The following is a 57,671-nucleotide window of genomic DNA, read 5'->3' as shown; positions in this document are numbered from 1 at the left end:
GTGGTTTTGGCTTTACTTCCTTTAATTTACAAGATTTAACTTTGAATAAAGAATACAAACGCAGTTTTACTAATTTTTTTCCATCGGCTAATTTTTCGTATAAATATAAAAGCAACAGTAATTTGCGTGTGACGTACCAGGGAGCTACAAGACAGCCTACAATTGACCAATTACAACCATTGCGTAACAATCAGGATTTCTTTAACCAAATAGTAGGAAATCCAGATTTGAAACAATCGTTTACAAATAGCATAAATGTGTCTAATAATAGTTACGATATTTTGACCGAAACTAATTGGTATCAAAGTGTTTCTTTTAGAACGACTTCAAATTTGATTTCTTTCAATAGAGATATTGATCCTGAAAGTGCTAAGACCATCACCACACCAATCAACACAAACGGAAATTTTTCAGGAAATTTCTATATGGGATATGGATTTAAGATCAAAAAAATCGATTTGAGTGTCAATCTAAGTCCATCTGCTAATTTCAATAGATCTGTAAATAGTATCAATAACAAAATCAATAATTCGAATACTTTGAATTCGTCATTCTCTATCTATTTGAATAAATCTAAAGAGAAAAAATATGATATTTCTTTGAACAATAGTTTTTCAAATAGTCGAAATGCTACCTCTCAAAACAATGATGTGAAATCTTTTAACACCAATAATTTAGGATTAGATGTTGCGGTTTACTTTAGAGAAAAATGGAAAATATCAACCGATTACAATTTATATTCTCGTCAAAAAACAGTAGATTTTCAAACCAATCTTACCAACCAATTATGGAATGCTAGGTTGCAAAGAACATTCAAAAATGATGAATTTACCGCTTATGTGATGGTACGAGATATTTTGAATCAAAACATAGGCATTAATAGATTTGTCTATGAAAATACAATAGGTGAGGAGCGTAATGATAGACTTCGCCGTTATGCTATGATTGGTTTTACATGGAATTTTAAAAACAAAAATGGCCTAGAAAAAAAATAGACAAATCCGTTTGTTAAGTAGAATCATGCGTTGAATAACGTTTTTAAGCATTATAACTAAAATGAAAACATCAAAAAGTATAAAATCCAATCCTATGAAATCAATCCTATTTTATCTCGTAGCTTTTGTTTGCACTACAGGATTATTTGCTCAGCAATTTGTAGATAAGGCTGTAGTTGAATATGAAGTAAGCACCAATCTGAAAAAAACAATGAGTAATGACAGTTGGGATGAGCAAATGAAAGAAAACATGTCTGACTTAAAAATATCCTATTTCACCTATACTTTTGAGGACAATAAAAGTATTTTTAAATTCGACCGTTGGAGTCCCAAAACTAGAATCCCGAAACACGAAAAAGACGCAGACGAGGAGAATAGTTGGTATTTTGATTTTACAGCTCGAAAAATGAACATGCAAAAGCAAATTGTAGGAACCAATTTTGTAGTTGTAGATAGTATTCCAAACATTCAGTGGAAGATTACTAATGAACACAGAGAAATTGCTGGCTATAATTGTAGAAAAGCAGTTGGTAAAATAATGGATGATGTATATGTTTTTGCATTTTATACAAATGATATCACCATTTCTGGAGGTCCATGTTCTATAAACGGATTGCCAGGACTTATTTTAGGTCTATCAATTCCTAGATTATACACCTCTTACATTGCAACTAAGGTAGATTTAAAAAGCAATGATAGCGCCGCGATCAAGTCCATTACAGCTAAAAAAACCTACGATTTAATAGGATTAAAAACCTTGATCGAAGAAAAAACAAAAGATTGGTATACGTATGGGGAAGATAAGGAAGAAAATAAGCGTCAAAAAAACCTGTTTTTGTGGAATGCTTTCTTGTAATGTTTTGACTGTAGATTAAATATTGGATTTTAAAATATTGAGTTTTAGAACACGATCAACTCTAAAATCATTTTTTACCTTGACAACACTTTAAAATTTACTGGTATAGTATTTGAAATAAAAAAGTATCAAGTTGTGAATAGCTTTTACGAACTATTTCAAAGTGATTAATAGTATTAACAGTTGATAATGTTCATTGGAACCACTAAGAAAATTTAGGTTTTTTTAAAGTATTTATCAATGAACTAAGCTGAATAATTTCATCAGTTCGTTTATTTTTTCAAGTTTGTAACAACTTATGAAAAGGATATATTAAATTCTATCGATCATTTGATTTTATAAAATAAAACAACTTAAAATTATAGTACTCAAATCTAATTAGGTAAAACTTTCGGTGAGATTTATTAGCTTGTTTTTTTATAATTTTTGTTGATTAGATTCCAATAGATCATCTCATTTTCAACACGTATCTTGGTGAAATTAAATTTATGTAGAAGATTTATTGAACTAATATTTTCTGTTAAACAATTTGCTGTAATTTCTTTTATTTTTTCGTTGGAGAAAGCCCATTTTATTAGCTCTCTTACGGCTTCTTCTGCAAAACCTTTTCGTCTTTCTTCCTTGATTATGCCATATCCAATATCAATATTTTCTTTTTTATCGTTAAATCCTTTAAATCCTAAATCTCCAATTATTTCCTTTGTGTCTTTCTTGATTATTATCCAAGACTCAAAACCTGTTGGATAGCCTAACTTGGTTAAATTATTAATAATTCTAGGCAAAGTATCTAAAACATCCATGTCTGGCCAACTTTTCCCTTTTTGATAGTTCCATTTTTCTAAATCACTAAAATCATTATTTAAAATATTTTGACAAAATGGAATTGTAAATGGTTTAAGTATTAAATTTTTAGTTGTCAGTTGTTCAATTTCAATTTTTTTAATTTTCATGTTTTAATGCAAGATGATAAGGTAAATAAATATAATGTCTGACCTACCTTATAGGATTTAAAGAAGAATTACTTGTAATAGACTATTAAGTCTACTAATATACTAAAAATCTCAACTCCCTAAAACAAAAAAACTTCCCTTTTCAGAGAAGTTCTTGTTATCGTATAGACTGTTTTAAACATCATCATAATCTACATAAAGAGTCTCAGAGGTAGGATGCGCTTGACAGGTAAGTATCAAACCATCGGCAATTTCTTTATCAGTAAGGATAGAATTCTTAGACATCTCAGCAGTTCCAGAGGTAACACGAGCCAGACAGCTGCTACAAATTCCGCCTTGGCAAGAATATGGAGCATCAATTCCTTGTTTTAAAGCGGCATCTAGAACGGTTTGTTTTTGTGACATTTCAAAGGTTGTTTCCTCATCATCTACCAAAACGGTAATTTTTGAATGACCGCCCAATGATTTTTCTATCTTATTTTCTTTGGTTGAAGAAGCAAACAATTCAAATTTAATATTTGATTCCTTTACGTTGTGCTCTTTTAAAACTCCAGAAACGGTATTGATCATTTCTTCAGGACCACACAAATAAAATTTATCAAAATCAAGTTCTTTGTGTTTTGTGTTTAAAACAAAATTCACTGTTGATTTGTCAATTCGGCCAAATAAAGAAGGCTCTACCTGAACTTGACTGTACACATAATGTACAAACAGTCGTCCTACGTATTGCAATTGCAAATCGTGTAATTCTTGGTGAAAAATAGTGTCTTCAGGTGATTTGTTGCCATAAACCAAAACAAAAGTGCTGTTAGGTTCGTTGTGTAAAACCGATTTTAAGATCGACATCACGGGTGTAATTCCACTTCCTGCCGCAAAAGCTGCGTAGTTGCGTTGGCGATCAGCCTGAGGTTCAAAAGTAAATTTTCCTTCCGGAGTTCCTACTTCAAGAACGTCGCCCGCTTGGAGTTTGGTGTTGGCAAATTGCGAAAACAAACCATTAGGAACGGCTTTAACAGCGATTCGAAGTTCATCACTATCAGGCGAAGAACAAATAGAGTAGGCTCTGCGAATTTCTTGACCGTCAAGGGTTAGTTTTAAGTTTAAATATTGACCAGCAACAAAAGCATAGTTTGCTTTTAGTTCTTCTGGTACATTAAAAAGTATAGAAACCGCATCTTGAGTTTCGCGTTTTACTTCTTTTATGATAAGTTTTAAAAAGGATGACATCTGTTTATTTTTTTACAAAGATACTAAAGTCAATAGGTTTCTTAAATTAAAGATTTTGAAAAATTTATATACCTAGAACTGTTATGTATAAGAATCTTATGTATATTTGTTTTTCCAAAAGAAAATGAAAATGAAAAACTCACAATTGTACAAAGGAAGTCTGAATACGATTATCATGAAATTGCTGGAAGAAAATGGCAAGATGTACGGCTATGAAATCACTCAGAAAGTAAAAGCTATTACTGCGGGTGAACTCAATATTACCGAAGGCGCTTTGTATCCCGCCTTACACAAGCTTGAGGCTGAGGGAATTCTGGATGTTGAAATTGAAAAAGTTGACAACCGCATGCGAAAGTATTACAAACTAACCGAAGCAGGCGAGAAGGAAACCGTAAACCGACTCTCAGAACTCGAAGATTTCATCAGAAACATGCAGAGTTTAGTGAACCCTAAGCCTAGTTTAGAATTTTAATTTTTTCAAGATGAAATTAACCACCGAACAAATAGCCCAAATAGAAGAAACTTTAGTTTTAAACGGTCTTGTTTATCAAGATGTGAAGCTAGAAATAATTGACCACATAGCATCAGAAATTGAAGAAATAATGAGTCAGGAAGAAATTTCATTTGACAGTGTCTGTAAATCAGTTTTTGAGAAATGGAAAAGTGCACTAGAAATTTCATCTAGTAGTAATTGGCTAGGAGCATTTTTTAAAGCACCTCGATTTGTAGTTGACAGATTAGTCACATATTCTAAAGGACAGGCTTTAAATATATTTTTTTCAGTTCTTGTTTTCGGGTCTCTACTAGCTTTTATAGTTTCAAATACATTTCAAAAAGAAACCTTTAAAGCTATTAGTTTGGCTTTACAAGTAACTTACACCATATTGATAGTATGTACCAGTATAAGTATGTTCTTGATTTGGAGGTCTACAATTAAAACCATGTACGGAAGATTGTTTCTTTTCAGAGGTTGGCTCGTTTTTTTATTTTGTTTACAGTTTAACATTTATAATGACCCATTAAAGCATTTTGATGCTAGTAATTCTTTTTTGCATAATCTAGTAGGCTGTGTACTATTATGTAGTCCATTTGTATACTCTTTCTTTCAATTAATGTTGGCTAGTGAACATTTTAAAATCGTTAAAAAATTGAAATTAGTTTAATCTTTATTTTATGAAATTAACCACCGAACAAATAAACCAACTTTATCTTTTTACCCGCCAACATTATGTGGAATACTATGATTTGCAAACAGAATTAGTAGATCATTTGGCAAACGCTATCGAAATCGAATGGCAACAAAATCCTAAATTGACTTTTGACGAAGTCTTGAATAAAGAATTCAAGAAATTTGGGGTTTTTGGATTTATGGATGTTGTAGAAAGTCGCCAAGCTGCTTTGGGAAAAAAATACAATAGTCTGGTTTGGGAGCACTTCAAAGAGTATTTTGGTATTCCTAAAATTGTTTTAACTCTTGCAATGACTTTTTTATTATTTATCATTTTAAAAGCAAGTACCTATCAAGAGTGGACTATCATTGGTTTATATCTTTCACTGTTTGGTTTTACACTTTATGAGATGATTAAATCACAGAGGCTAAGAAATAAAAAAAAGAAATCGCAAGAAAAAAGATGGTTGTTTGAAGAAATTATCAATCAATACGGCGCTTTCTCTGGCGCCATACTTTTACCTTTTAATGTATTGTTACAAATATACAATCGTATTGATAGTTACGTAACTAATGATTATTTTTTACTAGTAATAAGCTTGGTTTTAGTGTTGTTATCTGTAACTCTTTTCATCATTTTTAAGGTAATCCCACCCAAAACACAAATCTATCTAGAACAAACCTATCCAGAATATAAATACGAAAAATTGTAACATTTTTTAATTTCGATCTACTTACTAACAAACCAAAAAACCAAACTATGATTTCAAAATTCCTTTTTCTTGAATGGAAGTCCTTTACTCGGTCGGCATCTTTTGCCACAAATCTTGCACTAAAAATCGTGATCGGATTTTTTGCCGCTTATTTTATTTTAATTTTCTTGGGAATAGGTGTGGGAGCATTTTATATCCTGAAGAAAATGAAACTAGATCCTGTAGTAGCGGTAAATCAGTTCCTTTTTTACTATGTAATCACGGATTTAATTATCCGATTGATGCTTCAAAAAATTCCAGTGCTTAACATTCGTCCCTTATTAATTTTTCCCATCAATAAATCAACCATTGTTCATTTTTCACTAGGAAAAACTATTTTATCTTTTTTCAACATTATTCATGCATTCTTTTTAATTCCTTTTAGTGTAGTATTACTTATAGAAGGATATGATCCTGCATCAGTTGTTTTTTGGTTCTTGGCCATTTATTCTTTATTCTACTGTAATAATTTCATCAACATATTGTTGAGCAATAAAGATAATTTATTTGCCATATTTTTAGGAACAACAGCCGTTTTAGGAGGATTGCATTACTATGGAATATTTGATATTACAGCATATGTAGCTCCGTTTTTTAATGCGCTTTTCAATACCTATTGGGCGTTCTTAATACCAGTGGTGGCACTAGTTGTTTTGTATTATGTAACCTTTCAATATTTCAAAAAGAACTTGTACCTAGACGCAGGTTTGTCCAGCAAACACGATGAGGCTAAAACAGAAGAATTAACTTGGCTGAACCAATTTGGAGCCATTGGAACTTTCTTGAAAAACGACATCAAATTAATTAAAAGAAACAAACGTTCTAAAACTACGGTAGGAATGAGTATTATGTTTCTTTTTTACGGTTTGCTTTTCTTTACCAATGGAATTCCGATGTACAACAATCCTACGATGCATATTTTTGCAGGAATATTTGTTTCGGGTGGATTCTTAATTACTTTCGGACAATTTGTGCCGAGTTGGGATAGCTCGTATTACCAGCTCATGATGACACAAAATATTCCGTACAAAGGCTATTTGAGTTCAAAATGGTGGTTAATGGTAATTGCTACCATTGTTACTACAATTATTGCTTCGTTCTATCTTTATTTTGGTGTACAAGTTTACTTAACCATCATTGTGGGTGCCATTTATAACATTGGTGTCAACTCACATCTTGTATTATTAGGAGGAGCGTACACTAAAACACCTATTGATTTAAGTTCAGGAAAAGGTGCCTTTGGAGATAAAAAAGCCTTCAATGTAAAAACCATGCTCATCTCCATACCACAATTAGGATTACCTGTATTATTGTATTGGCTTGGGTCTAAATATGGCAGTCCAACTATAGGTTTAGCGCTAGTAGCAGCCCTAGGTGTAATAGGTTTTGCATTCAAAGAAAAAGCATTTTCATTGATTGAAAAAACATATAAATCAGAAAAATACGCTACCATAGCGGCTTACAAACAAAAAGGATAAGATTCATAAAGATAATTTAATGCAATGGTGCTTAATTTTCTTAATCCCTTAATGGTTTAAAAAATAGATTAAGCAATTCAAGCAACAACAAACCAACCTATAAAACTTCAAAAAATGATACAAGTAAACAACTTATCAAAAACATATAACGGAACAACCGTATTAAAAATAGACTCATTAGAAATAAAAAAAGGCGAAAGCTTTGGCTTAGTAGGTAACAACGGCGCTGGAAAAACCACTTTTTTCAGTCTGCTTTTAGATTTAATCCAGCCCTCATCAGGAAACATCATCAACCATGGCGTACAAGTCAATACCAGCGAAGCCTGGAAACCTTTTACAGCATCGTTCCTAGACGAAAGTTTCTTGATAGGATACCTAACTCCCGAAGAATATTTTTATTTCATTGGCGATTTACGCGGTCAAAACAAAGCCGATGTTGATGCTTTACTCGCCAAACACGAAGAATTTTTCAACGGCGAAATCCTTAAAAACAAAAAATATTTACGCGATTTATCAAAAGGAAATCAGAAAAAAGTAGGGATCATTGCCACTCTTATTGGTAGTCCCGAAGTAGTGATTCTAGACGAACCATTTGCTAATTTAGACCCAACCACACAATTCCGATTGAAAAAAATCATCAAAGATCTAGCCGATGATCCTAACGTGACCGTGCTTGTTTCAAGCCATGATTTGCAACATACCGTTGAGGTTAGTGACAGGATTGTAGCCATGCACAAAGGAAACGTGGTCAAAGACATTCAAACATCGCCAGAAACCTTACAAGAATTAGAGCAGTTTTTTGCCGTATAAATTCAGCACAACAGTTCAAAATAAAATAGACAACGCTAATTCGCTTAAGAGAGGCTCCAAGGTTTGTATCTACTAAATGAATTAGCGTTTTCTTTTGGGCGTAACCCTCAGTCTCGTTCAGTAAAAAGAGACCTCGGGTCGGGCTTTTCGCTCTATCTTTATTTTTTTAAAGAAAAAAAATAAAGGATGCCGCTGCAATCCCTTACGCACTCGAGTAAAGTTCAAATAAAGCGTCATAATTTTCACGTTATCAAAAAGAAATGTATTTTTACAAGTTCATATACTAAAAGGTGTATTTCATAGTTAATTGATAAAAACGTTTTCCATTGAAAATCAATATATTTAAAACATTATCTGTCGGGTTACTTCTTACTTTTTTTGTAGCTTGTTCTACAAAAAAAGATACCTTCATTTCTAGAAATTCCCATGCCTTAAGTACTGAATACAACATCCTTTACAACGGACAAATAGCATTAGACAAAGGAATAAAAACCGTTAACGACAACAGCGATGATAATTTTTGGAATATTCTACCCATAGAAAAAATGCAAATTTCCGAGGAGTTTTCAGCGTCAAACAAAGCTAAAAACCCTGATTTTGAATTGGCCGAAACCAAAGCGACTAAGGCCATTCAAAAACACTCCATGAACATTAACGGCCGAGAAAAAAACATGCAAATAGATGAGGCGTACCTCATGCTAGGAAAAGCCAGATATTATGATCAAAGGTTTATACCAGCTCTTGATGCATTCAATTACATTCTTTACAAATATCCTAACAGTAGTAAAATTTACGAAGCTAAGATTTGGCGTGAAAAAACCAATATGCGTTTGGGCAATGACCCGCTCGTTATCAAGAATATTAGTAAGTTATTAGAAGACCATGAAGTAAAAAAACAAGTTTTTGCCGATGCAAATGCGCTTTTGGCTTCTTCTTTTTTAAACTTAGAACAAAAAGACAGTGCTGTGGCCAAATTAAAATTAGCCATAGATTTTACAAAAATAAACCAAGAAAGAGCAAGATATCGTTTTGTCTTAGCGCAGTTGTATCAAGAGTTAGGACATAAAGATAGTGCCGTAGCAATGTACCAAACAGTCATTGACATGAACAGAAAAGCGGAGCGCAAGTTTGTCATTCAAACACAAGCAAAAAAAGCAACGCTTTTTGATTATCAAAAAGGAGATGTGGCATTGTTCACTAAAACCTTTGACAAATTAATAAATGACCGAGAAAACCGCCCATTTAAAGATTTGATTTTTCATCAAATGGCTTTATTTCATGACAAGCAAAACAACCAAGAACAAGCAGTTGCGTTGTATAATGAATCCTTAAAATCAAATTCTAAAGATCCTTACCTAGTAGCTTCAAACTATAGAAATCTGGGTAATATGTATTTTAGAAATACAAAATATCCTATTGCAGCTAAGTATTATGATAGTACATTGGTAAAACTTAATGATAAGACTAGAGAGTTTGCAAAAATCAAGAAAATTAGAACAGATCTTGATGAGGTTATTTTATATGAAACCATTGCCAATAGAAATGACAGTATCCTGCGGGTGGTAGCCATGAGTACACCAGATAGAATTGCATATTATGAAAAACACATTGCGGTACTCAAAGAAAAAGAAGAACAAAAACGAATACTAGAAGAAAAAAACAAACGCATTGCTGACAATATAGCGGCAAATTCATCGATTAATTCACCAGATCCAGCTACAAATTTAAGCCCAGTTCTCCCTGGAGGAAGAAACGCTATGCTTCCGCCATCAGGGAATGCACCTATTTCACAACAAGCGCTCAGCACCTTTTATTTTTACAATCCCAATACAGTAGCTTTTGGAAAAGTAGAATTTAAAAAAAATTGGGGTGATAGAGAAGCCATAGGCAATTGGAGAATCGTAAAAGCTACCTCAAATGCAAGTTCAGCAAACGGTGATACTAATTCGCCACTTACAAGCGCAGCAGGAGAAACAACTACAGCCGTTGCGGAGCAATTCACTACTGATTTTTACATCAAGAAATTGCCTACTGAACAAGCCGACTTGGATAAGTTAAATAAAGACCGAAATGAGGCATATTATCAATTAGGAATAATCTACAAAGAAAAATTCAAAGAAAATCAATTGGCTATAGCCAAGTTAGAGAAATTACTTTTAAATAATCCTGAGGAAAAACTAGTATTACCTACCTTGTATAATTTGTATAAATTGTACCAAATTACCGATGTGAGTAAAGCAACAGCTATAAAACAAAAAATAGAAATTCAATTCCCTAATTCGCGCTATACTCAAATTATAAGCAATACCAGCTCAAGTTCGGTAGCTGTAGAAGAAACTCCAGAAACAACGTATAACAAATGGTATAGAATTTTCCAAAGTGAAGAGTACGTAACAGTATTAGAAAACATAGACCCATTAATTACACAATTTTCAGGTGATGCTATAGTGTCAAAATTTGAATTGCTTAAGGCCAATACCATAGGTAAACTAAGAGGAGTAACGGCTTTTAAAAATGCGTTGCAAGATGTTGCTGATAATTATCCAAATAGCGAAGAAGGTAAGAGTGCAGTGCTTACCTTAAAAGAGCAAATTCCATTTTTAGAAAAAATAGATTTCAAGACAACAGAAAGCGGTAAGTGGAAAGTATTGTACACCGTAGGGAAAAAAGATGCCGAAGCCACTAAACTCTTAACAGATAAATTAACCAAATTTATAAAAGATAACGATCTAACTGAATTGTCTTTCTCATTTGATGTGTATAATGAAAAAGAAAATTTCATCACAATCCACGGATTTAATTCTAGTGTATTTGCAACGAACATCACAACAAAAATACTAGCATTAAAACCTACTGGGAATGTGCCAAATGCCATTGTGATTAGCAATGATAATTATAAAGTAATTCAAATTAAAAAAAATCTTGAGGCTTATCTAGGTCTAAAAAAATAAACTATGTTTGATAAAAAGCAAAAACCATACACTGATCTTTTAGGTAAAACAAATAGAATTGTAGAAGCTACAACAATCACTGGAGACATATCCTCTAAGGCTGATTTTAGACTAGATGGAAATTTAATTGGAAATTTTCATTCAGAGGGTAAGATTGTTATTGGTCCCTTGGGTAGTGTTAAAGGAGACATAATTTGTAAAAGTGCTGATATAGAAGGAAAATTTGAAGGTAAAATTCAAGTAACCGAACTTTTAAACATTAAAGCAACCGCACGTATTAATGGTGAAGTTCTTGTGGGAAAACTTTCTGTAGAACCCGGAGCTGATTTTACGGCTACTTGTACCATGAAAATGATGAATACAAGTCAAACACCAAATGACAGTGAAAAAGGAACCAAAAAACAGTAATGTTAATAAGTGGCTTTTATTTATGGGAATCCCTTTTCAAATGGGGATTGTCATTTTTTTATTCACTTATTTAGGAATATGGCTGGACGGAAAATATACTCATGGAACAACCCCTTGGTTTACCATTGGCTTATCCTTATTTTCTGTTTTTGTTGGGCTATATAATGTCATACGTCAGGTGAACAACATTAATAAAAATAATAAATGAGCAAATTAATTACGTTTTTAAAATATTGTATACCCTTTACCTTACTATTGTATTTTGCACAGCAATATGCAACAACGGCTTTAGGATCTCAACACGATTTTTTTTACACAACTTGGAGTATTTATTTATTTCAATTTATATCATCATTACTCCTATATATAATACTACTTTTTGTTCATTCAAAATTGCCAGAATATACAGGGTTTGCTTTTATGGGGATTACGTTTTTTAAAATGATGGCTTCGGTAGTTTTTTTAATTCCTTTGATACAAGCAGAGGGGAGAGAATCTAATTTAGATATCGCTGCATTCTTTATCCCGTATTTCCTATTTTTGTTTTTTGAAACTGTATTTTCAATACGATTGATAAATAAAAGATAAGTTACTTGAAAATAATGCAATGCGATTGTAAAATTCATTTTTTAAAATCATCATTATAATTTTCAATTTTCAATTAAATATGTACCTTTGCAAAAAATTTTAAAAACGTTAAATCAGATACTCAATTAATAATGGTAATTTCAAAAAAATCACTTCAATTCCTGTTAGTAACTTTTCTAGCGTGTATGCCATTGGTTACTTTCGCAAATGAAAGCGCGGATAGTCTTCAAAACCATACTGAAAGTGCAGCTACACTTGCAGCGCCACATGGAGAATCGGGTCATTCTGAGAAAAAAGAATTTAATGCTACAGAGCTTATTAATGATCACATTGGGGATTCTCATGAATTTCATATTGCTGATTGGAATGGTCATCCTATAACATTTTACTTGCCTGTAATTTTATGGACTAATAATGGTTTAGAAATTTTTTCATCAGAGCAGTTTCACCATGATAATGATGGACACCATATAATTGATGTAAACGGTCAAAAACTGGTACGTCATGAAGAAGTGATTTATTATGCAGATAAATTTGAAACACTTACCGAAGCGCAAAAAGAATTAGGTGGTTTTGAATTTGATGCTAGACCGCTTGATTTTTCAATCACTAAGAATGTTTTTTCAATGTTGATGTCGGCTATAGTTTTGTTTATTTTATTTTTAATAGTGGCACGTTCTTACAATAAAAACCAAATGGCACCAAAAGGGATTGCTGGTTTCTTAGAGCCACTTGTAACTTATGTGAGAGATGAAATTGCAATTCCTAATATTGGAACAAAAAAATATGCGAAGTTCATGCCTTATTTATTGACCATCTTCTTTTTTATATGGATCAATAACTTAATAGGTTTAATTCCGTTTTTTCCATTTAGCTCTAACTTAACTGGTAATATCTATTTTACTTTTGTATTAGCATTTATCACCTTTATAGTAACAACATTAAGTGGTAATAAAGATTATTGGGGACACATATTAACGCCACCAGTACCTAAAGCATTATATCCTATTATGATTCCTGTAGAAATCATTGGTATGTTGACAAAACCTTTCGCGTTGATGATTCGTTTGTTTGCTAACATAACTGCAGGGCATATTATCATCTTGAGTTTAATTTCATTGATATTTATTTTTGAAACGGTTTGGGTATCACCTATATCTGGAGCTTTTGTATTATTCATGAGTGTTTTAGAAATGTTAGTTGCTGCATTGCAAGCGTATGTATTTACTTTGTTGTCAGCATTGTTTATTGGTCAAGCTGTTGCTGAGCACGACCATCATTAATTTGAGTTTTATTAATTATTAACTATATAAATTTACTATTATGGTATTAGCTGGAATTGGAGCTGGATTAGCAGTAATCGGAGCAGGTCTAGGAATTGGAAAAATTGGTGGATCTGCAATGGATGCTATCGCTCGTCAGCCAGAAGCTGCTGGAAAAATCCAAACTGCTATGATTATCGCTGCTGCACTTATTGAGGGTGTTGCACTTTTCGCAGTAGTAGTTGCGTTAATCGCAAAATAATTGAAATCTAAAATTTCCTGTAGCGGTTGGCTACAGGAAGTTTTTTTATTGAAAAATAATTTTATCAAATATATAAGAATATGAAATTAGGTTCACCAGAGAGTTTAATATTTTGGACAACAATAATTTTTGTAGTTTTCTTTTTACTACTCAAAAAATTTGCTTGGGGTCCTATTTTAGGAGCGGTAAAAAGTCGTGAGGACTCTATCAACAATGCATTAGCATCTGCTGAGTCAGCTCGTCTTGAAATGAGAAATCTTACTGCTAGTAATGAGCGTATTTTACAAGAAGCGCGTTTAGAGCGTGATGCTATGTTAAAAGAAGCACGTGAAATGAGAGAGAAAATGATTGCTGATTCTAAAGCTGATGCGCAAGCAGAAGGGGCTAGAATGATTGAGCAAGCAAAAGTTGCTATTGCAGCAGAAAAAAATGCAGCAATGGCTGAATTGAAATCTCATGTTTCTACATTATCTTTGGACATTGCAGAGAAATTATTAAAAAGCGAATTATCTAACAAAGAGGCTCAAACTAAACTAGTTGAGAACATGTTAGGAGACGTTAAATTAAACTAACATTATGTCAGGAACTAGAGCAGCAATTCGTTATGCGAAAGCAATTTTAGAAATCGCACAGTCAAAAGGTGTGGCTGATGCTGTTAATGCAGATATGAAAACTATTGCATTGACTGTTACAGAAAATCTAGAATTGAAAAACTTTATTGAAAATCCAACTTTAAAAGTTGATCAAAAACAAAGTGCTTTACTAGAGGTTTTTGCTGATGCAAATTCTGTGACTAAAAGTTTATTTCATTTGTTATTTGAAAACAAAAGATTTGAAATTCTAGGTGCTATTGCATCAGAATACAATAGTTTGTTTGACACAATGAACGGAGTTGAAGTAGCAACTGTTACTACTGCTGTTCCTATGGATGAAGCTTTAGAGGCCAAAGTTTTAGCTAAAATAGCTACTTTGTCTGACAAGAAAATTACAATTATCAATACGGTAGATCCTGCTATTATAGGAGGTTTTATTATTAGAATAGGTGACAAGCAGTACAATGCTTCTGTTGCAAACAGATTACAAGTTTTAAAAAGAGAATTAAGTAACTAAATTCTAACAATGAAAAAAATTCTATTTTTATTTATCTTAAGTACATCGTTATTTTCTTTTGGTCAGAAAATAAAAGAAGATGATGATCAGATTTTATTTGATAATGTTGCTGTAGCGAAAGTTGAAAAGGACAAAGCAGGTACGCAATTTAAATATACTTCAATTAATAATGCCAATGCTATCATTGCAACTTTGAAGACACATAAAATTGATGCCCAAAATTCTAAAAGTTGGTTAGTTGTTACAAATTTAGATGGTACAAAAACTGCAGAAGTAGATTTTGCTCTAATGTCTTTTACATTAAATTACAAAAAGGCTGTTGCAGAAATCCTTGCCAAAAAGTACAATATCATAACGTCTAATGGTGTAGAGAATCTTGATGTTTTTTTTGCTGAAGAGCGTCCAAGTATTTCAGCAGAGATTGAAAAACTGAAGGAATCTGCTAAGGGTTTAGAAAAAGACTTAGCGACAATGAACTATCAAGTTTTTCGTAGAGATAAATTGATTTTTTCTGGTGTTGTACCTGCAGATGCTTTTACAGATAGATACACCCAAGAACAAAACAAAGAGTTTATGTCAAAAGTGGTTGCGAAATATGATGTTTCTATGAAACAAAATAGTTCTCCATATCCTGTTTTAAATGTTGAAATCGCATCTTTAAGTGGTAGAGTATTAGTTCAAGCTGTTGAGAGAGGCGGTAAAATGGTTGTAGCATTAGTTGAATCTGATAAAACTTTTACTTATGTTCCAACTGCTAAAATCAATAATGCGGATTTGGCTTCTTCTGAAAGTTTTGTAAAAGAATTAGTTGATTTATCATACGTTAATGGTCAAAAATACATGACGCTAATGGAGGCCGAAGTTCTTTTAAAGGCAAGAGAAGCTGATAAAACTGCTAAATTAGACGCTGCTAAATTAAACTCATCTAATATTTATGACAAGAAAGGGTATGTAATTGATCAAAAAGGGGAAAAATTAGAAGGTGTACTTTCGATTGATTTTGAAAAAATTGTAATTCCTAATTCTTCTAACGGCATGGTCGATTTAGATGGCGTTGGGAAAATATTAAAAGTGGTAGCTAAAAATGAAAAAGGTGATTTTAAATATTACAGTTTTAAAGCAAAAGAGAATGTCCTTTTTAGTATTGTAAATGATGACAACTCTGATACAAAGTATAGAGCTTTATTAGCTAAAGTTGAAGAGGTTGCTGTACCAAAAGATAATTCTGCTCTTGATTTAGGTGCCATGGCTGGACTTTCATTAGCTTCTGCTTCATGGAAATATTTTAAAGAAGTACAAATTACAGATAAGATGAGTATTTACCAAGACATACCTTCAAATTCTTATGTAATTAAAATACCATCACAAGAAAAAGGGTTTCAAATCCTTATCAAAAAAGGTAAAGAAGAGAAGTTTTTTGCTAAATTAAAAGAGTATATCGGAGGTTCTGTATCTAGTAGTGACATAGAAAAAATTGATTACAGTAATGTTAATGGTTTAAAAGATTTAGTTGATTTATATTCTAAATCAATATAAAAAAATAGGTAAAAATAATTATTATGGCGGAAATTAAACCTGCTGAAATTTCAGCAATATTAAGAAAGCAAGTAGAAGGTTTTGAATCTGGTGCTACACTAGAGGAAGTAGGAACTGTACTTCAAGTTGGAGACGGTATTGCTCGTATTTACGGGCTTTCAAATGTGCAATATGGTGAGTTAGTTGAATTTGAAAACGGACTTGAAGCTATTGTATTAAACCTTGAAGAAGACAATGTGGGTGTGGTACTTTTAGGACCATCTACAGGAATCAAAGAAGGATCTACTGCAAAAAGAACACAACGTATTGCTTCTCTTAAAGTAGGAGAACAAATGGTAGGTCGTGTTGTAAATACACTAGGATTTCCTATTGATGGAAAAGGACCAATAGGTGGTGATTTATATGAAATGCCATTAGAAAGAAAAGCTCCTGGAGTTATCTTCCGTCAGCCAGTTACTGAGCCATTACAAACAGGTATCAAAGCAGTTGATGCAATGATCCCAGTAGGTCGTGGACAACGTGAGCTAGTTATTGGTGACCGTCAAACAGGTAAATCAACTGTTTGTATTGACACCATCTTAAATCAAAAAGAATTTTACGATGCTGGGAAACCGGTATTTTGTATCTACGTAGCTATTGGACAAAAAGCTTCTACTGTAGCAGGAATTGCTAAAATGTTAGAAGAGAAAGGTGCAATGGCGTATACAGTGATCGTTGCTGCAAATGCATCTGATCCAGCTCCAATGCAAGTTTATGCTCCATTTGCAGGTGCTGCTATTGGGGAATATTTTAGAGATTCAGGTCGTCCAGCTTTAATTGTTTATGATGATTTGTCTAAACAAGCTGTTGCTTACCGTGAGGTTTCTCTTTTATTAAGAAGACCACCGGGACGTGAGGCTTATCCTGGAGACGTTTTTTACTTACACAGTCGTTTATTAGAGCGTGCTTGTAAAGTAATTGCTGATGATGGAATTGCTAAAAACATGAATGATTTACCAGATTCATTGAAATCAATTGTAAAAGGTGGTGGTTCATTAACTGCTTTACCAATTATTGAAACTCAAGCTGGTGACGTTTCTGCATATATCCCAACAAACGTAATTTCGATTACTGATGGTCAAATTTTCTTAGATGGAGATTTGTTTAACTCTGGGGTTCGTCCAGCGATTAACGTAGGTATCTCGGTATCTCGTGTTGGAGGAAATGCACAAATTAAATCAATGAAAAAAGTTGCGGGTACATTAAAGTTAGACCAAGCACAATTCCGTGAATTGGAAGCGTTTGCTAAATTTGGTTCTGATCTTGATGCTGTTACTTTAAACGTAATTGAAAAAGGAAAAAGAAACGTTGAAATCTTGAAACAAGGTTTGAATGATCCTTATACTGTAGAAGATCAAGTTGCTATTATTTATGCAGGATCAAAAAACTTGTTGAAAAACGTACCTGTTTCTAAAGTTAGAGAATTTGAGAAAGATTTCTTAGAATTCTTAAACGCTAAACACAGAGGAACTCTTGATGCGTTGAAAGCAGGGAAATTGACTGACGAAATTACAGATGTAATTGAAACTGTTGCAAAAGAATTATCAGCAAAATATAACTAAAACTAGTCAAAAGTTGTAAAGTCCAAAGTCTTAAATTCAGTCAATCTGTTTTATATGACTTTAGACTTTATAACTTTAAGACATTAGACTAAAAATAATGGCAAATTTAAAGGAAATCCGTAATAGAATTACTTCCGTTTCATCGACGATGCAAATAACATCGGCAATGAAAATGGTTTCTGCAGCAAAGCTAAAGAAAGCACAAGATGCAATCACAGCTATGCGCCCTTATGCCGAAAAATTGACAGAACTGCTACAAAATCTTTCTGCTACATTAGAAGGTGATGCTGGTGGTGAATATACCACACAACGCGACATTAAAAAAGTATTATTAGTTGTAGTAACTTCAAATAGAGGTTTAGCTGGAGCTTTTAACACCAATGCTATAAAAGAAGCTAAAAGTCGTTCTGAATTTTATGCAGGAAAACAAGTTGATGTTTTTGCAATAGGTAAAAAAGGAAATGACGTTTTAAGCAAAACTTTGCCTGTAGTTGCAAATTATAGTACTGTTTTTGATGATCTTACTTTTGATAATGTTGCAAAGATTGCTGATGAGTTGATGGCTAAATTTGTTGCTGGTGAGTATGATAAAATTGAGTTGATCTACAACCAATTTAAAAATGCTGCTACACAAATTGTTCAAACTGAACAGTTCTTGCCTTTAGCAGCTCTGAAAACAGATGTTGTTGTTGCTCCAGGTGATTATATTTTTGAGCCTTCAAAAGAAGAAATTGTTTTGACCTTGATTCCAAAATCATTAAAAACACAATTGTATAAAGGCATCCGTGATTCTTTTGCTTCTGAGCATGGAGCACGTATGACAGCAATGCACAAAGCAACTGATAATGCAACGGAATTGAGAAATCAATTGAAATTGACTTATAATAAAGCACGTCAGGCTGCAATTACCAATGAAATCTTGGAGATTGTAGGTGGAGCAGAAGCTTTAAAAGGATAGTAATTATTTACACACAAATAGAAAAAGAGCCAACATAACGTTGGCTCTTTTTTTTGTGGTTAGCTCTTCTTTTTGAATGTTTTAAATGGTTTTTCTGTACTTGTGATGACTAGGGACGTTCCCATAATGGAGTCAATTTGTTTTTTATCTATAGTCTCTAACCAAGAATATTTTACTGTTTTTATATTTTGCCAGGGATTTGTATTTACTGTTTTTTCTATTTCAGGTAAGGCTGTTTTACCTTTTTTTTGGGCGTAAGATGTTGTAGTGAATATGGCGAAGCATATCAAAAAGTAGATGTATTTTTTCATTTTTTTTGTACTGAAATAGCTATAATTATATTTCAAATAGTATGCCAATTCGTTAATTAGCTTAAAGTTTCTGTAATAAAATTCACGACTAGTTTTAAGTATAGTATGATTATTTTCAGTAATAGTGTGATCATTTTAATAATTATTAATTTTTCATTTGCAATTAAACCAAACCTTGCTTTTGCCATAATTCAAAGTATTTACCTTTTTCCTTTAAAAGGGACTCATGATTTCCTTTTTCTACGACTGTTCCATTTTCCATTACCAAAATGGTGTCGGCATTTGCAATTGTGCTCAATCTATGAGCAATCACAATTACTGTTTTTCCTTGCTCTTTAAAATTATCAATCACTTCTTTTACTACTTTTTCAGAATTAGTATCTAAGGATGATGTTGCTTCATCCATTAACAAAATTTCTGGATTTTTGTATAGTGCTCTGGCAATTGCAATTCGTTGTTTTTGACCACCTGATAACATGGCACCATTTTCACCTATTTGTGTTTCAAAACCGTTAGGTAATTTCTCTACAAATTCTGTTATGGCTAATTGTTTGGATAAATCTAATATTCGTTGAATGTTAGGAAATGAATCTCCTAACGCGATATTTTCAATTATTGTTCCTGAAAATAAATTGAGTTGTTGTGGAATTACTCCAATAACATTTCGTAAACTTTGGTAATGAATAAATTGAGCATCATGATCTCCTATGTATATTTTCCCATCATTTATTGGGTAGAGATTTTGCAAAAGTGAAATTAAGGTAGTTTTACCGCTGCCACTTTCTCCGACAATGGCTGTGGTTTCATTTTTTTTGAAAACGGCATTAAAATTTTTGAATACTTCTGTTCTAGATCCATATCTAAAACTTACATTTTCAAACTTGATGTCTCCAATATTTTCTTTCAAAAATGCTACTTTATTTTCTGTTTCTTCTCTTTCTAAATCCATGATTTCAAAAAGACGATCTGCAGCAATCAAGGCATTTTGAGCGGTTTTATTCATCCCAATTAATGATGCTACTGGTGAGGTAAAATAGCCAATTAATGCATAGAATGAAAATAATTCACCTGGAGTTATAGCTCTGTCAATTACATAACCAGAACCTATCCACATAAGTATTACTGTAAATATAGAGGCCAAGAACTGCGTTGAAGTCCCAGCAAAAAGACTATTTAGTCCGGATTTATAGCCAGTGAATAGTAATTTAACAAACTTGTTTTCTGTTTTTAAATTTGAAAATTCTTCAATTCCAAATTCTTTAACTGTTCTAACATGGGTAATACTTTCAACTAATTGTGTTTGTAGTTCAGCAGCATTTTCCATGATGGTTCTTTCAACCTTTTTATTAAATTTGTTTAGTAGATAATAAATTAGTGCGTAAAAAGGAATAACCAGTAGGATCACCATTGCTAGTTTCCAATAATAGGTAAACATCAATGTGAATGAAAAAATAACAATAAAAATGTTAACTATCATTTCAATAGCTACCTCATTTATAAAGGATCTAATCTTCACAGCATCTCCAATTCTTGACGTGATTTCTCCAACTTGCATGGTGTCAAAAAACCTTTGTGGCAAATGCAGTAAATGTTTGTAATAACCTAAGATTAATTTAGCATCTATTAATTGTCCTGTTTTCATAACAAAAATACTCTTCTTAGAACCAATATAGGCTTGGAGTATTATGATGGCAATCATAGAAAAACTTAATAAATTCAGCAAGTTTCTATTACCTTCGACCAATACGTAATCAGTAATTTTTTGAATATAAATCGACATGGCCAATCCTAAAACAGTAAAAAGGATGGCACCCACTAGAGCTTGAATTAAAATGATTTTGTGTGGTTGTACCAAATTCCAAAATCGTTGTAAAGGTGATGTCTTTTCATTATAGGTTTTAAAATCGTCATTAGGAGCAAAAAGAATCAGTACTCCTGACCAAATTTTTTGAAATTCATCATACGTGTAGGTTTCCATTTTACCAAAAGCAGGATCCATTGCTGTAATCTTGGATTGACTTTCGACCTTTGACTTTTCAACTTTATAAACTACAACATAATGATGCAATTGTTCTTTTACAACCACGTGAGCTATAGCAGGTAACGGAATTTTATCAATAGCATCTAAGCCTCCTTTAACCCCTTTAGCGGTGAAGCCCATTTTATCTGCAGCTTCAATGATTCCTAATACATTGGTACCTCGTTTATCGGTATTTGCATATTGGCGAATGCGCGCTATGGGTAAATTAACCTTGTAATGATTGCCAATTGAAGCGAGACATGCAGCACCACAATCTTTAATATCATGTTGTTTTATTTTTATTGAAGCCATTATAAGATTATAGATGAAAGAAAAAAGACATTAGACTTTTCTCAGAGAGTATAAATTGTTTTATAAAATTTTACTAGTTTAAGATCTTTATGCAATTTGTTTCGGGTTGAGCCAATCATCCATCTTGTCAAATAGTAGATCATATAAACTGCGTCGTGCAATGGTGTATCGCGTGGTTAACGTCATGCCCTTGGACACTTTGGTTTTGTAACCCGATTCTAAATGCATTTCAGAGGAATTCATTATAGAGCGTACTTTAAAAAAAGCTTGATCTCCTTGTATGGTGATGTTACGATCAATATCGATTACTTTTCCTTCTAGCAAACCCCATTGGTTGTAATTGAAAGCATCGAGTTGGAATTTTACCTTTTGATTTTTTCTTATTAAACCTATGTCGTTTGGTGAAACAGTACTTTCTACAATCAATTGATCTATTGCCGAAATAGAGGCAATAGGTTGAGCGGCATTCAAGAAAGAACCAGCTTGAATTCCTGAGAAATTTTCTATAGTTCCAGATAATGGCGCTGTTATATAATAGTTTTGGGCTTCTACTTTTATTTTTTCTAGGGTGCCGTTTAGGTTTTGAAGTTGCATTTGTAGCTCTCGTTTGCTGTTTTGCCAAAGGCTGCGTTGGTTTTTTTCTAAACCAGCAAGAGCTTGCTGAGCATACGTATATTCAAAACTGTATTTTTCAAATTCAGCTTTGGCAATTATGCCCTTATCGTGCAACTGTTTGTTGCGGTCATACACTATCTTTGCTTGTGCAATTTTGCTTTGCAATTCCTCTCTTTTATTATTGTAACTCTGCCACTCTTGCTGCATAGCAAGTGTTTTTAAACCCGTAGCCCTGCCTTGTGTAACTTGAGTTAAATCATGAATTTGATCCTCAATAGTAGCCGCAGTCACTTGATTATTAGCTCTCTCGGTATTTAAATTTTCTTGTGTAATGGCAACCAGGGTATCTCCTTGTTGCACTACTTGGTTGTTCTTTATTTTTATAAAAGTTACTTTGCCATTCACTAAGCTACTTACTGGAACATTGTCAGTAGTACTACGCACGATACCGCGACTCTGACTGCTAATGTCTATTTTGATTACTGGTAATAAGGCAATAAAAACCAATACAGCCATTACTATTACTAGGTAAATAGAAAGGCTTTTGGTTTTGTTTTTAGCAATTAGATTTTCTATGGTATTGATGGGGTCTGAACTGAAGTTCATGAGTTTAATTTGTTTACAGTGCTTGCTCTCTTATTTAAATATATCTTCATAAATCCCATTGCAATCAATAACCGATAGCCTCTATAAACCCAAATATTTACTGGGAAAGAAAACAATTCATATGTGTCTTTGGTTTGATACAAGGAATATATAAAGCTTAGGGTAAAGGTAATTCCAAAGAATAAATAAAAGTTTTTGGATAGATTCATTGTTAGAGTTTTGAAGCTTGTTAGAAGACAGTTTTAATTAAAGATAAACGTTGTTTATTGCGAAATATAGCTTTGTTGGAGAGTAGAGTAAATTAAAATTGAAGAATCCAGCTTTATTATAAACCTTTGTAAAATTTTAGTGAATAATAATTGATATAGTATTAATCATAACATGTAATCCATATCCCCAAAAAAAACCTAGTTTTAATCTTAAATTTGAAATGAAATATCCCATGATTATTTGCGGAAAGATAAAGAAAAAATATAAAGGAGAGATTTCATAATGTAAATGTTTTATGTTTACTAAATGAATGAGCCCAAAAAGAAAAATCGAAAATATTGTAATAGTTTTTATTTTAGTATTGTATAGTTTTAAAATCGAGCCATAATTTATTCTTACTAAATATAAGACACTGATAGTAGTTACAATTGAAATCCAAAATACTGACGAATAAATATTAATATTTAATATGGAACCATTAATAACATAAATAATTATTAATGAGAGCGATATTTGCATGTTTATTAACTTTGGTTTTAGATGTAATCTAAAAATTATTTCCTCAATAAGTGGTACAATAATAGCAATTGAAACAAAACTGTACCGGGTATCTATTAATTGCCTTGATTTTGATATCAATGCGACAACGGATTCTAGACCAATAAAATTGATTATTATAGAGTCGATCAGTTTTATAACAGGAAAAGTTAACAATATAAAAAAAATAATTAAAAAATAGCTTACTATTGATCTTTTAACTTTTCCATAAATATTAATTTCTTTTGAATTAAAAAAAATATTATAGAAGGATTTACTCATATAAATTTTATTACAAGAGCGTTTTTTGAAACGCTCTTGATTAATAATTATGATTTTGGCGCAAAAAAATACAAAACTGTTGCTGCCATTAAAAGAGCTTTACCCGTAGCTTGTCCTAATTCGTATGCTAAACCATCATGCCCACCATTTGTTTCGATGAGTTCATTTTTACTCATTAATTTTAAATTTTCCATAGTTTCTTTTGATTAAAATGCACTTGTAAATCCTCTTAGAAAATCACCAGCTTGATGTATAAAATTGGTAACACCTTTAGCTATACTAGCTCCATCTAAAGCTTTATCTGTATATGGCAATTCACCACCATTAACTTCAATGGTATCAAAAGCATTAAGCTCAACTAAATTTAAATTTTGTAAATTCATTTTTTTAAGTTTTATTGTTTATTTAAAAATTTTTAGTAAGGAAATCCTATCTTTGGAAGATAATTTCCAAAAGGGTTAAGGGATGGTATGCATCCGTTTCCATCTCCATTATCATAAACACCAGCAGTTACTGGTGTCAAAATAAAACCATCGCCACCTGTGGTGGTCATTAGCTGTTCATTTGATAAGCTTTCTAAATTCATTTTTTTAGTTTTTAAAATTACACATTTCATTTCAATAAAAAGTTTCTCGAGAACTTTTGTGCTAGTTTTTTTGGAGACCGTAGCTTTATATACTCCTTGCTCTGTTTTTAATAGGGTTACAGTACAGCTGAATTATTCCCTTGTGCTTGTTTTTTTGGAGACCATAGCTTTATTTACTCCTTGCTCTGTTTTTAATAGGGTTACAGTACAGCTGAATTACTCCCTTTTGCTTTGTTTTTTGAGGAACAAATAGCTTTACTTAAAACCTCATGCTCTGTTTTTTAAAGGGTCACATTACAGCTAAATTATTCCCTTGTGCTTGGTTTTTTGGAGACCGTAGCTTTATATACTCCTTGCTCTGTTTTTAATAAGGGTTACAGTACAGCTGAATTATTCCCTTGTAATTGGCCAATTGATTATGAAAAGTAATCAACAGTTTAAAGTAACGTCTTACTACAAAACGGTGTTACTTTCTTGAGGGCAAAACAAGGCTATTAATTAACGCTGTGCAAACACTTGTTGTCGGAATTCCGTGAATTCCGACACTGAATTCACGGAATTCAGTAAATTGTATTTTATAACTCGTTGAAAATTATTTGTTTAAATAATGCAAAATAATCATGGTTTTTAGTATTATTTTAGGGATGTAGCTGTATTTTTGCACAAAAACCTACTATAATGATTAACCTACAATCGATTAAACTAGTGCTTTTTGTACTCTGTCCGTTTTTTTTATGGTCGCAAACCGCGGCTACAACAACATCATTATCCTATAATTCAATTGACGATAATTATTTTAAAGACGATGGCAATGCTAAAAAGCAATTGGCGTGGGCTAAAGTCTATCTAGATAAAGCTAAAAAAGAGAATAAAGCAATCCGAAAAGCCAGAGGTTACTATTTGTATGCTATTCTTTACTATGTAGATCAACCGGTCAAAGCCATTCAATATCTAGATAGTGTTATCAAATACTCCAAAATAGAACCAAATAAATATTTTCCTGCTGCTGCTTATTGCGAAAAAGCGGGCTTATTAGTGGATTTACGAAAATTTGATGACGCGCTAGTTAATTTTAACTTGGCAGAACAAGTCGCTTTAAAAACAAATATTGATTATTACTATGTGGTTCGGGACTATATTGGGACCACGAAATCTGAAGAAATGGGGGAAGTGGAACAAGCGTTACAACTGTATCACGAAAACTATAAATATTACAAAACGAAAGACTATCGAGGAGATTATTACTCCTATTGGTTTCAAAACACAATATTTGGATTGGCAGATTGTCATAAGTCTTTGAAGCAAACAGACTCTACTACGTTTTATAATGATTTAGGCTACAAAGAAGCTACTATTACTAAAAACAAACGATATCAACTGATGTTTACTTTGAATGAAGGAGCCAATCAAGTGGATAAAAGAAATTTTAGAGCTGCTTTAGACAGTATTAAAAAAGCATTGCCGGGTTTAATAAAAGTAAAAAATACAGGGAATGTTTTAGCTTCTTATTTTTATTTAGGCAGATCTTATGTAGGTTTAGGGGATAAATCATTGGCAGTTCAAAATTTTATAAAAGTGGATTCCATGTACCACATTAGAAAAAAAATCACACCAGAATTTGTAGGCGGCTATTCCTATTTGATTGATTACTACAAACAAATCGGAGACAAAGAGAAGCAGTTGAAATATTTAACAACTTATATGGAAATCGATAGTGTGTTACAAAAAAATTACAAACACCTAAATAAAGTGCTGCGCACTGAATATGACACGCCTCATTTGTTTGCTGACAAAGAAGCTTTAATACAATCCTTACAGAAAAAGCAGTCCGTTTCTTTTACAGGAATTTTAGTGTTAGGAATTTTAGTTTTAGGCGCTGGTGGTTTTGGAGGCTATCAGTTTTATTTGAAAAAACAATACCGCAAACGATTTGAAGCGATTATTCATCCTGCTTCACCTGATGTTCCAGTTTCAAACACTATAAAAAATGAAGATAGATCTTTACAAGAAAATAAATCACAAGAATCACTTGGTCTAGCAGCAGAAGTTGTAGAAGAATTATTAGAGAAGTTAGTCCATTTTGAACAGAATAAAGGATATTTAGATAATACGATTACCATTCAAAAAGTTGCCTTACAATTGAATACCAACACCAAATATCTATCAAAGGTCATTAATGAACAGAAAGAAAAAACCTTTGTGCATTACATTAATGATTTAAGAGTTATGGTTGCAGTTGAACAATTAAAAGCCCAATCTATATTACGCAATTACACAATGCCATCATTAGCGAAGGAGTTTGGATTCAATTCTGCCGAAGCATTCTCGGCAGCTTTTTATAAAAAGCACAAGATAAAGCCTACTTTTTTTATCAAAGCCTTAGAAAATGAAAAAATGCAATAACTTTCATATTTTCAGTTTATTATGATTTTTGTTGCTATCGGAATTCCGTGAATTCCGATAGCAACTTTTAATTTTTTTTAGCAATAATCATAGCAATCTTATACTTTTGGAATTAAAATAATAACCAAATAAATTTATTACATGAAAACAGAAAAAAAACAAAAAGAAACTAAATCTAAGTTTGATTTACAAAAAATGAGTGTAGCTCAATTGGATAATTTACATTTGATAAATGGTGGTGATAATAATATATCTGTTAATGGAGATGATCCATTAACAATTACAGATAAAGATAAAGGAGGTTCAACGAGAGATTGTGGTGTTTCCATAATTAAACATTTATAATAATATGCGATTTTTTTTTTTATTAATGATAATTTTTTTGACTAATTGTAAGGTTAAGCACCTTAATAACAGAGAATACAAAGCTGATTTAGAAGTAAACAAAATACAGCAGTCTAGTGTAAAACTTTGGCATCAAAAAGATGTTCAACAAGATACGATCGTGGGAATTTCGCTAGATAAATGGTATGATCAAAATAAAAAAGTAGCCAAAAGTAAAGCTATTGTTGTTGCGGTTATTGATACTCAAATCGATTTAAAACATGAAGATTTACAGGGTCAAATATGGGTTAATAAAAAAGAAGTTGCAAATAATGGTATTGACGATGACAACAATGGCTATATAGATGATAGTAATGGTTGGAACTTTATAGGAACAAAAAGAGGAAGCACCGTATGGTCTAATTTTGAATATGTTCGTATTGTAAGAGAATATGAAAAACAATTCAAAGAAATTAAGGAATCAGATGTATTGAATAGAGACTTCAATAATTACAAAGAGTTTATTAGGGCGTTTAACTTACAAAATAAACAAAAAAAATTTTATGGAAATTGGTTAAAATCATTGAAATATAAAACTGTGAAGTTTCCAATTGCTAAAGACAGCCTTAAAAAGTATTTTCCAAAGGAGAATTACACCTATCAACAATTGGATAGTATGTATAAAAAGTATAAAATTAATGATAAGTCATACATACAGAGAAGAGATGATAATGATAGCGATTTGGGGGCACTAATTGAAGTTTTGATGTCTGCATTAGAGGTAAACCAAAATAGCCTGAGTGATATAAATAAATTGAAAGAAGAAATAGATTCTATTGTAAATAGAAATTTAAATATGTCTTATAACGAGAGGCGCTTTTTTGATCTGAATGAATACCTTTTTGAGAAGGGATATGGAAATAACAACGTTAGTTCTAATTTATCAGGGATAACCATTAATAATCATAGTACTAGAGTTTCTGGTATACTAGCAGCCAATCGATTCAATGGAATTGGAGTTAAAGGAATAGCAAGTAATGTTAAGATAATGCCTTTGAGTATTTCACCATCGGGAGATGAACACGATAAGGATATTGCTTTAGCTATACGTTATGCTGTAGATAATGGAGCGAAAATTATTAATATGTCATTTGGTAAGGAATTTTCCTTGCATAAAAAATGGGTAATAGATGCTTATAAATATGCAGAAATGCATGATGTCTTATTGGTACATGGTTCAGGAAATAATAGTTTTAATGTAGACGAAAACCCCTATTATCCAAATGATGTTGATTATGAAAATCCAAATGAAGTGGTGGCGAACTTTATCAATGTAGGAGCTACTACCTCAAAAGCAGACAGTACTTTGGTAGCCTCATTCTCTAACTACGGGAAAAAGAATGTAGATTTATTCGCTCCCGGAGCAAAGATATATACCACTGCGTCGAATAATACTTATGGTTTTGAGTCTGGCACTTCATTCTCTGCACCTATGGTTTCTGGAACAGCGGCTTTGATATGGTCGTATTATCCTAAACTTAGTGCTAAGGAAGTCAAGGAGATTATTCTAGAATCGGGAACGGCGTATGATATAGAGGTGTTAATCCCTGGGGGTGAAGGTAAAAAAGCCAAATTTTCTGAACTTTCTAAATCAGGGAAAGTATTAAATGTTTATAATGCGATGCAACTAGCCGAAAAAGTGAGTAAAAAGAAACGATAATGCACCACTATCAAATTCGTCCTTTTTCTTCACATGTTTTGAGAACCCCATTGTTACCGCTTTCTTTTTATACTAAAATAATGGAAAAGGAAGCGGTAATTAGCGTGTTTGACCTTCTACAAGATCCTTTAGTGTATGAAGCGCTACAGTTGGCTTCTCCAGAACTAGTTGTACTGGTAGAAAAATATTGGAAAAATCCCCAATCCTTTTCCAATAAAAAGACAACAGCTTTAGCTTTTAGTGTCTTGAAATACTGTGCAAGGATGGCATCGCGCTGTACTCCTTTTGGGTTATTTGCGGGTTGCACTGTTGGCGAAAAAGGCCAAACCACCAATATAGTAATGGACCATAAGGAGCTATTCCAACGCCATACGCAATTAGACATGCAATTTTGGATTGCTTTGTTACAAGAACTGGCGAAGCAAGAAGAAGTTAGGAACACATTGAATTATAAACCCAATACAAGCCTTTATGAAGTTGGATCTTTTTACCGGTATGTAGAGTATCGATATAAAGGAACCAAAAGAGAACACAGTATTGCAGCACTAAGAAAAACAGATGTTTTAATTCTAGTCTATGAAAAATCAAAACAAGGAATTACGATTGAGGCTTTAATTGATTTGCTGGCTGATGATGCTTCGGAACGTGATGATGCTAAAGATTTTGTGAACCAATTGATCGATTTTCAGTTTTTAGTTAGTGATTTAGACGGTGCTGTAACCACAAAAAACGAATGGGATAGAATACAAGTCCTATTAGAACGCGTTCCAAATTTTGAAAAAGAAATAACTTTTTTCAAAACGCTTAAAGACCAAATAGAAAGTTTAGACGCTGGACTTGTTCCTAAACCTAATGCTTATACTGATATAAAGGACATATTGACTGCAGCCAAAGTAACTTTTGATGAAAAGTATCTTTTTCAAACCGATTTAACAACTGCAACTAGTGTAAACACAATGCATCCAAAAGTATATCGTCAAACGCTTGAAGCTTTGACGTTTCTTAATGGCATACAAAAAAAGCACAAAAAACATACATTAGAAGAATTTATAAAAGCCTTTTTACATCGATATGAGGGAAGGGAAATGCCACTAGCCTTAGTGTTAGATACTGAAATTGGTTTGGGTTATCCGGTATCATTGCAACGAAATGACACCCACGAGCTTTTAGAATTTATATATTTTAAAAACAAAAATGAAACTGAAACCCAAACGTGGTCTGCGTTTGACCGAATATTAGAGCAAAAATTACAAACTTGTAAACAACTACAGCAAACCGTCTTAGAACTCACAGAGAAAGATTTTACTGATTTTGATTGCAACTGGAAAGAGGCGCCTACCACTTTTTCAGTACTGATTGAGTTGTTAAAGGAGGATGTAGTAGTTTTAGAATCATCTGGTAATGTGAGTGCTGTGAAGTTATTGGGTCGTTTTTGTAATGGAAATGAAGCTATAGCAACTCTAACTGCCGAAATTGTGGCTAAGGAGCAGGCCTATGATTCGAATCAAATTAAAGCAGAGGTAGTTCATATCCCTGAATCAAGAACCGGAAATATTTTAAAAAGACCCCCTTTGCGTCTTTATGAAATTCCATATTTATCGCATTCAGGTGTAAGTGAAGCGTATCAGATAGGCATTGATGATTTGATGGTATCCGTACAAAACAACACCATTATTTTGCGTTCCAAAAAACACAATAAAACAGTAGTGCCTTGTTTGTCTAATGCTCACAACTACGCTAGTAAATCTTTACCCTCATATCATTTTTTGTGTGATTTACAGGGTCAAAATGACAAACCTATTTATAGTTTTGATTGGGGAGTACTCTTTTCTCATTATCACTATTTTCCTAGGGTGGTATATAAAAAAGTAATACTTAGTAAAGCTAAATGGGTAGTTACTGCCGATGAAATTTCCTTTTTAGCACAACAAGCTGAAAATGTATTTTTTGAAGTATTTACCAATTGGAGAAAGGAAAGACAGCTACCACAATGGGTTAATTGGATACAGTTTGATAATACTTTGTTATTAAATTTTGATAAAGAGCTTGGTGCAAGATTATTGATTAATGCTGTCAAGAAACAACCCAAAATTATATTGGAAGAGTTTCTGTTTATGGAGAACTCAGCGGTTAATGATGCAGCACAAGAAATGTATTCCAATCAAATTATTCTATCTTTTTATAAAGAAAAAGTCACTTAATGAAACACTCTTAACAATCTTCATTGGTTTATAGGAAGTTCTGACTAACCAAAAAAACAATAAATTTTAACAGATGAAATCGCCATTAAGAACAGGTTTGTTGAAAACAAACACCGATGAATAAAAGGCGATACCTTATATGACCACTTAAAAATAATTTTTACATATATGAAAAGGGAGTTTTGCCTAGGAAGTGAATGGTTGTATTATAAAATTTATACTGGTGTACAAACAGCGGACTTACTTTTATGGGAAGAGTTTGCTCCTATTATTGAACAGTTAAAAGCTCAAAAGGTAATCGAGAAATGGTTTTTTATTCGGTATAACTATCCTGATTCGCATCTTCGTCTTCGTTTTTTAGTAACCAAACCAGAGGCAATAGCTACCATTATCACCGCATTCCATCCTGTTTTTGAGAAGTTATTGGTCAACCATTTAGTTTGGAAAGTACAAACGGATACCTATAAGAGAGAATTGGAGCGGTACGGAGAGGCCACTATGGTACATTCTGAGACTTTGTTTGGGTATCATAGTGAGTTGATAGTAGCCTATTTAAAGTTCAAACCCAATTTTGAGGTAGCAACACAGCTATTGTTTGGGCTGTTTACAATTCATCATTTTTTAGAAAGTTTTCAGTTATCAATGTCTGAAAAACACGAATTAATGCGCAGGTTACAAATGAATTTTAAAAATGAATTTAAAGCCGATGCAGCCACAAATAAGGAACTAGATACCCAATACCGTAAGCGTGAAGTAGAAATTACTGCCTTGCTATTAGACAAAACAGACCCCCCATTTGGAGTGTTAACTCCTTTTATAGAAACTAAAATGATAGCAACTGCTTTGTTAATCTCCAACATAAAGATTCAGTTGGAGATTCCTCTTTTTGATTTTTTAAGCAGTCATATCCACATGATGGTTAATCGACAGTTTACCTCACGCCAACGTCAATATGAGCTCCTGATATACGACCATTTGTATCGATTTTATAAAACTCAGGAGCTGAAAAAATATTAAAAAAGATTCTTAACACAAAAGACTGCCCCCAAATAGTGTCTAACTATTTGGGGGCAGTTCATATCCTGTTTCAAATCCCTTTTTTAGATTAACGCTACTAAACCTGCATCTACAAACTAAGGTATCAAACGTTCCGAACGAAGTTTTGCAAAAAGTTCGTAGAAGCAATCTTCGGTATTTTTAAAAACGAGAAAACCTAGTTTTCTACTTTTAGACATATCTGTATTTACTTCTATAGGTCGTCCTAGGTCAAGATCAGTATGCCAAGGCGAAGCAAGTTGGTTAAGATCCAATTCTTTAAGCCCATTTTCAGTCGCGATTTTTTTCCAAACTTCGCTATCTTGTACCATTTGTTGTTCTAGAGGATGCATCGTTCCATCATATCCTTTTACTTCGAGTCCAAACGAATCTCCTATTTTTTTCCAAAGCCATTTCCATCGAAAAAAGTCGCCATTGACTACATTGAAAGCTTCGTTAAATGCTTGCTCAGTTGTAGAAGCCCATATTAAATGTGCTGCTAATACTTCAGCATCGGTCACATCTGAAAGTCCGTTCCATTGCGCCTCTGAACCTGGCCATTGAAATGGTTTGCCAATTGCTTTGCAAATACTAGCATAGACAGCAAGTGTTGTACCCAAGTTCATTAGGTTTCCAACTGCTTTTCCAATTACTGTATGCGGACGGTGAATGCTCCACGTAAATCCATCTCGAGCTGCAGCAGCGTAGACTTCATCTTCTTGTGCGTAATAAAAATTATCGATGTCTAAACGCGGTTGTTCTTCCCTAAACGGAGTTTCGGGCAAAAAACCTTCTTTGGCGTAAGCTTCAAATGGCCCCAAATAATGTTTGAGTCCTGTTACTAAAGCTACGTGTTGAACTGATTTTTTAGGAGATAAAACATCTAATAAATTCCGAATCATTAAGCTATTTACTCGTATATTTTCCAGCTCAGAATCTTGACGCATCCACGTTGTAATGTATATGTGCGTAGGGGTTATATCTTGCAAAGCTAGTTTTAAACTGTCAAGATCCAATAGATTGGCAACTACGGGTTGCAATCCAGTAATGTCTTGGCTTGGGTTGCGGGCTAATCCATAAGTTGTCCAACCTTTGTTTATTAGTTGCTGCGAGAGTGCGCTTCCCGTTATTCCGGTTGCTCCCACTACAAGTGCTATATTTTTCATATTCGTACTTTTAAATTTGTAGGTACAAAATTCAGCAATGCAAATAGGAAAGTAAAGGATCTATATCACATAAAACAAGTGATATAGATCACATTAATGTGAGAGTCTGCTCAAGGTTTCTCGAGAAATTCCGAGGTAGGAGGCTACTAAAGTTTTAGAAAGGCGCTGAATCAAGTTTGGATATAATTGAATAAATTGAGTATAGCGCTCCTCTGAATTTTTGCTCATTAATGAAAGAACTCTATTTTGAAGTGCAATAGAACCTGCTGTCATTTTTTGTAAAAAAAAGAATTCGATTTTTGGTAGCTCGCTACATAATTTAGTTCTGTTTTCTAGTGAAATGTAATAAGTTTGTGCATCCTCTAAACAATCAATGTTTAACGTAGCATTTTGTTCGTTGTAAAAACCTTGATTATCCGTGATCCACCAATCTTCCATTGCAAATTGTAAAATATGACTTTTGCCTGATTTGTCTAAATAAAATGATCTGAGCAATCCTTTTACAACAAAATGAACGTAAGGAACTGAGTTTCCTTGTTGCAGAATATATTGGTGTTTTTTGTACTTTCCTATTGAAAAATAAGAAAGTACCACTTGAAACTCAGCATCCGTTAATGGTACAATTTTATCGATTTGATTTTTTAAAATTTCTTGCATCTGGATGTTTCTTACTGTTTAGGTAAAAATACACTTAAAATAGTTTATTTAAATAGCAGCAGCGAAACATAGCACAAATATTAGGAAATAAAGTCTGCTATTTTTACTAAACAAGGTTTTGATTTTACAAGTAGCAGTTTTTTAATTTTAATTAATAATTTATTCAATCATTACGGTAAAATTTACTTTATGATAATTAAAATTTTTACAATAAATGCAAGCTATAAACTGTTGTTTCAAGAGTTTCGCTATAGATATCACTTATTTATTTTAAAATTTTTAACGTTGATTTTTTAAATATTCGTCCCATCATCACTTTTAATCTCATTCCTTTTTCTCTAATTTTACATTTTTGAAAAGCAAATATGAAATTAGAACTTAAAGAACTTACTACCAAAGAACAAATGCTGGCACAATATGCTGTCATGTTGCATTTGTATTCTAACTTTACTTACGAAAAATACGATGCGTATCTCACTGAGATGATTCCGCATAACTACAAACAAATTGCTGTTTTTGAAGGCGATGTTTGTGTAGGACTTTCTGGTTTGTGGTCTGGGACAAAATTATGGTCTGGCAAGTACCTCGAAATTGATAATTTTATCGTTCACCCTGACCATCGTAAAAAAGGAATTGGCAAAATAATGACTGATTATGTAGATGCAGTAGCCAGAGAAACAGGCTGTACCATGATTGTACTCGATGCTTTTACAGGTAATTTTACAGCGCATCGTTTTTATTACAATCAAGGATACGCGCCTAAAGGATTTCATTTTTTAAAAATTATTAACGAAGATGGTTTAAGCTAAAACGCATTGGTATGAAAACAAGCTTTGTAAATATCCTATTTTTAGTGTTCGTATGTAGTTTTATCTCTTGTGGAACAAATCAAGATTTTCAACCGCACTTTCCTCAAAAAATAAAAAAAACATTTGTCCAAAAAAACACTTTTTTTATAGAGTTTGATCAACCATTGTCAGCAAACTTACAACTCATTTCAGTTCATTATAACAAGCAACACGCAGCTTTGCAAAGTGCTTCACAGTTATCGTTCACAGGAATCTTGAAAGCTACTGCAGCACCCACTGATCTTATTTTGGACGCAGATCCAGCCAAAGAATATGGCAATAAAGCACCCGCAATACACCAACCCAAATTTAAGCTAGAACCTAACCAAGCCGTTTTAGAATATAAATTAAATCACAAAACGTATTTTTACAAAATACAAAATGTGGTGATCCAGCAATAGCTTAAATAAGAACCGTTTTTGAAATGCTATACATCAAGCGGGTGGTAGACCAAAACAAAACCCTACCGCAAGCAATTTCAGCAAAGAATTTCTTATTTTTGTCGCTTTAATTTTAATACACATACCATTTTGGGATTATATAAAAGTCTTTTTAAACAAACAGCTATTTACGGTCTAGCCACGGTTATTCCCAGGATGTTTAGCTTTTTTTTAGTACCCTTGTACACAAAATACCTACCTGTAGAAGAGTTTGGTAAAGTGTCTATGATTTTTGCTTGGCTTATTATTTTTAATGTTGTTTTGTCCTATGGTATGGAAACTGCTTTTTTTAGGTTTTACAACAAGGAGACCAATAAAAAATCAGTTTTAGAGACAGCCTCAGTATCTATCTTTTGGACCTCGTTATCTTTTTTATTTTTAGCGCTACTGTTTCGCAATAAATTAGCCCTATGGTCAAATATAGATGTTCAATACATCACCTATACCATTTGGGTTCTTGTACTAGATGCGCTGGTAATCATTCCGTTTTCTAAGTTAAGAGTACAACAAAAACCGTTGCAGTATGCCGTTATAAAAATAGGAAACGTAACAGTCTATCTTTTGCTCAATTTGTTCTTCTTGATTTATTTGCCTTACTTGGCAGAGTCAAATCCAGGTCATTTTTTTAGTACATTATACCAAGAAGAGTATCAAATAGGCTATATTTTTGTGTCAAATATTGTAGCAAGTTTGCTCACATTTGTGGTATTGTCACCTGATTATTTAAAACTAAAATGGCATTTTGATTTCCAGCTTTGGAAACGCATGATGCAATACGCAATGCCTATTATGGTAGCCGGACTTGCATTTGCCATTAACGATCAGTTTGACAAAATTTTATTGGGAGAACTATTGCCAGCCAATATTGCCGACGCAGAAGTAGGAGTGTATTCCGCTTGTTATAAACTCGGTTTGTTTATGGTCTTGTACCGTACTGCCTACACTTTAGGAATTGAGCCTTTCTTTTTTAGTCATGCTGATAGTAAAAATGCACCACAAACTTACGCTACCATAACCAAATATTTTGTCATTTTTGGGTCGTTCATATTACTCTCAGTTATCGTTTTTGCCGATGTTTTAAAGGTAATCATGATTCAGGACGAGTCCTATTGGGAAGCTATGAAAGTAGTGCCATTAATTATTTTGGCTAATTTTTTCTTAGGCATTTACACCAACCTTTCCGTATGGTACAAACTCATTGATAAAACGTATGTAGGCGCTTACATATCAATCGTAGGAGCCATCATCACACTAGCGCTCAATTACCTGCTAATCCCAACCATGAGTTATTACGGATCGGCCATAGCCACCATAGCCGCTTATGGTAGCATGATGACCATCTCTTATTATTTCGGAAACAAATATTACCCCATACCGTATGACAGCCGTAAAATTTTTATGTATCTCTTGATTTCAATCGGTTTTTCAGCGATTTCATTTTACGGATTCCGGGAGAATTATTTCGTAGGAATCCCGTTATTGCTGGTGTTCCTTTATTTTATATACCACAACGAAAAAGAATTATTAACCCAAATACTAAAACGTAAAGCAAAGTAGTATCAAATTTTCTAGGAGCTTATCGCGCCCTTCGTTTCAAGCTTTTTCCTAAAATTGTTTTTTTCTACGGCTCAAAAGGAGCTTCTTGCAGTCGCTCTTTTCACCCTCGAAAAAAATACAATTTTATAAAAAAAGGCTTTCCACTTCGGTCACGGCTAAAAAGCGCACTTCCTAAAAAGAATATCTGATCCTGATAACTAGCTCAAACAAATACATTATGAATATCAACATCATCAATAAATCACAACACGACTTGCCTAGCTATGAAACCATCGCCTCGGCAGGAATGGATTTAAGAGCCAATATAACCGACGCAATTACCTTAAAACCATTAGAAAGAACCATCGTAAAAACAGGTCTTTTTATAGAACTACCTATTGGGTATGAAGCGCAAGTAAGACCACGCAGCGGACTAGCTGCAAAAAATGGTGTTACCGTACTGAACGCACCCGGAACTGTAGATGCGGATTATCGTGGAGAAATTGGAGTTATTTTAGTAAATTTATCCAATGAAGATTTTATTATTCAAAACGGAGAACGTATCGCGCAATTAGTAATAGCAAAACACGAACGCGCCGAGTGGACTGTAGTTCAAGAATTATCAGAAACTTCAAGAGGTGAAGGTGGTTTTGGTAGTACGGGAGTAAAATAAAGCCCCCTTACCCCCGAAGGGGGAATTGATAATTACAAATAGAAGCTAATATAAATTTAAATCCTACTCACCCCTAGTAGTAGTTCCCCCTTCGGGGGTTAGGGGGCTCATATGAAAATAATCGTTCCTATGGCTGGTCGTGGATCACGCCTTCGCCCACATACATTAACCATTCCTAAGCCATTAATTCCTATTGCCGGCAAACCTATTGTACATCGATTAGTTGAAGATATCGCAGGAGTTTTAAATCAACAAATTGACGAAGTAGCTTTTATCATTCATGAAAGTTTTGGTCAAAAAGTGGAAGAAGAACTTTTGGCTATAGCCCAAAAACTTGGTGCTAAAGGAACTATTTATTACCAAAACGAAGCCTTAGGAACCGGTCACGCCATTATGTGTGCCAAAGAATCTTTGAGCGGACCAGCGGTAATTGCTTACGCAGATACTTTAATTCGTGCCGATTTTGACTTAGACAAAGAGGCCGACAGCGTAATTTGGGTAAAACAAGTAGACCAACCAGAAGCTTTTGGTGTGGTAAAATTAAACGCGAACAATGAAATCGTTGAGTTGGTTGAAAAACCAGCGACTTTTGTTTCAGACTTAGCGGTTATCGGGATTTACTATTTCAAAGATATCGCAGTACTTAAAAACGAATTGCAGTTGGTACTTGACAATAATATCATTCACGGTGGCGAATACCAAATCAATGACGGAATCAAACAAATGATGGCCAAAGGCATGAAATTTGTCCCTGGGAAAGTTGAGGAGTGGATGGATTGCGGTAACAAAAACGTGACTGTAGAAACCAATTCTAGAATGTTAGGATTTTTACATAATGATGGTGAATCCTTAGTTGATGAAAGTGTAAAACTAGAAAACGCAACTATTATAGCACCATGTTATATCGGCAAAAACGTAGTGTTGGTTAACGCTACGGTTGGTCCAAATGTTTCCCTTGGTGACGGTTGTCATGTGGTAAATAGTACGGTAAAAAACAGTTTGGTACAAACGCATTCGCATATAAAAAATGCCGTTTTAGACAATGCCATGATTGGTAATCACGCTAGTTTTGACGGGAATTTTGCCTGTATTAGCATTGGTGATTACTCCGTTTTAGAATAAAAAAAGCACCAGCGTTTTACAAGTTTTAATTTTTTTTAAGCTGTGAAACGCTGGCTAAAATATTCAATGTGGTTTTTGTACTAATTGTGATATAATTGAGTTGTAATAAGATATGAAAAACAAAGCTTTTTTACTTTTTATACTTGGAATTTTAGGATTCCCTGCATTGCTATGCGCACAAACAGAACCTGAAGAAATCAAGCTTGATACAGATCAATTTCAAGAACTTTTTTATGAATCGTTACTTCAAAAAGGGATTGAGAATTATGACAAAGCTATCGTTGCTTTAGAAAAAGCTGATAAATTTAAACCTAATGATGCAACCGTTTATTTTGAGCTGGGCAAAAATTATTTAGCCTTAAAAGACTTTCAAAATGCCTATTCCTCATTTGAAACGGCTACCAAGCTTGATCCTAAAAACAGATGGTATTGGATAGGGATGTATGATGTAAGTTATGAAACTAAAAACTTTACTCAAGGTATAACAATAATTAATAAATTGATAGAATTTGACCCTAAATATAAAGAAGATTTAACGTCACTTTATATGGGTACCAATCAGTTTGAAAAAGCATTGGCACTGATTCAAGAACTTAATGAAACAGTAGGAAAAACAGATAGAAGAGAATTGTACAAAAGCCAGATCTTGGCACAAGGAAAATATCAAAATCTAGAAATCAATAATCTAGAAGAGCAAATTGTTAAATATCCGCAGCAGGAATCAAATTATATTAGCCTTATTTTTTTGTATACCAAGAACAATGAAGATGCAAAAGCATTTGAAATTGTAAAAAAGTTAGAAAATGCAATTCCAAATTCAGAGTGGGCACAAGTCAGTTTGTTTAAAACATACCTTGACGGCAATGATGCTCAAAAAGCCATTACGGCAATGAATGTGGTTCTAGGAAGTTCTAAAATTGACTCAAAAATCAAGCATAGAATCTTAAATGAATTTTTAATTTTCACACAAAAAAATCCACAGTACGCACCTGATTTAGAAAAAGCAGTCGCCACGTTTAATAATGATACGAGTGTGGATGTAAACAAAGAAATCGGGAAATTTTTTCAAAATAAAAAGCAGTGGGATAAGGCGGTATTGTATTATGAAAAATCAGCTCAAAGAGGAGTTGGAGACACGCTGGAAACGAACTTACTTTTGTTTCAGTCGTACGTGGAGCAGAAAAATTTTAGTAGCCTTGCACCCAAAGCCGAATCTTTGATAGAAACCTATCCGTCACAAGCACAGTTTTATTTTTACGCCGGATTAGCGTACAACCAGTTGCAACAATTCAAGAAAGCAAAGGACTATTTAGAAATGGGCATGGATTATGTAGTAGAAAATAAGGAATTAGAAATTAACTTTAATTTACAACTAGGTGAGGCCTTTAATGGTCTGGGTGATTTTAAGAAAAAGGATTTATTTTTCTCAAAAGCCAATCAATTACTAAAAGAAAAAAAATAATGAAAAAAGGAATATATTTGGTTTTACTGGCGCTTGTAATGGTTTCTTGTAAATCAAAGGCCGTTGCAGTAGCCACAGTAAAGGAGCCGCTTGCTGAGACAAATGTAATGACAGCCAAAAAAATTATTGAAAACCATTACAACAACAAAACCGATTTTTCAACCCTGTACATCAAGTCTAGTGCTAGGTATAGTGACGACAAACAAACTCAAAATGTAACTGCCGAAATTAGAATTAAGAAAGACGAGCAAATTTTAGTAAGCATTCGATTTTTAGGAATCACTATGGCCAAAGCCTTGATAACTCCTTCCACAGTGAGTTATTATGAGAAAATAAACAACAGTTATTTTGAAGGGGATTTTAGTAGCTTAAGCCAATGGTTAGGAACTGATTTAGATTATTCTAAAATTCAAAACCTGTTATTAGGTCAGGCGCTTGATGACTTGAGAAAAGGCAAATACACTGAAACAATTTTGGATCAAAGCTATAGATTAGATGCTGTAACAAATGAAAACACACAAAAATCATTTTTCTTAGACAGCAATCAGTTTTTAATCCAAAAACAAGAAATTACGCAACCTAAAGAAGAGCGTATGATAAAAGTAGCCTATCTAGGAAACAAAGAGTATGACAATATGAAACTACCTACAGCCTTACTGATCAATACTTTTCAGAAAAAAGGAACTACAGAAATCAATTTAGAATACAATTCGGTTTCCTTTAATGAGGAACTTTCTTTTCCATATAGTGTACCAAATGGGTACAAAAGAATTTTAATTAAGTAAATTAGCAAAAATATTTTTTATCTCATGCCAAAATATATCCTAAGCCTAATTTGTATTTGTATGACTTCATTGTTGTGGAGTCAAGAATCACAACAAGAAAAATTAGAACAACGCAAAGCACAAATTCAAAAAGAAATTAAAGAAAACGAAAAGTTATTACAAACCGTAAAGAAAAAAGAAAAATCTGCGGTAAATGTAGTAGTGATTCAGAGTACAAAAATTAAGCTCAAGGAGAAACTAATTAATACCACCGAAAAGCAAACTAAATTGCTTAAAAATGACATGTATATTAATCAAGTTCAGATTAATAAACTTAAAAAAGAGCTTGAAATTCTAAAAGAGGATTACGCAAAAATGATTGTAAAATCCTATAAAAGTCGTTCTTCTGAGAGTAGAGCTATGTTTTTACTATCATCTGAAAATTTTCTTCAAGCGTATAAAAGAGCGCAATACATGAAGCAGTATACCGGTTATAGAAAAATGCAAGGGGAAGAAATAAAAACAAAAACCGATAAATTAGCAGACTACAATCAGAAATTAGACATTCAAAAAACGGCCAAACAAAAGTTGATTGCCGAAAATGAAAAGGAACGTTTGTCTCTTGAAAAAGAAAAACAAGAGCAACTCAAGTTAGTGAATTCTATTAAAAAAGACAAGAACAAGATTGCGCAAGAAATTAAAAAGCGTCAGCAAGAGTACAGAACCATTGACAGGCAAATCAATAGGTTAATTAGAGAAGCAATTGCCGAGGCCAACAGAAAAGCAGCATTAGAAAAAGCAAAAGCTAATCCTAGTGCTCCAGTATCAAAAGCGGCTGTATCATCATCAAAAATTGAATTAACTCCTGAGGCAAAAATAATCGCCGATAATTTTAGGTCAAATAGAGGTAGACTTCCTTATCCTGTTGAGAAAGGGTTCATATCACTAGGATATGGAAATCAAACGCATCCTATGTTCAATACCATCACGGTTCACAATAGCGGAGTTGAAATTACTACTGATAAAGGAGCAAATGCAAGAGCCGTTTTTGGTGGAGAAGTAACAAGTGTTATTGTAATCTCTCCAGTAAATAAAGCGGTGATGATACAACATGGAGATTATTTTACGGTGTACCAAAATTTAAGTTCCGTTTCTGTGAGTAAAGGTGATAAAGTAAGCATCAAGCAAAGTATAGGAAGGGTACGTACGAATGGTGAAACGGGAAAAACCATAATTAAATTCTTAATACTTCAAAATACAACTTATAATAATCCTGAGGGCTGGCTTTCACCAAGATAAATTATTTTTAAATTTTATAAAAACACTATTGAAATCCTAGGAAATCAATAGTGTTTTTTTGTTACAGTTAATTGATCGTAACTATTTTTGGTAAGTTTCAATTTTGCATGGTAGATTTGTGAATTTTGTTTAACTTTGCATCTAAAATATTAAACAAACATAGGTGTTGAAATTTATTTTGGCACCTCAAATAATAAGACACAACCGTCAAAAATAGTAATTTGAAGAGTTGAAAAGTATAAAAAACATGGAAAATAAGAAACCAGATAACGTTGTTTACAATCAAGAAAAAGGATTCAATGCTAATGTATTGCCGTATGCTACTAATGTAGGTGCGCCAGCTATACGTGTTGATGATGTAGTTTCCTGGAAAAGCAGAGGAATTGATAATGTAAACAAAGAACTCGGGAATAAGTTTAACGAACTCAAATTACAGTACGAAAAGTTAATGCAAGAGTATGAGTGGAATGAATTAGTCTATAGTGCCAAATTTTCCTTTGAACCTGTAATAGGCGAAATTTATCATTTATATAGAGATGCCGAAGGCGTGAATTTTTTATCCTTAATAGGTCCTAATGAGTGGAACAAAGAGCACATAGGTAGTTTTAAACTTAACAGCGACAAGAAATGGATTGTGTTGCATGATGTAAGCTCTAATTTGTTTTAATGCTGTAGGGTTATCTGTAGGGTATTAATATAATATTTTTTACCAATTTAAAAAGGAGCTAAAATTTTTAAATTTTGCTCCTTTATACTTTTGTCTATACAGGAAAATTGGTAAATCAAATAGTTTTTTTAACGTTATGAAATCCCAAGAAAAAAATCTAGATTTTTTTATATTTTAATAAGCCTAATAAAGAATGAATTACTAATAATTTATTACAGAACTTTAAAAAAGCTTGTTCTCTATAGTAAAGTCAAAATTAAAAGTGTAATCATTTTTGCTACCCTTGATTAGTATTTTTTGCTCTTCGAGATTATTACAAATACTTCGTACTTTTCTACCAAGAGTCTCGTATGTTTTACCTACTATTTCTTTACCATATAAACGACGGTATACCTCAGGTGTGATTTCAGCAGCTTTTAGAGATTTTTGATTGTATTTTGAATAAAGATATATAAGATTTAAAATGTGTTTAGCGACTTTGTCATAATGGATATAGTCGTTTCCTAAAGCAGTAATAAACTCTTCAGTAAAATCAATTTTTAATAATATTCGATCTAAAACATAAACAGGATTTTCCTCAGTACTACTAGCATGTTCAACAATTAGTTTTCCTTTTTTCAAATCTTGTAAAACAGTAAAGTGATTATTACTTTCTGTTAATAAAATAGAAAATAGTCTCTGCTGATTTACTAATTCTGATTTATAAAAATATGCTAGAACTGCTTTGTGTTCAAATGTTAGCTCACCTTTTAGTTTGGTAGTTAAATAATAATTAAAACCTTGAAGCCATGTTTCTATACTTTCGTCTACCAGTTTACCTGAATGTATTTTTAAACTAATACTGTCCTCTTTAATTTCATAAGTAGGCAGATCAATTTCATTATCTAAAGCAGCATTAACAAGCGATGCCATTCCTCGTCCTTGACTTTCAATTTTATCAAAAACTTTTAGGACTGATGCTAGTTTTGGGTTTTTACTCTCGGGAATCCCTGGGACCAATCTGCGAACAGCAATATCTGTTTCTGTGTGTATAATTTTAATTTTTTCTTTAAATGAACCGGGGTTCTTGATTTCAATATATTGATTAGGCTCAACAGTGACCGTAACAAAACTATCAATAGTATAGTCTCGATGCGCTAAGGCATTGTTAATGGTTTCTCTAATTAGTTTCTCTGGATATTCAGGTTCGCTCTTGCCTCCTTCACGAATTGTTCTGTTAATCTTGATATGACCCCAAATATATCTAAACGTATCTTCCATTAGATTAATAACATCATTTCGAAACATTTTTTTATCTTTTCCGATGTCAACACTGGTATCATAGTAACAATTAACTTCAACTCTTGAACCTAAAAAATGAAAAGGTTCCTCTCCGCAAACTAACATCCCTAATGTAGTTATCCAGTCTTTTTGGACAAAATATTGCTTAATTAAAAATGACTTAGCCTGATCGTGACTAGCCTTAAAAGTTTCATTCCTAATCTCTTTACTAAGCAGACTAATATAGTTATTAATTTTATCTAAACTTAGATCATCAATTTTTGCCTCCTTAACTTTAGCTAATTCTTTGGCGTATTCGATTTCTATTTTATATTCCTTTTGTCTTTGTATTAGTGAGACAGGAATTATTTTGTCTTGCGTCAATTTTCGTTGGTAATAAAAATCATTATACCGTAAAAACTTTTCATCGTCAGGTAAAGGATAAACTGCTATTATAGCAATTTCTCCATTTAGAAAGTTTTCATAATCAAAAAAGATATAATTAGATAAATCAACGAATTTATCTTGGTCATTTTGAAAATGTTTTGAATGTAGATTGATCAAATTATTTTCGTTATTTCTATCAAATCCAGTAAAAGAGTATTTCTTATCACGCTCTCTAATACCACAAATAACAATTCCCCCATCTGTATTCAAAAAAGCACAAATAGTTTCGTGAAGTGATTTCCAATCCCCCTTTGTAGATAAATCTTTTAATTCTACTTTAGATTTTTCAACATCAATAAATACTCCACTTTGAATAGAGTGGGCTATTGTATTTATGGTTTGGGTTATAAATTCTGACTTCATTCTTTCACTTATTTATAATTGATATAAAATTACTGTTTTTTATTTATATTCAAACTAGTATTTAATAGCTTAGGTCTGAATAGACAAGATACTCAGCATTAAATTCTAAATAATATCTACTTTTTTCGATTTTAAAAGTTGATGCAATTTCAAATAAATATGAGATCGCGCACCTTCTGAACAATTGAAAATTCTCAAAACTATTATAAAACAAAAAAGCCACTCAATTTCTTGAATGGCTTTCTAAAAGCTCCCCCTCTTGGGCTCGAACCAAGGACCCTCTGATTAACAGTCAGATGCTCTAACCAACTGAGCTAAGGAGGAAACTGTATATTTTTATTTTTTTAAAGAACGTCTTATTTATTTGCTTTTGAATAACTCTGTTTGTTTGTCTAAGCGGTTGCAAAGATAGGCTATCATTTGGTTTCTGCAAATAAAATTGAAACTTTTTTTCATTTTTTTTACTTCCCTACAATTGCTTTGTAAACGTCATTTCCGTTTGCAAATAGTAATAGTGTTATAAGTAAAACAAAACCAACTAATTGTGCGTTCTCTAGGAATTTATCGCTAGGTTTTTTACCCGAAATAATTTCGTATAATAAAAACATCACATGACCACCATCTAGTGCTGGAATAGGCAAAAGGTTCATTACACCAAGCATTATAGACAATAAAGCAGTAATAGTCCAGAACATTTCCCAACTCCAAGTTTTTGGGAAAATATCAAATATAGCTTTGAAACCACCAACTTGTTTGTAAGCTTTAGTTTCTGGATTAAAAATCATTTTTAATTGTTTTCCGTATCCTACTAATTGATCTTTTCCTCTAGTTATACCTACAGGAATTGATTCTAATAACCCAAATTCTTGTTTGCTTACTTTATAGTACCCCAGTTTTTCTAAAGATTCCATTCCCAATCTTCCAATACCTATTCCTAGTTTTCCTTCAGAATTGATTTGAATAGGTAATTTAATTTCTTTTTCGTCTCTTAGGATTAAAGCTGTTACGGTTTTGTTTTTATTATTTTCAAAAACTGTTTTGGCTTGATCATAGTACTTGGTAGTTTGCCCATTTACAGAAACAATAATGTCTTTTGGCATTAAAGCAGTATTTTTAGAACCTTCAGAAATAGGTCCTACCACAAATGGCATTCTAATATCAAGTAAACTTTTTTTCTCAACTTTTGATAATTGGTCAACAAAATCATTTGGCATATTAATAGTTTGTTCTGTTGCGCCTCTTTTTATGATGACTTCTTTCGCCATGATTACTTTCATGGTAAGATCATTGTCAAATTTTACAATTTTTTCACCATCAACAGATACAATGTGGTCTCCAGTTTTAAAGCCTACTTTTTGCATAGTTTTATTTTCTACAAGTAAACCGTCTTTCAAGTCTTCATTTGCAATATAAGTATCACCGTACGCAAATGCCATACCTATATATATTATGAAAGCTAAAATAAAATTTACAGTAACACCACCAAGCATAATGATTAATCGTTGCCAAGCTGGTTTAGATCGAAATTCCCATGGTTGCGGCGGCAAAGCCATTTGTTCTTTGTCCATGCTCTCATCAATCATTCCGGAAATTTTCACATAGCCACCAAGCGGCAACCAACCGATACCGTATTCGGTTTCGCCAATTTTCTTTTTGATAAGGGAATATTTTACGTCAAAAAATAAGTAGAATTTTTCGACTCTTGTTTTAAATAATTTTGCAGGAATAAAATGTCCTAACTCGTGAAGTACAATAAGTAAGGATAAGCTCAATAAGAATTGAGAAAGCTTGATAAATAAATCCATTTTTTAATTTTGATTCTTAATATGATGCACAAAAATAGGGTTTTCTGTTTGTATATTTTACAATAATTGTTCCAGAGCAATTTAAAAGTTTGTTAATTATGTTAATTTGAAATAGAACTTTGAAAGCTGAATCTTAACTTTACTTTCTTAAATCCCATTATTTAGGATTTATATCACTTTAAAACACGTATAATGTCGTCAAAATTATTTTCTCCTATTACCATAAAAAGCATCACGCTAAAAAATAGAATTGCAATTTCTCCTATGTGTCAATATTCAGCTCAAGACGGTTTTGCTAATGATTGGCATCTGGTACATTTGGGTAGTCGCGCTATAGGAGGCGCAGGATTGATTATTCAAGAAGCCACATCGGTTTCACCCGAAGGTAGAATCTCACCAGAGGATTTAGGACTTTGGAATGACGAGCAAATTGTGAAGATGAATGAAATCAATACTTTTATTGTAAGTCAAAATTCAGTTCCCGGAATACAATTGGCGCATGCCGGACGTAAAGCCAGCTCTGCGTCACCCTGGAACGGTGGGCGTAAACTTGATGATTCACAAGGAGGTTGGGATACTGTAGCACCAAGCCCAGTTGCCTACCATCATACTGAGAACGCTCCTCTTGAACTTCATGAAGCAGGAATACAAAAAGTAATTTCAGATTTTAAATCAGCTACAAAAAGAGCGGTTCAAGCAGGATTTCAAGTGATGGAAATACATGCTGCGCACGGGTATTTATTGCATCAATTTTTATCACCGCTGTCTAATTTTAGAACGGATAATTACGGTGGAAGTTTTGAAAACCGAATCCGATTGACGCTTGAAGTTGTTGAGGCCGTACAATCAGAATGGCCTGATTATTTACCCTTGTTTGTAAGGATATCAGCAACTGACTGGGCTGAGGGTGGATGGGACTTAGAGGAATCGGTTCAACTTTCTAAAATTTTAAAAGGAAAAGGAGTTGATTTAATTGATGTTTCAACCGGAGGTTTGGTGTCGCACCAGCAAATTCCGTTAGGACCTAACTATCAAGTTCCTTTTGCCGAAAGCATAAAAAATGAAACTGGAATTCAAACAGGAGCGGTAGGTTTAATTACGGAAGCTGCTCAAGCCGAGGAAATCATTGCCTCTGGAAAAGCTGATTTGGTATTTATAGCACGAGAATCTTTGAGAGATCCTAATTTAGGTTTGACATTTGCCCAAGAGTTAGATGCCGATATGGAATGGCCAAAACAATACGCTAGAGCGAAACAGTAAGGTTTTGAAACATATAAGTCATATAAGTTTTTTTAAAAGGGAACAGTTGAAAGTTCAAATTCTAATTTTTTTTAACCATTAAGAAATTAAGAAAAGTTAAGGGTTTGCCTGGTTTCTAAATAATTTGAAATCTTATATGACTTACATGTTTAAAATGAACACGTCACAAATTTGAAACTTATTTTATGCAAAAAATAAAAACAGCTCTATTGTCTTACGGAATGTCAGGCAAAGTTTTTCATGTTCCTTTTTTAAATTTCCATCCAGGATTTGAGCTCATTGGTTCTTGGGAACGCAGTAAAAAATTACTACACCAAGATTTCCCAGCTTTAAAAAGCTATGCTTCACTAGCGGAGGTTTTACAAGATGATATAGATTTAGTTGTTGTGAATACGCCTGTGGCTACACATTATGAATATGCAAAACAAGTTTTAGAGGCAGGAAAACATGCTATTGTAGAGAAAGCTTTTACGACAACAGTTGCTCAAGCAAAGGAGCTTGCAGCTATTGCCAAAGATAAAAATGTTAAATTGTCTGTTTTTCAAAATAGGCGTTGGGACAGTGATTTTAAAACCGTTCAACAAATTATTTCAGATAAAGTATTGGGTAAAATCGTGGAGGCTGAGATTCATTTTGATCGGTACAATCCGCTTTTGAGTCCAAAGTTACACAAAGAAACAGTTACTGACGGATCAGGAATTTTAAAGGATTTAGGTCCCCATATCATAGATCAAGCATTGTGTTTGTTTGGTTTGCCAAATTCAGTTTTTGCTGATATCCGCATTACGAGAGAACATTCCTTGGTAGATGATTATATTGATCTGTTGCTGTATTATGCTAATTTTAGAGTGCGTCTAAAAGCGGGATTTTTTGTTCGGGAAGCCAATCCTGCCTATGTTATTCATGGCGAAAAAGGGTCTTTTTTAAAACCTCGCGGTGATGTACAGGAAGACGAACTAAAATTAGGATACAAACCAAATTTAGAAACTTGGGGAACGGAGCCAATTGAAAAACAAGGTTTGTTGCATACCGAAATTAATGGAGAAATAATTCGGGAAATCGTACCTACGCTTCAAGGTAATTACTATGATTTTTTTGACGGTGTGTACCATTCAATTGTAAATAATAGTCCAGAACCAGTCACCGCACAAGAGGGCGTACACGTCATGCAAATTATTGAAGCGGCACTACAAAGCAACGCTCAGAAAAGAGTAATTGATTTGTAATAAGTCTTTTTTAACTTTCATTTTCATCAACTAAAATGTTCGTTATATTTTCAAAAAGCTGCGTTGATGTACTTGAATTTATAAACAATAACGTTGTAATTTTTTTCAAATAGGTTGTTTCAATACAGCCAATCATTGCTTTTTGTAATTTTGGCCCTAAAATTAAAAACAATCATTTTGATAGACTTACAATTTCTTGGAAAAACCAGAACCAAAGCCAAGCTAAAAAAGAGTTATACACAAGCAAAAGTTTCTTATTTAAATCGCATACGCTGGGCGGTATCTGTATTTTACTTCGGGATGGGGTTGTGCTTTGCTACCTGGGCAAGTAGAATTCCAGATATCAAAACATCGTTGCATCTCAGCGAAGGAGCATTAGGAACCATTTTGTTTGCTTTGCCACTGGGGCAACTTATTGTTATGCCTTTCTCTGGTAAACTAGTCACCCGTTTTGGGAGTCATAAAGTTTTGATAGTTGCATTATTCATGTATGTAGTGAGCATGACAAATTTAGGTTTGGCTACAGCCGCATGGCAATTGTCATTAGGATTATTTGTTTTTGGAATTTTTGGAAATCTGTCTAATATTGCGGTCAACACACAAGGCGTCTATACAGAGGAATTATTCAAAAGAACCATCATGGCTTCCTTTCATGGCATGTGGAGTTTTGCAGGTTTTACAGGAGCATTAGTAGGTCTAGCCATGTTGTCCTTGCAACTCACGCCATACATTCATTTTATAATAGTAGCTGCGCTAGTACTTTTAATGATGCTATTTAACTTTAAGCATTTGATAAAAGCCAAAGAAAAGATACAAACAGAACAGAAAAAATTATTTTCAAAACCAGATAGTTCCTTGCTATGGCTAGGAGTCATTGGCTTTTGTTGCATGGCCAGTGAAGGTGTGATGTTTGACTGGAGTGGAGTTTATTTCAAAGATGTAATTAAAGCTCCAGGACCGCTTGTTATCTTGGGTTATACTTCATTTATGATCATGATGGCTAGCGGACGCTTTATAGGAGATGCCATTATTTTAAAATTCGGACGCAAGGTAGTATTACAAGTAAGTGGAATTCTCATTTCATCGGGGCTTTTTACAGCTGTATTTTTTCCATATGTGATACCAGCAACTATAGCGTTTATGTTTGTAGGATTAGGTGTTTCAACTATAATTCCAACTGTTTATAGTGTGGCTGGAAAAACGCCTAATGTTTCGCCAAGTGTAGCCTTAACAACCGTTTCTAGCGTAAGTTTCCTTGGTTTTTTAATGGGACCACCCATAATAGGATATATAGCTGAGTTGTCAAGTTTACGTTTTTCATTTGCATTTATAGGTGTTTTTGGACTTTTGATTGCCGTAATGGTTTCAAGAATTAAAGCAATCAAATAATGTTTTAGGAGCAGTCTAATTTTTTTTCTTAAGCATTAGTATTCCTGCTGTACGCAGTATCTTTCCTGTCCTAAAAAAGGACAGGAAAGGATACTTACTCCCATCAGGGCTATACAGAAGAATTTATTTTCATCAGAAAAAAATTCAATTTTTTTTTGATGAAAACCAATATGTTAATATTTTTTTAGTACTTTTAATATTATAATTCTTTCAATCAATATAATAAGTACGTCGCCCAGTTGCTAATACCACACAAACTGTAGCGTTTTTTCAAAGTTTATACCACGTTTCCAAAATTCACATTTAATTTTTTTGTTGTTGTCCTACATAAGGATAACAACTAGTAATGATTTTAATTCAGCTGTTGCTCGTGCAATGGCTGAATTATTATTACTGTTTATTTAATCTTAAATTATTTGATGTTGAATTTATGAGTAAACTGTGTTACCTATTGTTTTTTATCTTTTTTTGGAGTGGTATTCAAGCTCAAGAAAGCACTGGTTTTTTTGGAAAAATAATCGATTCAAAAACTCAAAATCCCATTCCATTTGTTGTTGTTAGTGTTCAAAACACATCCTTGATGCAAGTCACAGACAAGGAAGGCAAGTTTGTTTTTGAGGGTGTTTCACCTGGTGCTATTTTGGTTTTGGTTCACAGTCAAGGCTATAAAGATGCCTTATATCCGCTGGAGATAACAGCCAGAAAAATGGTAGACTTAGGAAATATAAGTCTTCAAGACGATCAATCTTTAGACTTGCAAAGTAGCATTATCACATTAATGGACAGTGATTTTAATGATGAGAACAGTTCCTCAGAAAGTACCTCTGGATTATTGCAATCATCTCGGGATGCTTTTCTACAAGCTGCCGCTTTTAACTGGGGACAAGCTCGTTTTAGAGTACGTGGTTTAGATAGTGAACACTCCACCATGATGATCAATGGGGTAACTATGAATAAGGTATATGATGGTAGACCACAATGGGGTGAATGGGGCGGCTTAAATGATGCACTTCGCAATCAAGAATTTACCTTAGGAACCGCACCTTCTGATTATACTTTTGGAGGCATCCTTGGAACACAAGAAATAAATACTCGAGCCTCTATTTATAGACCCGGAACCAGAATTACATTTTCTGGAACTAATACTAATTACAATTGGCGCTCTATGGCTACGCATGCGTCTGGTATGAGTAAAAAGGGTTGGGCCTATGTGGTTTCAGCAGGAAAACGCTGGGCTCAGGAAGGTTATTTTGAAGGAACAAATTACGATTCGAATTCGTTTTTTGTAAGCCTCGAAAAAAAATTAGGAACCCAACACGCTTTTAATCTAACGGCTTTCTATACGCCTAACACCAGAGCTAAAAACTCCCCAAATACTGCTGAAGTAACTCAGTTGACCAATCCCAGATACAGTTCTTACTGGGGTTTTCAAGAGGGTAAAAAACGCAATGCTCGCGAAAAAACAATAGAGGAGCCTATTTTTATGCTCAATCATTATTTTAAAGTCAATGATAAAACAAATTGGAATACTAGTGTTTTTTATCAAATAGGTACTACTGCAAATAGTACCATTGATTATCAAAATGCCAATAGTCCAGATCCTACGTATTATAGAAAAATGCCCAGTTATTATTCCTCACTATATGCGCCTGATCAAGGAGAGTTTTCCGGAGCATTTACTCCTGATCTTGAAAATGCTGACAAAAGTAAAGCTGCTTTTTTAGCCAATCCACAACTAGACTGGCAGTCATTATACGTAGCCAATCAAAAGCCAATATTAGATGGAAATGGCAACATCACAGGTTATGAACCTGCTAGAAGTAAGTATGTTTTGTATGAAGATCAAGTACAAGCCGAAACGGGAGCAGTGACTACAAATGTAAGTTCATCATTATCTGAAAATATCTTCATGAATGCAGGGGCTTCTTTTAAGAAAATGAAATCAAATAATTCACAAGTTTTAGTTGACTTACTAGGAGGTTCTTATTTTGATGATATTGATGCGTTTTATGATGGCAATCAATCACAATCTGATTTAAACAATCCCAACAGGCAAATAGGAGTAGGGGACAAATACGGTTACAATTTTAATTTTTTTGCTAATGTTTTAGAGGCCTTTACGCAGTTTAAATTCTCATATAATAAAATAGATTTTTATTTGGCGCAGCAGTTTTCGTCTACAAGTTATCAACGCGAAGGCTTGTATAAAAACGGCATTTACGAAACTAATTCTTTTGGAAAAAGTGATAACATATCCTTTGAAAACTTTGGCTTTAAAGGGGGTTTAAGTTTCAAAATTTCGGGCAAACAAGTGATAGTATTAAATGCTGCTCATGCTACAAAGGCACCTACTTTACGAAATACGTTTGCCAATGCCAGACTCAATAACACTATTGTAAATGATATAGAAAGCGAGACTAATAGCAGCATTGATGCTAGTTACGTGTACCGTTCCCCAAAACTGAAAGCAAGAGTAACCGCTTATTTTTCTAAATTGAGAAATGCTACTCAGATTTCCTTTTTTTATGCCGAAGGAATTTTTGATGACGGCGCAGGTTTTTTGAACACAGATGCGTTTGTGAGTCAAACTCTGACTCAATTAAACAAGAAAAATATAGGAGCCGAGTTGAGTTTAGAATACCAATTGACTCAAACCATAAAAACCACATTTGCTGCTGCAGTGGGCCAGTATACCTTTGATAATAATCCAAAAGTTACGCTCACAAATGATGCTGAAGCAACCCCAGAAAATAATGCTCCTGTATTTGATTTTGGAAAAGCATCTCTTAAAAATTACAAACAAGCAGGAATGCCTCAGCAAGCATACTCGCTGGGACTAGAGTACAGAGACCCAAAATACTGGTGGATCAGTGCCAATGTAAATTATTTAACAAACACTTACATTGATGTAGCTCCTATTTTAAGAACCGAAATTTTTTATAAAAATCCAGCAAATGGTTTTAATTTTCCCGAAGCTACAGAGGAGCGTGCAGCACAATTATTAAAACAAGAAAAGTTTGATCCCGTAACCTTACTCAATATTATAGGAGGAAAATCATGGATTATTTATGGCAAAAATGTAGGTGTTTTTGCAAGCATCAATAACGTGCTAAATACAACCTACAAAACAGGAGGTTATGAACAGGCACGCAATGCCAATTTCAGACAGGTTAATCAAGATGTTAGTAGTGGGACTCCCTCTTTTGGACCCAAATATTTTTATGGTTATGGCCGAACTTATTTTGTGAATCTTTATATCAATTTATAATTCAAATCATATGAAATTAAAACTGTACTTTTTTGTAGTGCTATCTCTAGCGTTATTTAATAGTTGTGTGCTTGATGAAGTACCTGCACCAAAACTTACATGTAACCAGCCCAATTTTGTAACAAATAAATCAGTAAGTGACATTCATGCTACTGCAAATGCTATTGTAACGCAGTACAAGTATGACGATGTTATTGAGGCTTACGTAGTCTCTAGTGACGAATCGGGGAATTTTTTTAAATCAATATCTTTTCAAACCTTGGCAACAGCCACAACCCCTGCTCTTGGGTTTAGTGTTCCTGTTGATGCTACTAATTTGTACATAGATTATAGATTGGGAAATAAAGTGTTTATAAAACTAAAAGATCAATACACAGATATAGATTTTGGCGGGGTACGTATTGGTAGCATTTTTGTAAACTCTTACAATCAAGGCGGTGTGGGACGATTGTCTCAAAACGATTATAAGAAAGTATTGAACGCTTCTTGTGTGACCGTTAAGGAGGAAGCCCTTGTGCGAACTGGAACAATGGAGGCTTTACTAAAAGATTCCAATTTGAATACTTTGATTGAGTTTAAAGAGGTTCAATTTACCGAAACAGCTGTAGGACGTCACTATTTCGAAGAAGCCAATAATGTAGGAGGTGCCACAAATTGGGGTTTGAATGACAAAATGGGAAATCAAGTGTATGTAAGAACCAGTAGCTTTTCTAATTTTGCTTCAAAAATAGTCCCAGATAAAAGCGGAAAAGTACGAGGTGTACTCACTAAATATGGAAATGATTTTCAGTTGCTGCCTCGCTCAGAGCAAGATATTGTAATGACAACACCAAGAGCAACGCCTTTTTTCTCTCAGAATTTTGATCAAGTGGCAGACAACTCCAATTTGAGTTTGCCAGGTTGGGGCAATTTTGTAAAAGCCGGTTCTTTATTCTGGAAAGGTTCAGTTTATGCAGGAAATGGGTTTGCTGAGTTTAGCATATCAGGTACCAAAGTTATCTCTAACATTGCTTGGCTAATTACTCCAAAAATTGATATGGATCAGCATACAAAAGAGGTTTTAACTTTTAGAACAGCGCAACATCACTTAGACATTGATTCTCCATTAAATGCATTAGAGGTTTATGTTTCTTCTGATTTTGATGGGCTGAATGTTACTACGGCCACTTGGAAACCATTGACGGTGAACCTGCCCAAACAAGCAACGCCATGGTATCAGTTTATAGGCAGCGGCGCCATTGATTTATCAGGGTATACTGGGAAAATCAATATTGCTTTCAAATACATAGGGTCTGGACGAAACTTAGCTCTTGATGGTTCGTTTCAAGTAGATGACGTACAAGTTTTTGGGGAAAAATGATTTCTTTTATTATCATTCTTGAATTGCTATATTTGCAGCAATAATCAAATATAAAACCTATGAAATCTATAGTACTTGCCCTCATTTCTATTTTATTCGTATCTTGTTTAGGGGACAATGAAGCACAAAAACAAGTAGACTACACTGCACAAAACGAAAAAGAAATAGTAGATTATATTGCCAAAAATAAATTGAATGCCATAAAAACAGGTACCGGATTGTACTATGTGATTAATGAGCCTGGAACTGGAGATCAGCCAAAAGCAACCTCAAATGTTACGGTAGCCTACAAAGGATATTTTACCAATGGATCTGTTTTTGATGAAAGCAAACCAGAAGGAATTTCTTTTGGTTTAAATCAAGTGATCAAAGGATGGACTGAAGGAATTCCTTTTTTCAAAAAAGGTGGTAGCGGTGTTTTATTAATTCCGGCGCACTTAGGCTACGGAAGTAATGCAACCGGTCCTATTCCTGGAGGTTCGGTGCTGATTTTTGATGTAAAATTGATATCCGTAAATTAAGTTCCTTTTTACACGAATAAAAAAGAGAAATCTGCTCCGGTAGATTTCTCTTTTTTTTTATTACTTTTTGATACTGTATTCTTGAAAAACTTCTGGTAAATCAGAATTAAAAGAAAAACGGTACATAGGTTTTTGTATTTTAGCAACCCCAAATCGAAACTAAAAACAAATGAAGACCTATCTATTTGCTCTTTTTATAATGGCAATGCCATGCCTATTGCTCAGTCAAAGTCTTAAGCCTGAGGTAAAATTAAAAGCGATACACTGTGTAAAAACAAATTTCAAAAATTTAAAAGACGGTGAAATCATTCATAAAAACTACACTTTTAAAGATGGAAAGTTACTCAGCATCAAAACATCTGATGTGATTCAAAGTTTCTTTTACAATCCAAAGGAACTATTGGACATGACGGTCAAAGAGCGCGTAGGCAGTAATTGGAAAGAGGTAATTAATTATACGTACAACAACAATGATCAGCTCATAAAATTCACCAAAAAATATGAAGAAGGCGGCGAACTAGTTACTAAAACCGTTACCATAAGTTATGAAGGATCGCGCGTAAAAGTAACTACTAAAAAAAGCACCAACCACCAAATCGTGCTGGATGACATTGAATATGTAGTTGAAAACGGAATAATAGTAAGACGTTCCACAAGAGACAGAAACCAACAAATTGTTAAAAAAGTAGAGTATCTTTATTTTAAAGAAAACCCCATACGCCACAAAGATTTATTGGGTGACAAACAAATAAAAAACTTCACCTTTGATGATAAAAATTCAGTAAACGCCTTGCTGGTGCAAAATATTTTCGGAACGCATTATAAAGTTATTGTACCCATTATTTCATGGCATGAAGAAGAATTTGAGTTTGAATCTATTGGCAATAACAATGTTTTAAATTTTAGTTCGACCGCAGTAGATGCCGTTGGAAAGACAAGGAAGTACAAGTACAACGCCGCAAATTTTCCAGTATCGTGTTCTCTTATAGAATCAAACGGAATTGTAAAAACTGAAATTAGTTATAGTTATGAGTAAGGCATCACTAAAACAAATTTATATACAAAAGGCTGTCCTACAAGACAGCCTTTTCATATTTAATGATTACTTAATTACTTTTTAATCTCTATAATACTGATGGCATAACCACCACCAGGAGCAGCAAGTACATCTAGTTTTGAAGCGTTAGTAACTTTAACTTTTTTAATTGTATACGCTTGCGGATTGGTTTTATAATGTGCGTCTTTAGTATCAGCATAAACAGTAGCTTCGTACGTTTTACCTTTATCTAAAAAATCAAATTTTAGTGTTGCAGTTCTGGGCGTTTCGCCATTAACATTACCCACAAACCAGTTGCTGGTACCTTTGGCTTTACGCGCAACGGTTACGTATTGACCAGGTTCTGCTTCAAGGTATTTGCTGTCAGACCAGTCAATAGCTACATCTTTAATAAACTGAAACGCATCTGGAAAACGGTCATAATTTTCTGGTGTATCAGCCGCCATTTGTAGCGGACTGTACATAGTCACGTACAAGGCTAACTGATTAGCAAGTGTACTATTGACATGAGAATTATTGTCTTTATTCAACTTGCTCAAGTCCATTTCAAAAATTCCAGGAGTATAGTCCATAGGTCCACCTATTAAGCGTGTAAAGGGCAAAACCGTTACGTGATTGGGCTTTGACCCGCCAAAAGATTGGTATTCTGTTCCTCTTGCCGCCTCGTTACCTATTAAGTTAGGATACGTTCTCGCAATTCCTGTTGGTCGTACCGCTTCGTGAGCATTCACCATAATTTTATAATCGGCTGCTTTTTCAATGGCGTATTGGTAATGATTGATCATGAATTGGTTGTAATGATTGCCACCGTTTTCGATGATATCCCCAACATAGCCACTTTTTACAGCATCGTATCCGTTGTCTTTCATGAATAGGTACGCTTTGTCTAGGTGGCGTTCATAATTACGCACTGATCCTGACGTTTCGTGGTGCATGATCATTTTTACGCCTTTTTCTTTAGCATACGCTTGCAAACCTTTCACATCAAAATCAGGATAAGGCGTCAC

General features: G+C 33.5%; 52 protein-coding genes and 1 tRNA gene (1 of these 53 running past the window's edge). 38 read left to right on the top strand and 15 right to left on the bottom strand.

Going from position 1 to position 57,671, the window contains the following annotated elements:
* Together K5V07_RS00265 and K5V07_RS00260 are read left to right on the top strand one after the other, a co-directional pair.
* Positions 1 to 995, top strand: the 3' end of a protein-coding gene (locus K5V07_RS00265; RefSeq protein WP_221915898.1) for an outer membrane beta-barrel protein. It extends 1,789 nt beyond the left edge of the window; only the last 995 of its 2,784 coding nucleotides appear in the window; the start codon falls outside the window, past its left edge; its stop codon occupies positions 993 to 995.
* A gap of 94 nt (positions 996 to 1,089) precedes the next feature.
* Positions 1,090 to 1,851 (top strand): GLPGLI family protein, encoded by a 762-nt coding sequence (locus K5V07_RS00260; RefSeq protein ID WP_221915897.1) that lies wholly within the window; start codon positions 1,090 to 1,092, stop codon positions 1,849 to 1,851.
* A gap of 404 nt (positions 1,852 to 2,255) precedes the next feature.
* On the opposite strand, the gene K5V07_RS00255 is transcribed toward K5V07_RS00260, so the two are convergent.
* Together K5V07_RS00255 and K5V07_RS00250 are read right to left on the bottom strand one after the other, a co-directional pair.
* Positions 2,256 to 2,801: a GNAT family N-acetyltransferase gene (locus K5V07_RS00255; protein WP_221915896.1), complete on the bottom strand. Its 546-nt coding sequence runs from the start codon at positions 2,799 to 2,801 to the stop codon at positions 2,256 to 2,258.
* A 174-nt stretch (positions 2,802 to 2,975) separates the two neighbouring features.
* Positions 2,976 to 4,028, bottom strand: coding sequence for a ferredoxin--NADP reductase (locus K5V07_RS00250; protein WP_221915895.1), 1,053 nt, complete (start codon positions 4,026 to 4,028; stop codon positions 2,976 to 2,978).
* 130 nt (positions 4,029 to 4,158) lie between these two features.
* On the opposite strand from K5V07_RS00250, the gene K5V07_RS00245 reads away from it, so the two are divergent.
* The 8 genes from K5V07_RS00245 (at position 4,159) to K5V07_RS00210 (ending at position 11,803) form a co-directional block, all read left to right on the top strand.
* Positions 4,159 to 4,500 (top strand): PadR family transcriptional regulator, encoded by a 342-nt coding sequence (locus tag K5V07_RS00245; RefSeq protein WP_086453071.1) that lies wholly within the window; start codon positions 4,159 to 4,161, stop codon positions 4,498 to 4,500.
* A gap of 10 nt (positions 4,501 to 4,510) precedes the next feature.
* On the top strand, positions 4,511 to 5,191 hold the full coding sequence (locus K5V07_RS00240; protein ID WP_221915894.1) for a hypothetical protein: 681 nt from the start codon (positions 4,511 to 4,513) through the stop codon (positions 5,189 to 5,191).
* 10 nt (positions 5,192 to 5,201) lie between these two features.
* The gene (locus tag K5V07_RS00235) at positions 5,202 to 5,909 is read left to right on the top strand and encodes a hypothetical protein (RefSeq protein ID WP_221915893.1); all 708 of its coding nucleotides are present in this window, start codon (positions 5,202 to 5,204) and stop codon (positions 5,907 to 5,909) included.
* A 47-nt stretch (positions 5,910 to 5,956) separates the two neighbouring features.
* A complete protein-coding gene (locus K5V07_RS00230) occupies positions 5,957 to 7,426 on the top strand; it encodes a DUF5687 family protein (protein ID WP_221915892.1) in 1,470 nt (489 codons plus the stop codon).
* A gap of 114 nt (positions 7,427 to 7,540) precedes the next feature.
* Positions 7,541 to 8,236, top strand: coding sequence for an ABC transporter ATP-binding protein (locus K5V07_RS00225; protein ID WP_221915891.1), 696 nt, complete (start codon positions 7,541 to 7,543; stop codon positions 8,234 to 8,236).
* Positions 8,237 to 8,562: 326 nt separating this feature from the next.
* Positions 8,563 to 11,187 (top strand): tetratricopeptide repeat protein, encoded by a 2,625-nt coding sequence (locus tag K5V07_RS00220; protein ID WP_221915890.1) that lies wholly within the window; start codon positions 8,563 to 8,565, stop codon positions 11,185 to 11,187.
* A 3-nt stretch (positions 11,188 to 11,190) separates the two neighbouring features.
* Positions 11,191 to 11,595 (top strand): polymer-forming cytoskeletal protein, encoded by a 405-nt coding sequence (locus tag K5V07_RS00215; RefSeq protein ID WP_086453043.1) that lies wholly within the window; start codon positions 11,191 to 11,193, stop codon positions 11,593 to 11,595.
* Positions 11,564 to 11,803 carry an AtpZ/AtpI family protein gene (locus K5V07_RS00210; protein WP_086453042.1) on the top strand — a complete coding sequence of 80 codons (240 nt, stop codon included), beginning with the start codon at positions 11,564 to 11,566 and terminating at the stop codon, positions 11,801 to 11,803. The genes K5V07_RS00215 and K5V07_RS00210 overlap by 32 nt, the downstream gene beginning before the upstream one ends.
* 175 nt (positions 11,804 to 11,978) lie before the next feature.
* On the opposite strand, the gene K5V07_RS00205 is transcribed toward K5V07_RS00210, so the two are convergent.
* Complete coding sequence (locus K5V07_RS00205) at positions 11,979 to 12,221, bottom strand: hypothetical protein (protein WP_221915889.1); 243 nt, start codon at positions 12,219 to 12,221, stop codon at positions 11,979 to 11,981.
* Between the two features lie 93 nt (positions 12,222 to 12,314).
* Here K5V07_RS00205 and atpB point away from each other — a divergent pair, with 93 nt between their 5' ends.
* The 7 genes from atpB (at position 12,315) to atpG (ending at position 18,912) form a co-directional block, all read left to right on the top strand.
* Positions 12,315 to 13,466 carry a F0F1 ATP synthase subunit A gene (gene atpB, locus K5V07_RS00200; RefSeq protein ID WP_221915888.1) on the top strand — a complete coding sequence of 384 codons (1,152 nt, stop codon included), beginning with the start codon at positions 12,315 to 12,317 and terminating at the stop codon, positions 13,464 to 13,466.
* A gap of 40 nt (positions 13,467 to 13,506) precedes the next feature.
* Complete coding sequence (gene atpE / locus K5V07_RS00195; RefSeq protein ID WP_031453874.1) at positions 13,507 to 13,707, top strand: ATP synthase F0 subunit C; 201 nt, start codon at positions 13,507 to 13,509, stop codon at positions 13,705 to 13,707.
* Positions 13,708 to 13,787: 80 nt separating this feature from the next.
* Positions 13,788 to 14,279 (top strand): F0F1 ATP synthase subunit B, encoded by a 492-nt coding sequence (locus K5V07_RS00190; protein ID WP_221915887.1) that lies wholly within the window; start codon positions 13,788 to 13,790, stop codon positions 14,277 to 14,279.
* Positions 14,280 to 14,283: 4 nt separating this feature from the next.
* Positions 14,284 to 14,817, top strand: a complete 534-nt coding sequence (gene atpH / locus K5V07_RS00185; RefSeq protein ID WP_221915886.1) for an ATP synthase F1 subunit delta — start codon at positions 14,284 to 14,286, stop codon at positions 14,815 to 14,817.
* Between the two features lie 9 nt (positions 14,818 to 14,826).
* The gene (locus K5V07_RS00180; RefSeq protein ID WP_221915885.1) at positions 14,827 to 16,353 is read left to right on the top strand and encodes a hypothetical protein; all 1,527 of its coding nucleotides are present in this window, start codon (positions 14,827 to 14,829) and stop codon (positions 16,351 to 16,353) included.
* 23 nt (positions 16,354 to 16,376) lie between these two features.
* A complete protein-coding gene (gene atpA, locus K5V07_RS00175; protein ID WP_144889987.1) occupies positions 16,377 to 17,954 on the top strand; it encodes a F0F1 ATP synthase subunit alpha in 1,578 nt (525 codons plus the stop codon).
* Positions 17,955 to 18,051: 97 nt separating this feature from the next.
* Entirely contained in the window at positions 18,052 to 18,912 is an 861-nt protein-coding gene (atpG, locus tag K5V07_RS00170) for an ATP synthase F1 subunit gamma (protein WP_182648737.1), read from the top strand.
* A gap of 59 nt (positions 18,913 to 18,971) precedes the next feature.
* On the opposite strand, the gene K5V07_RS00165 is transcribed toward atpG, so the two are convergent.
* The 6 genes from K5V07_RS00165 to K5V07_RS00140 form a co-directional block, all read right to left on the bottom strand.
* Positions 18,972 to 19,223: a hypothetical protein gene (locus K5V07_RS00165; RefSeq protein WP_221915884.1), complete on the bottom strand. Its 252-nt coding sequence runs from the start codon at positions 19,221 to 19,223 to the stop codon at positions 18,972 to 18,974.
* Between the two features lie 163 nt (positions 19,224 to 19,386).
* Positions 19,387 to 21,555, bottom strand: a complete 2,169-nt coding sequence (locus K5V07_RS00160; RefSeq protein ID WP_221915883.1) for a peptidase domain-containing ABC transporter — start codon at positions 21,553 to 21,555, stop codon at positions 19,387 to 19,389.
* Between the two features lie 87 nt (positions 21,556 to 21,642).
* Positions 21,643 to 22,776 (bottom strand): HlyD family secretion protein, encoded by a 1,134-nt coding sequence (locus K5V07_RS00155; protein WP_221915882.1) that lies wholly within the window; start codon positions 22,774 to 22,776, stop codon positions 21,643 to 21,645.
* A gap of 1,076 nt (positions 22,777 to 23,852) precedes the next feature.
* Positions 23,853 to 23,999 (bottom strand): hypothetical protein, encoded by a 147-nt coding sequence (locus K5V07_RS00150; protein WP_221915881.1) that lies wholly within the window; start codon positions 23,997 to 23,999, stop codon positions 23,853 to 23,855.
* A gap of 12 nt (positions 24,000 to 24,011) precedes the next feature.
* Entirely contained in the window at positions 24,012 to 24,188 is a 177-nt protein-coding gene (locus tag K5V07_RS00145; RefSeq protein WP_221915880.1) for a bacteriocin, read from the bottom strand.
* 32 nt (positions 24,189 to 24,220) lie between these two features.
* Positions 24,221 to 24,391 (bottom strand): hypothetical protein, encoded by a 171-nt coding sequence (locus K5V07_RS00140; RefSeq protein WP_221915879.1) that lies wholly within the window; start codon positions 24,389 to 24,391, stop codon positions 24,221 to 24,223.
* 678 nt (positions 24,392 to 25,069) lie between these two features.
* On the opposite strand from K5V07_RS00140, the gene K5V07_RS00135 reads away from it, so the two are divergent.
* From K5V07_RS00135 to K5V07_RS00115, 5 genes are all read left to right on the top strand, one after another.
* Positions 25,070 to 26,794 (top strand): AraC family transcriptional regulator, encoded by a 1,725-nt coding sequence (locus K5V07_RS00135; RefSeq protein ID WP_221915878.1) that lies wholly within the window; start codon positions 25,070 to 25,072, stop codon positions 26,792 to 26,794.
* Positions 26,795 to 26,935: 141 nt separating this feature from the next.
* Positions 26,936 to 27,139 (top strand): hypothetical protein, encoded by a 204-nt coding sequence (locus tag K5V07_RS00130; protein ID WP_221915877.1) that lies wholly within the window; start codon positions 26,936 to 26,938, stop codon positions 27,137 to 27,139.
* A gap of 37 nt (positions 27,140 to 27,176) precedes the next feature.
* Positions 27,177 to 28,838, top strand: coding sequence for a S8 family peptidase (locus tag K5V07_RS00125; RefSeq protein ID WP_221915876.1), 1,662 nt, complete (start codon positions 27,177 to 27,179; stop codon positions 28,836 to 28,838).
* Positions 28,838 to 31,039, top strand: coding sequence for a lantibiotic dehydratase family protein (locus K5V07_RS00120; RefSeq protein WP_221915875.1), 2,202 nt, complete (start codon positions 28,838 to 28,840; stop codon positions 31,037 to 31,039). The genes K5V07_RS00125 and K5V07_RS00120 overlap by 1 nt, the downstream gene beginning before the upstream one ends.
* A 168-nt stretch (positions 31,040 to 31,207) precedes the next feature.
* On the top strand, positions 31,208 to 32,056 hold the full coding sequence (locus K5V07_RS00115) for a thiopeptide-type bacteriocin biosynthesis protein (RefSeq protein ID WP_221915874.1): 849 nt from the start codon (positions 31,208 to 31,210) through the stop codon (positions 32,054 to 32,056).
* A 116-nt stretch (positions 32,057 to 32,172) separates the two neighbouring features.
* On the opposite strand, the gene K5V07_RS00110 is transcribed toward K5V07_RS00115, so the two are convergent.
* Entirely contained in the window at positions 32,173 to 33,240 is a 1,068-nt protein-coding gene (locus K5V07_RS00110; protein WP_221915873.1) for an SDR family oxidoreductase, read from the bottom strand.
* A 93-nt stretch (positions 33,241 to 33,333) separates the two neighbouring features.
* The gene (locus K5V07_RS00105) at positions 33,334 to 33,897 is read right to left on the bottom strand and encodes a Crp/Fnr family transcriptional regulator (protein WP_182648725.1); all 564 of its coding nucleotides are present in this window, start codon (positions 33,895 to 33,897) and stop codon (positions 33,334 to 33,336) included.
* A 365-nt stretch (positions 33,898 to 34,262) separates the two neighbouring features.
* On the opposite strand from K5V07_RS00105, the gene K5V07_RS00100 reads away from it, so the two are divergent.
* The 9 genes from K5V07_RS00100 (at position 34,263) to K5V07_RS00060 (ending at position 42,708) form a co-directional block, all read left to right on the top strand.
* A complete protein-coding gene (locus K5V07_RS00100; RefSeq protein WP_221915872.1) occupies positions 34,263 to 34,706 on the top strand; it encodes a GNAT family N-acetyltransferase in 444 nt (147 codons plus the stop codon).
* 11 nt (positions 34,707 to 34,717) lie between these two features.
* On the top strand, positions 34,718 to 35,146 hold the full coding sequence (locus tag K5V07_RS00095; protein ID WP_221915871.1) for a hypothetical protein: 429 nt from the start codon (positions 34,718 to 34,720) through the stop codon (positions 35,144 to 35,146).
* A 129-nt stretch (positions 35,147 to 35,275) separates the two neighbouring features.
* Positions 35,276 to 36,742 carry a lipopolysaccharide biosynthesis protein gene (locus K5V07_RS00090; RefSeq protein WP_221915870.1) on the top strand — a complete coding sequence of 489 codons (1,467 nt, stop codon included), beginning with the start codon at positions 35,276 to 35,278 and terminating at the stop codon, positions 36,740 to 36,742.
* A 217-nt stretch (positions 36,743 to 36,959) separates the two neighbouring features.
* On the top strand, positions 36,960 to 37,394 hold the full coding sequence (gene dut, locus K5V07_RS00085; protein WP_221915869.1) for a dUTP diphosphatase: 435 nt from the start codon (positions 36,960 to 36,962) through the stop codon (positions 37,392 to 37,394).
* 111 nt (positions 37,395 to 37,505) lie between these two features.
* Positions 37,506 to 38,516, top strand: coding sequence for a sugar phosphate nucleotidyltransferase (locus K5V07_RS00080; protein ID WP_221915868.1), 1,011 nt, complete (start codon positions 37,506 to 37,508; stop codon positions 38,514 to 38,516).
* Positions 38,517 to 38,628: 112 nt separating this feature from the next.
* Positions 38,629 to 39,978: a lipopolysaccharide assembly protein LapB gene (locus K5V07_RS00075; protein ID WP_221915867.1), complete on the top strand. Its 1,350-nt coding sequence runs from the start codon at positions 38,629 to 38,631 to the stop codon at positions 39,976 to 39,978.
* The gene (locus K5V07_RS00070; protein WP_221915866.1) at positions 39,978 to 40,763 is read left to right on the top strand and encodes a DUF4292 domain-containing protein; all 786 of its coding nucleotides are present in this window, start codon (positions 39,978 to 39,980) and stop codon (positions 40,761 to 40,763) included. Before K5V07_RS00075 ends, K5V07_RS00070 begins: the two co-directional genes overlap by 1 nt.
* Before the next feature lie 24 nt (positions 40,764 to 40,787).
* The gene (locus K5V07_RS00065; protein ID WP_221915865.1) at positions 40,788 to 42,041 is read left to right on the top strand and encodes a murein hydrolase activator EnvC; all 1,254 of its coding nucleotides are present in this window, start codon (positions 40,788 to 40,790) and stop codon (positions 42,039 to 42,041) included.
* A 247-nt stretch (positions 42,042 to 42,288) separates the two neighbouring features.
* The gene (locus tag K5V07_RS00060) at positions 42,289 to 42,708 is read left to right on the top strand and encodes a DUF2452 domain-containing protein (RefSeq protein ID WP_221915864.1); all 420 of its coding nucleotides are present in this window, start codon (positions 42,289 to 42,291) and stop codon (positions 42,706 to 42,708) included.
* A gap of 222 nt (positions 42,709 to 42,930) precedes the next feature.
* Here K5V07_RS00060 and K5V07_RS00055 read toward each other — a convergent pair whose 3' ends face one another.
* From K5V07_RS00055 to rseP, 3 genes are all read right to left on the bottom strand, one after another.
* On the bottom strand, positions 42,931 to 44,778 hold the full coding sequence (locus tag K5V07_RS00055; RefSeq protein ID WP_144890040.1) for an RNA-binding domain-containing protein: 1,848 nt from the start codon (positions 44,776 to 44,778) through the stop codon (positions 42,931 to 42,933).
* Positions 44,779 to 45,028: 250 nt separating this feature from the next.
* A tRNA-Asn gene (locus K5V07_RS00050) sits at positions 45,029 to 45,102 on the bottom strand.
* Positions 45,103 to 45,239: 137 nt separating this feature from the next.
* A complete protein-coding gene (gene rseP, locus K5V07_RS00045; RefSeq protein WP_144890043.1) occupies positions 45,240 to 46,583 on the bottom strand; it encodes an RIP metalloprotease RseP in 1,344 nt (447 codons plus the stop codon).
* 192 nt (positions 46,584 to 46,775) lie between these two features.
* Here rseP and K5V07_RS00040 point away from each other — a divergent pair, with 192 nt between their 5' ends.
* The 7 genes from K5V07_RS00040 to K5V07_RS00010 all read left to right on the top strand — a co-directional run bounded on the left by K5V07_RS00040 (position 46,776) and on the right by K5V07_RS00010 (position 56,643).
* Positions 46,776 to 47,843 (top strand): NADH:flavin oxidoreductase/NADH oxidase, encoded by a 1,068-nt coding sequence (locus K5V07_RS00040; protein ID WP_221915863.1) that lies wholly within the window; start codon positions 46,776 to 46,778, stop codon positions 47,841 to 47,843.
* Between the two features lie 185 nt (positions 47,844 to 48,028).
* Entirely contained in the window at positions 48,029 to 49,069 is a 1,041-nt protein-coding gene (locus K5V07_RS00035) for a Gfo/Idh/MocA family oxidoreductase (RefSeq protein ID WP_221915862.1), read from the top strand.
* 177 nt (positions 49,070 to 49,246) lie between these two features.
* Positions 49,247 to 50,458, top strand: a complete 1,212-nt coding sequence (locus K5V07_RS00030; protein ID WP_221915861.1) for an MFS transporter — start codon at positions 49,247 to 49,249, stop codon at positions 50,456 to 50,458.
* Positions 50,459 to 50,888: 430 nt separating this feature from the next.
* Positions 50,889 to 53,726 (top strand): carboxypeptidase regulatory-like domain-containing protein, encoded by a 2,838-nt coding sequence (locus tag K5V07_RS00025; RefSeq protein ID WP_221915860.1) that lies wholly within the window; start codon positions 50,889 to 50,891, stop codon positions 53,724 to 53,726.
* Positions 53,727 to 53,736: 10 nt separating this feature from the next.
* A complete protein-coding gene (locus K5V07_RS00020) occupies positions 53,737 to 55,086 on the top strand; it encodes a DUF5689 domain-containing protein (RefSeq protein ID WP_221915859.1) in 1,350 nt (449 codons plus the stop codon).
* A gap of 59 nt (positions 55,087 to 55,145) precedes the next feature.
* Positions 55,146 to 55,607 carry an FKBP-type peptidyl-prolyl cis-trans isomerase gene (locus K5V07_RS00015; protein ID WP_221915858.1) on the top strand — a complete coding sequence of 154 codons (462 nt, stop codon included), beginning with the start codon at positions 55,146 to 55,148 and terminating at the stop codon, positions 55,605 to 55,607.
* Between the two features lie 169 nt (positions 55,608 to 55,776).
* Complete coding sequence (locus K5V07_RS00010; protein WP_221915857.1) at positions 55,777 to 56,643, top strand: hypothetical protein; 867 nt, start codon at positions 55,777 to 55,779, stop codon at positions 56,641 to 56,643.
* 74 nt (positions 56,644 to 56,717) lie between these two features.
* Here the strand turns inward: K5V07_RS00010 and K5V07_RS00005 are convergent.
* Positions 56,718 to 57,671 (bottom strand): glycoside hydrolase family 97 catalytic domain-containing protein (locus K5V07_RS00005; protein WP_221915856.1); only part of this gene is annotated, 954 nt, incomplete at its 5' end.

This window comes from Flavobacterium sp. CHNK8, from assembly GCF_019774515.1.
Lineage (GTDB): Bacteria > Bacteroidota > Bacteroidia > Flavobacteriales > Flavobacteriaceae > Flavobacterium > Flavobacterium tiangeerense.
Note: the sequence above shows the minus strand (reverse complement) of the source record. Positions and strands in the feature narration are given on the sequence as shown.

Excerpts from the sequence above, each read along its gene's own strand:
- atpH (WP_221915886.1), top strand. The coding sequence starts at position 14,284 with ATGTCAGGAACTAGAGCAGCAATTCGTTATGCGAAAGCAATTTTAGAA.
- K5V07_RS00140 (WP_221915879.1), bottom strand. The coding sequence starts at position 24,391 with ATGAATTTAGAAAGCTTATCAAATGAACAGCTAATGACCACCACAGGT.
- K5V07_RS00190 (WP_221915887.1), top strand. The coding sequence starts at position 13,788 with ATGAAATTAGGTTCACCAGAGAGTTTAATATTTTGGACAACAATAATT.
- K5V07_RS00255 (WP_221915896.1), bottom strand. The coding sequence starts at position 2,801 with ATGAAAATTAAAAAAATTGAAATTGAACAACTGACAACTAAAAATTTA.
- K5V07_RS00235 (WP_221915893.1), top strand. The coding sequence starts at position 5,202 with ATGAAATTAACCACCGAACAAATAAACCAACTTTATCTTTTTACCCGC.
- K5V07_RS00165 (WP_221915884.1), bottom strand. The coding sequence starts at position 19,223 with ATGAAAAAATACATCTACTTTTTGATATGCTTCGCCATATTCACTACA.
- K5V07_RS00055 (WP_144890040.1), bottom strand. The coding sequence starts at position 44,778 with ATGAAGTCAGAATTTATAACCCAAACCATAAATACAATAGCCCACTCT.
- K5V07_RS00040 (WP_221915863.1), top strand. The coding sequence starts at position 46,776 with ATGTCGTCAAAATTATTTTCTCCTATTACCATAAAAAGCATCACGCTA.
- K5V07_RS00205 (WP_221915889.1), bottom strand. The coding sequence starts at position 12,221 with ATGAATTTTACAATCGCATTGCATTATTTTCAAGTAACTTATCTTTTA.
- K5V07_RS00225 (WP_221915891.1), top strand. The coding sequence starts at position 7,541 with ATGATACAAGTAAACAACTTATCAAAAACATATAACGGAACAACCGTA.
- K5V07_RS00250 (WP_221915895.1), bottom strand. The coding sequence starts at position 4,028 with ATGTCATCCTTTTTAAAACTTATCATAAAAGAAGTAAAACGCGAAACT.
- K5V07_RS00070 (WP_221915866.1), top strand. The coding sequence starts at position 39,978 with ATGAAAAAAGGAATATATTTGGTTTTACTGGCGCTTGTAATGGTTTCT.
- K5V07_RS00075 (WP_221915867.1), top strand. The coding sequence starts at position 38,629 with ATGAAAAACAAAGCTTTTTTACTTTTTATACTTGGAATTTTAGGATTC.
- K5V07_RS00105 (WP_182648725.1), bottom strand. The coding sequence starts at position 33,897 with ATGCAAGAAATTTTAAAAAATCAAATCGATAAAATTGTACCATTAACG.
- K5V07_RS00150 (WP_221915881.1), bottom strand. The coding sequence starts at position 23,999 with ATGGAAAATTTAAAATTAATGAGTAAAAATGAACTCATCGAAACAAAT.
- K5V07_RS00135 (WP_221915878.1), top strand. The coding sequence starts at position 25,070 with ATGATTAACCTACAATCGATTAAACTAGTGCTTTTTGTACTCTGTCCG.
- atpG (WP_182648737.1), top strand. The coding sequence starts at position 18,052 with ATGGCAAATTTAAAGGAAATCCGTAATAGAATTACTTCCGTTTCATCG.
- K5V07_RS00110 (WP_221915873.1), bottom strand. The coding sequence starts at position 33,240 with ATGAAAAATATAGCACTTGTAGTGGGAGCAACCGGAATAACGGGAAGC.
- K5V07_RS00240 (WP_221915894.1), top strand. The coding sequence starts at position 4,511 with ATGAAATTAACCACCGAACAAATAGCCCAAATAGAAGAAACTTTAGTT.
- K5V07_RS00015 (WP_221915858.1), top strand. The coding sequence starts at position 55,146 with ATGAAATCTATAGTACTTGCCCTCATTTCTATTTTATTCGTATCTTGT.
- K5V07_RS00095 (WP_221915871.1), top strand. The coding sequence starts at position 34,718 with ATGAAAACAAGCTTTGTAAATATCCTATTTTTAGTGTTCGTATGTAGT.
- K5V07_RS00155 (WP_221915882.1), bottom strand. The coding sequence starts at position 22,776 with ATGAACTTCAGTTCAGACCCCATCAATACCATAGAAAATCTAATTGCT.
- K5V07_RS00100 (WP_221915872.1), top strand. The coding sequence starts at position 34,263 with ATGAAATTAGAACTTAAAGAACTTACTACCAAAGAACAAATGCTGGCA.
- K5V07_RS00260 (WP_221915897.1), top strand. The coding sequence starts at position 1,090 with ATGAAATCAATCCTATTTTATCTCGTAGCTTTTGTTTGCACTACAGGA.
- K5V07_RS00025 (WP_221915860.1), top strand. The coding sequence starts at position 50,889 with ATGAGTAAACTGTGTTACCTATTGTTTTTTATCTTTTTTTGGAGTGGT.
- K5V07_RS00160 (WP_221915883.1), bottom strand. The coding sequence starts at position 21,555 with ATGGCTTCAATAAAAATAAAACAACATGATATTAAAGATTGTGGTGCT.
- K5V07_RS00130 (WP_221915877.1), top strand. The coding sequence starts at position 26,936 with ATGAAAACAGAAAAAAAACAAAAAGAAACTAAATCTAAGTTTGATTTA.
- K5V07_RS00060 (WP_221915864.1), top strand. The coding sequence starts at position 42,289 with ATGGAAAATAAGAAACCAGATAACGTTGTTTACAATCAAGAAAAAGGA.
- atpA (WP_144889987.1), top strand. The coding sequence starts at position 16,377 with ATGGCGGAAATTAAACCTGCTGAAATTTCAGCAATATTAAGAAAGCAA.
- K5V07_RS00020 (WP_221915859.1), top strand. The coding sequence starts at position 53,737 with ATGAAATTAAAACTGTACTTTTTTGTAGTGCTATCTCTAGCGTTATTT.
- K5V07_RS00245 (WP_086453071.1), top strand. The coding sequence starts at position 4,159 with ATGAAAAACTCACAATTGTACAAAGGAAGTCTGAATACGATTATCATG.
- K5V07_RS00115 (WP_221915874.1), top strand. The coding sequence starts at position 31,208 with ATGAAAAGGGAGTTTTGCCTAGGAAGTGAATGGTTGTATTATAAAATT.
- K5V07_RS00210 (WP_086453042.1), top strand. The coding sequence starts at position 11,564 with ATGACAGTGAAAAAGGAACCAAAAAACAGTAATGTTAATAAGTGGCTT.
- rseP (WP_144890043.1), bottom strand. The coding sequence starts at position 46,583 with ATGGATTTATTTATCAAGCTTTCTCAATTCTTATTGAGCTTATCCTTA.
- K5V07_RS00065 (WP_221915865.1), top strand. The coding sequence starts at position 40,788 with ATGCCAAAATATATCCTAAGCCTAATTTGTATTTGTATGACTTCATTG.
- K5V07_RS00180 (WP_221915885.1), top strand. The coding sequence starts at position 14,827 with ATGAAAAAAATTCTATTTTTATTTATCTTAAGTACATCGTTATTTTCT.
- K5V07_RS00120 (WP_221915875.1), top strand. The coding sequence starts at position 28,838 with ATGCACCACTATCAAATTCGTCCTTTTTCTTCACATGTTTTGAGAACC.
- K5V07_RS00230 (WP_221915892.1), top strand. The coding sequence starts at position 5,957 with ATGATTTCAAAATTCCTTTTTCTTGAATGGAAGTCCTTTACTCGGTCG.
- K5V07_RS00010 (WP_221915857.1), top strand. The coding sequence starts at position 55,777 with ATGAAGACCTATCTATTTGCTCTTTTTATAATGGCAATGCCATGCCTA.
- K5V07_RS00145 (WP_221915880.1), bottom strand. The coding sequence starts at position 24,188 with ATGAATTTACAAAATTTAAATTTAGTTGAGCTTAATGCTTTTGATACC.
- atpB (WP_221915888.1), top strand. The coding sequence starts at position 12,315 with ATGGTAATTTCAAAAAAATCACTTCAATTCCTGTTAGTAACTTTTCTA.
- K5V07_RS00080 (WP_221915868.1), top strand. The coding sequence starts at position 37,506 with ATGAAAATAATCGTTCCTATGGCTGGTCGTGGATCACGCCTTCGCCCA.
- K5V07_RS00035 (WP_221915862.1), top strand. The coding sequence starts at position 48,029 with ATGCAAAAAATAAAAACAGCTCTATTGTCTTACGGAATGTCAGGCAAA.
- dut (WP_221915869.1), top strand. The coding sequence starts at position 36,960 with ATGAATATCAACATCATCAATAAATCACAACACGACTTGCCTAGCTAT.
- K5V07_RS00215 (WP_086453043.1), top strand. The coding sequence starts at position 11,191 with ATGTTTGATAAAAAGCAAAAACCATACACTGATCTTTTAGGTAAAACA.
- atpE (WP_031453874.1), top strand. The coding sequence starts at position 13,507 with ATGGTATTAGCTGGAATTGGAGCTGGATTAGCAGTAATCGGAGCAGGT.